Here is a 57,671-nt window from a genome sequence, read left to right as displayed (position 1 = left end):
TGAAGCACTGTCTTTGGCAGGGTTCGATCGCTATGCTTCGAGTATTGTGATCTTGGCATTAGGTTTGATGACCTTTTTCATGGTCCGGGGCATTGATCATTTGTATCATGAACAAGCGATCGATCGGCGAAACTACCGTAGTTTTGCCAGCTTGACCACAAAAAAAATCTATCAATACAGTACCTTGATTCTGTTATTTTTTGCGACATTGCTGATCCTTTCAGAAAATAATGGCATGCGTTATACCAATCGTGAATATGCTGCTTCGATTCCAGCACAAGTTTCAGCCGTTACTGGCGATCGCTTTGACCTAAACCAGAAAAAATACTTGGTGGTCAGTACCAATAAAGAAGCAGTAGACAGCTACTTAGTTGGCTATGTCGGCAAATATTACTTGTTTTCACCTAATGTCGATGGTCGAGAGAATTTCCTCTTATCAGATGCAGATTTTCGCACGCTATTAAAGCAATACGATGAAGTCGTCGTCTTAGAAGAGCACTATACCTTTAATGCCATGACGAAGAAGCTAACAGGCAAAACCTTTGCCCCTGGTGTTTATTCGGTGGCGGAGGTGTTGGGGCAATAAATGAAGGAATTTCTCAAGCGCGTCTCCTTATTAGAGAATCAATAGTAAAAATACCAATGAAACAGACGTATCGTTTGTTCATTGGTATTTTTTTTCTGTTCCCACTGAGTAATATCCTCTATACTATGAAAATACCAAAGGATATGTAAATAATCTGTATTAAACGAAAGGGTACACATGAATAAAAAAACGGCGCAATATTTTCAGTGCCTATGATTTACTGTAATCAATGCAGTAAAAGTAAGTGTTTTCATTTTTTTGAGAAACAGCTACCATTAGAAATGTAGACGAGGTGAAAGTTTCATGATCAGTGAACGGGAAAAAGCAATTATTCGATATCTCTTAGAGAATGGACCAACAACGGTTGCTAAAATTGGGTTGCATATGTCGCTTTCGCAAAAGACAGTTTCGCAATCGCTAAAGAGAATGGATGAATTTTTGCAGGAAACAGCAATAAGGCTTGTTCGCAAACCTAGAGTAGGTGTATTTCTTGATGGCGATTCAGCTGAAATTCTAAAGTATCTTGATGGGAACGAGGAATCAAACTTACCGACGAGCAAAAAAGATCGTATTCAGTTTCTTTGCTTTGAAATACTGAAACAAAAAACGTATTTTACGCGTCAACAACTGCAAGATGCACTCTACATCAGTAAATCAACTTTAGAAAATGACATGGGGCAGGTAAGCGAGATCTTTCGTCATTTTAACGTTACGATTGAAGTTTTATCGGGGAAGGGTTCCTTTTTGAATTTGTCAGAACAAGAAAAACGTCGTTTAGCATTTGATTTGATCTACTATTTCTGGGGTGGAAATTGGAAAATAACACAAGAGCAGCAACGCTATTTGCATTCGATTCAAGGAATTCCTCAGTTTGTTAATGATTTTATTGACCTGACAAAAATTTCTTTAGTTGATACGCTCTTACAAGAGTATTTGAAAAAAGAACAAATTACGCTTAATGATGCTGCCTATCACTCACTATTGCTTCATCTAATCATCATGATTGATCGGGTCAAAGAGAAGAATTATCTGACTTTCGAAGAAAGAAGCCATCCTTTGATGGAGAATAGAGCTTTTTATCGTTTTATTGCTTCAATAGAAGAAACGTTTTCTCTGTCGTTGCCAGTTTCGGAAGTTCATTATATTTCGCTTCATATCTATGGGGATTCGTTGATGAAGAAGAATGACTCCGATGATTTGCTTGATGAAACGATACGCAAATTGATTCATGAAACGATCTCCCTACGCAATGAAAGTCTCTTGTTAGGATTGGTATCACATATCAAAGAAGCTATTTATCGCATTCAAAAAGGATTAGTCATTCATAACCCGTTTCTAAATGATGTGAAGAAGAATTTCCCTTTGTCTTTTGAGGAAGCGCTTCGATTAGCTCATGCCTTAAATTGGCATTTTTCGATTTCGATCCCCGAAGATGAGGTTGCCTTTCTGGCCGTACACATCCAAGTGATGAAAGAACAACGAGAAGAAAAACAACCGAAAAAAGTGAGTGTCTTATTAGTTTGTAGCAGTGGGAAAGGCACTTCACAGCTATTAGCTGCTCGTATTCGGAGGAATTATGAGCAAATCGATATTTCCAGGATTCTTTCAATTCAAGAGTTGATTCAGACCAATATTTATGAGGACTTGATTTTATCGACAGTGGATTTAAAAATCGATTCGATTCCAACAATCCATGTTTCTCCTGTACTGAATAAAGATGAGCAGCGAAAAATAGAAACCTTTTTAAAAAATGCCGAAGAAAAGCAAAATGGTTCTTTCAGTCAGTTTGCGAAACTGATTCACGAGGACTTGATTTTTTTAGATCATCATTTTGAAAATTATCAAGAGGTGATTACATTTATTGGAGAGCAGTTGGTTACTCGTGGGTATGTGATCGAGGAAATGATTGATTCTTTCCTAAAAAGGGAACAGCTTTCCTTTACTTCTTTTGGACGATTCGCAACGCCTCATGGGACGCCAGAATACGTGAAAAAATCAGCGATTGTATTTTTACGTCTTAATAATGAGATCCACTGGGGAGAAACAAAGGTGAAATATGTCTTTTTCATCTGTATCAAGGATGAAACTGTACAAGACCTTGAGGAAATCTATGACACGATGCTTAATGTGATGGAATCAGATGAACGAACCTTCCTCCTTAAAGGGACGAAAGATGAATTAAAAAAGTATTTACAAGGGGGAACATAAAATGAATATAGAAACACTACTACCTTTTGAACATATTGTTCTTGGTCTAGAGGCAACCACTAAAGAAGAAGTGGTCCGTCAATTAGCAAAAATATTAGTAATTGAAGGAATCGTTCAATCCGAAAATGAGTATGTTCAATCAGTCATGGAAAGAGAAGATCACTCGACCACAGGAATAGGCAATAATATAGCTATCCCTCATGGAAAAAGTCGTGCAGTTTCTGAACCCGCAATCGTTTTTGCTCGGTTAAAGGCACCATTAGAATGGCAATCTTTAGATGATGAACCGGTAACGGTTGTGATTATGCTTGCTATTCCTGAAGAACATCAAGGAGACACCCATTTACGGATTTTATCAGAAATTGCCATGAAATTGATGGATGAAGACATCACAGAAGCGCTGAAAAGCGAAACAGATAAAGAGATTATCGCGAAATTATTAAGCGAATAAAATGGAGAAAAGGGGAAAGACGAATGAAGAGAAAAATTATTGCAGTAACGGCGTGTGCCACAGGAGTTGCTCATACCTTTATGGCGGCACAGGCGCTAAAAAAAGCAGCAGCGAAACGTGGCGATTTAATCAAGGTTGAGACACAAGGAGCAACAGGTATCGAAAATGAATTGAACGAGCGGGATTGTCAAATTGGGGAAGTCGTGATTTTTGCCGTTGATACGAAAGTGAGAAATGAGGAGCGTTTCAATGGCAAAATGATTCTCAAAGTCCCGGTAGCAGCCCCTATAAAAAACGCAGAAAAAGTAATTGAAGATGCATTAAAGCTGATTGATCAATAAAGAGGAGGAAAATCAGATGAAAAAGTTGGCAAGTGAAATGAAAAATCATGTTTTAACAGGAATATCTTATATGATTCCTCTAGTGATTGCCGGAGCAGTTATCATGGCGATTTCTCGAGTAGGTGGATCAATATTTGGGATTGTCGATATTTGGGACGCCTCTCATGGAGAAAGTGCGAATACGATCATCCGATTACTCCATAGTTTAGATGGATTCGGAGGGATTGCGTTAGGATTGATGTTTCCCGTAATATCGGCATTTATTGCTTATTCGATTTCCGATAAGCTAGGGATTGCCCCTGGTCTTGTTGGAGGTATGTTAGTAAAAGACATTAACGCAGGCTTCTTAGGCGCAATTGTTTCAGGGTTGATCGCTGGGTACATCTGCTTGTGGATCAAAAACCATATCAAACTGCCAAAATCGATGGCATCGGTAGTTCCAGTGTTCTTAGTTCCTGTTTTAGGTACTTTAGTCACTGTCCTACTTGTGAACTATGTGATCGGTACACCATTTGCAGCTATCAATGTGGGCTTAGAGTCATGGTTGAACGGATTGAGTGGCGGAAATGCGATCGTGATGGCGGCAGTTGTAGGGGCAATGGTTGGATTTGATCTTGGAGGGCCAGTAAATAAGGCAGCTGTGACAACCGCGATGGCTTTATTGACAAGTAACGTTTATGCACCAAACACTGCAGCACAAGTGGCGATTATCATTCCGCCAATTGGTTTAGGATTAGCGACTGTTTTTGCAAAGAATAAATACAATAACGAACTAAAAGAAGCAGGAAAATCGTCGATCATTATGGGACTAGTAGGTATTTCAGAAGGAGCGATCCCATTTGCGGTGGAAAATCCACTAAAAGTGATCCCAGTGAATATGATTGGTTCAGCGGTTGGTTCTGCAATGGCTGTAGGTCTAGGAGCTGTCAATACAGCGCCAATCTCTGGTTTTTATGGTTGGTTCACCGTAGAAAAATGGCCACTGTATGTTTTATCGATTGCTACTGGCGCATTATTCATTGCGATTTGTACAAGCTTGCTACGTTCAAAAGATGCGGGGAAAGAAACAGATGCCACGATGGAAGAGTTTGACGAAGCGGCTTGGGAAGAGCAGTGGGAAGCATAGCTATGACAAATGTACACATAGTAAACCACACCCATTGGGATCGTGAATGGTATTTTACTTCGATGGACTGTGTCGTTTTGAGTGACCAATTATTTAGTGATGTACTAAAAGAACTAAAGAGGCAACCGACTGCATCTTTCGTGCTAGATGGACAACTGTCTATTCTGGACGATTATTTAGAACTCTATCCTGAGCGCTTGACTGAGGTCAAAGAGTTGATCGCCAATGGTCAATTGTTCATCGGGCCTTGGTACACCCAAACAGATGCCTTTTTCGCTTCTGGTGAGTCCATCATTCGAAATGCCATGATTGGTATATTTGATAGCAAAAAATATGGCAGCTATATGCCGATCGGCTATTTGCCAGATACATTTGGTTTTAATGCTCAAATGCCAACCATATTGAACGAAGTTGGACTTGATAACATTATCTTTTGGCGAGGCATCGATTTAGGGGAACAGGTCAAATCCCCTTACTTTAAATGGACGAGTTTAAGTGGGCGAGGTTCACTGTATGCGGTGAATTTTCCTCAAGGATATGGTGCACAGCAGCAATTGGAGCCAACGAGCAGTTATGTAGATGGCAGACTCGATAGAGGTGTTGATTTTATTAAGAGCTACGCGAATGAACCTGAAATCTTGATTCCAACTGGAAATGATCAGTTAGGCATTGTTTCTGCCATAGAAGAAAAACTAACGAAAATCAATCAGCTTGGAAAATACAAGTATCAATTGAGCACCTATCCAGCATTTATGGAGATCGTCCGTCAAAAAGAACTGGAAGTTTATCAAGGAGAGTTTCGTGCACCGGTTTTTGCACGGGTTCACAAAACGATTGGTTCTGTACGAATGGATCTGAAACGTGAGATTTTTCGATTAGAAAACAAATTAGTTTTAGAAATTGAACCAATGTTAGTTATTGCGAAAGATTTAGGGATCGAATTAAGCAATCGCTTGCTAATGAAAGCTTGGAAAAAGTTATTTGAATGTCAAGCCCATGATAGTTTGGCAGGCTGTGTATCAGATAGTGTTGCACAAGATATCAGTCATCGGTTAAAAGAAATCAGTGAGATTTGTGAGAGCATTGAAAATTTGATTTTAAAAAGAATCAGTGAAGGACTCGCTTTACAAGCCAACCAATTTCTGATTCTTCATCCAACACCAGTGCCATTTCAAGGAGAGAAATTAGTTAAGATCGTATCCAGAACCAACAATATCAAGGTTATTGGAGCTGATTCATCTGTACTTGAAGCAGTGTATATCCCAAGCAGGAAAAATATTATGGAAGAAACTCCGGCTGGCAACCGTTTTATTGAAGAAGAGGGGTATTATCTGTTAACCGTTCAAGTGACCTGTGCCTTTTCAGGCCTTGGTTATCAAGTCCTTACATTTGAAGAGCAAGAGACAACTCCCGAATCGTCTTTAGATCAAAACACATGGATTAGAAATGGAAAATACATGCTTTCCTTTGAAGACGGCCACCTGATTTATTCAGATGGAAAACAACAGATCTTGGATTTCTTGTCGATCATCGATGATAGTAATGCCGGTGATACGTATGACTATTCGCCTATTTTGAATGATCAACCGATCACGCTTCGTTTTGCCAGCTGCAAAGGGAAGCAAGAAACATTGGCTTTGGAAGGAAGTTTACAGCTACCGTATACGATCGAAGAACGGATGAAAGGAATCGCCACCAAAACATTCGCTTATACATTGACCCTCCAACTGACCAAAAATGGTGAGGTAAACGCAAAGCTACGTTTTAAAAATACGCTTTTAAATCATCGGATTCGAGTGAAAGCTCGATTAAACAAGCCGATAGAAAGAGCGGTTGCGGCCATTCAATTTGGCTATCTTGAAAAAAGAAATCAAACACTGGAAAATTGGCAAGAAAAATATGCAGAAAAACCTGTCAATATTGAACCATTTGAAAAACAAGTGGTTGTTTATGATCAAGAGAACGCCCTCGTTTTTTATAGCGAGCAGAGCAAAGAGTATGAATATATCGATGACTCCTTATATGTAACGGTACTAGCTACAACCGACTCTCTAGGAAAACCAGATTTGTTGTATCGACCAGGTCGTGCTTCTGGCGATACAACCAAAAAGGGACATATTATGATGGAAACACCTCTTGCTCAAATGGAAAACTATGAGATGGTCTTCGATTTTTCCCTAAGGGTCGCATCAACAGCTATTTCTGAAGAGTTGTTGGCTACTTGGAAAACTGTTAAAGAACAGCCATCGATTTCTTATCAATTGCAAGATTTGAATTACTTTATTTATCGTATAGACAATAAAATTCAAAAGCGCATTGATCCATTATCTCTGACCGACATGTCTCTTTCTTTGTTGTCTTGCAGCTTAGAACCAGGTGTGGGAGTCAGTGCGCTCCATAATGCTTATTACTCTGAGGGAATCGTTGTCCGTTTCGTCAATTCAACGAACAAAGAACGTCCTCTTGAGCCCAAAAAATTATTTAATGGGTACGAATATCAGCGAATCAATTCCTTAGAAGAACCGCTTGAAGCGGATCATATCATCCACGCTTATGGAGTAGCAACCTATTTATTAACTAAAAAATAGGAATAAAGAACACAAAATTTGTCGAGAAGGAATTGCTTCTGTAACGTTTTCCTCTACAAGATTTTGTGTTCTCGCTTTTTTACAATATTTAGAAGGAGTTTTTATGTCCGTACAACTTTTATTGCTTGCCTCACTGCCTGCACTAGGATGGGGCTTAATGCCAATCGTCTCTAAATTGATGGGAGGAAAATCAGAGGAACAACTGCTAGGAACAACAATCGCAGCCTTGATTTTCGGTAGTGTATTTGGTTTCTTGAATCAAGTGAGTTATGCCATGGTGCCATTTTTCATCAGTTTATTATCTGGGGTTTTTTGGGCTTGCGGACAATACTTCCAATTTCTCGCTTTGGAGAAAGCGGAGGTTTCTAAAGTAATGCCCGTCTCCGTCGGGACCCAATTATTATTTGTTACATTAGCATCTGGCTTCTTTCTCAAAGAATGGACAGATTTAACGACTGTAATTTTCTCAATCATGGCATTAGGAGTCATTCTAACAGGTGTTTTCCTTGTAACTAAGACAACTCATCAGCAAACAGGCTTAACACAGCAAGTACTTCTTTATCTATGTTGTTCTTCAGCTTTTTTGATGCTATATGTGACATTCACTGGTCTGTTTCAGATAAGTGGCGCACAGATTTTCTTGCCTCAGGCAGTAGGGATGTTTCTCGGGGGAAGCGTAATTTCCTTGAAAAGTAAGCAACAGTTGCATTTCCGCAAAATAATCCGCAATTTAGGTACTGGTAGCACATGGGTTATAGCGAATACTTCGTTATTCGCTGTATCGTCTTCTTTAGGTGTAGGCGTAACCTATTCATTTTCTCAAATGAGCTTACTTGTTGCTACTTATGGAAGTATTGTCCTCTTAAAGGAACAAAAAGTTGGCAGAGAAAAGCAATTTGTAGTTCTTGGTAGCTTGCTCTATATTGTTGGTGTATTAGGGATGAGTTGGTTGAAATAACTTTGCACCTGAGCAATTTTAGTTAGTGATCAATAAAGTAGCAGATAACAGTTTAACCAATAAATGAAAAGAAACATGAAATCAGTGAATGATTTCATGTTTCTTTTTTACCGTCCATTCTCCGTTTGTCGATAATCACTAGGTGAAATGCCGACTTTTTTCTTGAATAAACGGCTGAAATAGGCGGTGTTTTCGATGCCGATCGCCAATGAGATCTCTTTGATGGAAAGACGAGAATAGCGCAAAAGGTCTTTCGAGTAAGAGATGCGTTTGCTGATCTGGTACTCGATGGGAGGCAAACCCATGTATTTGGAAAACTCCTTGACGATTTGATACTTATTGATATGGTACCTTTCCTCCAAAGATTCCAAGGTGATTCCTTGACGGAAATCTTCTTCTAGCTGGTCACGAATCTGCAAAATATAAGGCGGGATCTCACTATCCGAAAAATCGAGATGATATTTTTGTAGGAGCAGTTCATTGAGTAGCTGATGGATCAAAACAGAGCTTTGGAAGGCAGTTTTCGCATTTGGTTCTGGCTGTAACATCAATAAATCTTGTAAGACCAAATGGATTGGATTTTGGCGGCTGCTGGCAGGATTGGTGTGAAAAACTGGACTGCCATTTTTGAGAAATTCATCATAAAACGCTGCGACGTTGGCACCATATAGATGGATCCAGTCCATTTCCCAGGGTTCTTGACTAACGGTGCGGTAGTACTGATAGTCTAGGCAGTCGATAAAAAACACATCACCTGCTTTTAATTGATAGCTTTTTCCTTTGTAGCGCAATTCACCGCAGCCGGACAATGTATACTTGATCAAATAAGAAGGCAGGTTCTCTCGTTCTGTAAAGTAAGGTTTGCTGGCTTTGAAATAGCCGATTTCTTGAATGTAATAGAAAAGTTCACGCTGCTTTTGAGTTGAAGTATTGATGTAACGCAGTGAATCGGTTGACCATGAGTGGTTGGCTTTTTCCCAGTAATCCATCGGATCCTCCTTTTTACCAAGATTGTGCAAGTCTTTATCAAAATTGTGTGATGAAACTCGTTGATTGTCAAGCTAAAATTGAGGAAACAAGAATGAATCAGTGAATTGTAATCGATTTATTTTTAAACAAGATAATGAAAGGTGGAGACCAGTGAACACATTTATCGCAATCGATATCGGCGCATCAAGCGGTCGTCTGATGCTGAGCCGTTGGGAAAATGAGCAGATCACTTTAGAAGAGATCCATCGCTTTAAAAACGGCTTTCGTCCCCATGAAGGCTTTGACCGTTGGGCGATCGATTATTTGATCCAAGAGATTTTAGTAGGACTGCAAAAAGTGAAACAAGCAGGTATCAATGACTGCTTCGTCGGAATCGACACCTGGGCAGTAGATTACTGTTTGATCGATCAAGCAGGCGAACGTTTAGGCGACCCAGTTGCTTATCGAGATAGTCGCACCAATGATGCGATCGCAACTTTTGGTCAGCGCTATTCTTTGCAAAAACTGTATGAGAAAACAGGCATTCAGCTGCAGCCCTTCAACACGATTTTTCAGTTAGCCGCAGAAGAAGCGCAACTGCTGCAAAAAGCCGACAAGCTGCTGCTGATTCCAGACTTCTTGGGCTACGTTTTTACTGGCAAGATGGTCACGGAAAAAACCAATGCTTCGACGATGCAGCTTCTAAATGCCAACACCCAAACATGGGATACAGAATTGTTAGCTGAGATCGGCGTAACAGAAGGCCTATTCCCACCATTGGTTGATGCTGGAACGGTTTTAGGCACACTGCAAACACAGAAGTTTCCCGCCTATGATTTGCCACAAGCGACCTTTGTCACTGTCGCTAGTCATGATACGGCATCAGCGATCATCGGTACACCTGGAGAGGGGGCAGATTGGGGCTACATCAGCAGCGGGACTTGGTCATTGCTGGGGATCGAAACCAAAGTACCCAATGTTTCCCTTGCCGCCTTTGATGAAAATTATACGAACGAATGGGGTGCCCACAACACGATTCGCTTTTTAAAAAACATCATGGGCATGTGGCTGATCCAAGAAGTGGCTCGGCAGCAAGACTATCAATATTCCTATGCAGAATTGGCGGAATTGGCGCAAGCAACGCCTGCTTTTCAACAGTTTGTCGATGTCAATGATCCTCGTTTTTTGAATCCAGAAAACATGATTACTGAACTGCAAGCGTATTGTCGAGAAACCCAGCAGAAAGTTCCAGAAACCGCAGGGGAACTGGCTCGCTGTGTGTATGATAACTTAGCGCTTTGTTATGCCAGTGAATTGCAAAAGCTGGAACAGCTGACAGGTACGACAAACAAGCTGCAAAAACTGCATATCGTGGGGGGCGGTTCCAACAATCGCTTTTTAAATCAACTGACGGCTGATGCTGCGCAGCTGACGATCGAAGCTGGCCCAAGTGAAGCAACGGCGATCGGTAATCTTTTAATGCAGATGATGAGTGCTGGCATCTTCACGTCGCTGCCTGAAGCACGCCGTGCGGTCAAACACTCATTTCCTTGCAGTGTTCATGAACCACAGCCTTTTGATCACAAGATTTTAAGCAACTACCAACGTTTTATAAAAGGAGTAGGAAAAAAATGACAACGATTCAACAGCGTTATGAAGAAGCTAAGACAGCATATGCCAAATTAGGCGTCGACACGGATGCGGTTTTGAAAAAATTAGCCGATGTGAAAATCTCGATGCATGTTTGGCAAGGGGACGATGTCCAAGGATTTTTGAGTGATGAAGCGTTATCTGGTGGGATCTCTGTAACAGGGAATTATCCTGGTGCTGCGCATACCCCTGAGGAGTTGCGCCAAGATTTAGAAAAAGCCTACTCTTTGATTCCTGGAAAACACAAATTGAACCTTCACGCCATCTATTTAGACACCGAGGAAGCAGTGGATCTAAATGAATTGGAGCCTAAGCATTTTGAAAAATGGGTCGCTTGGGCGAAAGAACAAGGCTTAGGTTTAGACTTCAATCCAACCTTTTTCTCACATCCCATGTTCAAAGATGGCTTTACCCTTGCTTCACCAGATGAAGAAGTTCGTCAGTTTTGGATCGAACACGGCAAACGTTCGCGTCAAATCGCTGCCTATATGGGCAAAGAAACTGGGCAAGTCTGTGTCAATAATTTCTGGGTGCCAGATGGCTACAAAGACAACCCGATCGATCGTTTTACACCACGGGAACGCTTGATGACAGCATTAGATGAGATTTTTGCTGAAGAATTGCCAGCGGAATACACAGTGGATGCCGTGGAAAGCAAGTTGTTTGGTCTTGGCGCCGAAGCCTACACCGTCGGCTCTCATGAATTTTATATGGGCTATGGCTTGACGCGCGATAAACTGATTTGTTTGGATGCTGGACATTTTCATCCAACTGAAGTGATCTCCAATAAATTGTCTTCATTGGCACTATTCAGCAAAGGCATTTTGCTGCACGTCAGCCGTCCTGTACGCTGGGATAGTGATCATGTCGTGATCATGGATGATGAATTGCAAGAGATTGGCCGCGAATTGGTTCGCAATGACTTATTGCCAAAAACCAACATTGGGTTAGATTTCTTTGATGCGACGATCAATCGGGTCGCTGCGTGGGTGATCGGGACGCGCAATACTCAAAAAGCGTTGCTAAAAGCGATGCTAGAACCGATCGAAGAACTAAAAGCAATCGAATTATCAGGTGATTTCACCACTCGTTTAGCCATGACGGAAGAATTAAAAGACTATCCGTATGCAGATGTTTGGAATTACTTCTGTGAAAGCCAAGGGGTACCAGCAGGTCTGGATTGGCTATCAGAAGTGAAAGCCTATGAAGAAACCGTCTTAAAAGCCAGAAAGTAGGAGAACGATGAAAAAGATTGATATTTTACAAGCGAATTTTGTACAAGAAATGATGGAAACGACAGCAAATCTTTACCGTTTAGGGTGGGATGAGCGCAACGGTGGCAATATTTCTTACTTATTAACAGAAGAAGAGATCTTGCCTTTCATCGATCCGCAAAGCGTCTTGCGGGAAATTCCCATGATTTTTGATGCTACGGCACTAGCCGGCAAGTACTTTATTGTGACAGGTTCAGGAAAATACTTTAAAAATGTAGCCGCACATGCAGCGGAAAACCTTGGTGTGATTCGGGTCAAAGAAGATGGGCAAACATTGGAATTGCTTTGGGGCTTGGAAAATGGTGCGGTGCCAACGAGTGAACTGCCAAGTCATTTCATGAGTCATATCGCTCGCTTGTCGGTCGATCCAGAAAACCGAATCATCATGCATAACCACGCATCGCATCTTTTAGCCATGAGTTTTACCCATGAGTTGGATGAACGCAGTTTCACGAGGACCCTGTGGCAGATGTGTACGGAGTGCTTGGTGGTCTTCCCAGAAGGTGTTTCCATCATTCCTTGGATGGTTCCAGGAACGAACGAGATCGGCGAAGCAACAGCTGCTAAAATGAAAGAAACCCGTTTGGTACTTTGGCCGCAACATGGCATCTACGGTGCTGGCAAAGATATGGATGAAGTCTTTGGCTTGATTGAAACGGCAGAGAAAGCTGCGGAAGTGTACACCTATGTCAAAGCGCAAGGCCCAATTTTACAAACCATTACAGATGAAAATCTGAAAAAATTGGCTGACGCTTTCAAAGTCACTCCCCGAGCAGGCTATCTTGAGGTATAATCAATGGTAGAAGAATAGAAAAGGCTTTCAGTCTTTTCTATTTAACCTATATTGTGAATAAACAAACAAATGGAGGTAGGAAGAATGGCGAATAGAATGATTTTGAATGAAACATCGTATTTTGGAAAAGGAGCAATCGAGAACGTACCGACAGAATTCAAGGCACGAGGGTTCAAAAAAGCGGCAGTGATCACCGACAAAGATTTGGTGAAATTTGAAGTAGCAACCAAAGTGACGAAATTATTGGATGAAGCAGGTGTCGACTATGCGTTATATGATGGGATCGTGCCCAACCCAACGATCCAAAATGTCAAAGACGGCTTAGCGTTTGTCAAAGAAGCCCAAGCTGATTGTATCATTGCGATTGGCGGTGGTTCACCGATCGATACGGCAAAAGCGATTGCGATTATTGCTACGAATCCTGAATTTTCAGATGTGATTAGTTTGGAAGGCGTGGCAGACACGAAACATCCATGCTTGCCGATTTTAGCGGTACCGACAACTTCTGGGACTGCAGCCGAGGTAACGATCAACTATGTGATTACAGATGAAGAAAATCATCGGAAATTCGTTTGTGTAGATCCTCACGATATTCCTCTAGTAGCCTTTGTGGACAGCGATATGATGATGGGGATGCCGAAGAGCTTGGCAGCCGCAACGGGAATGGATGCCATGACCCACGCCATCGAAGGCTTCATCACCAAAGGCGCTTGGGAAATGACTGACATGCTGCACATCAAAGCAATCGAGATCATCGGGCGCTCATTGAGAGATTCCGTGAATGGCGATCAAGCAGGACGAGAAGCGATGGCACTAGGGCAATACATTGCCGGTATGGGCTTTTCAAACGTCGGCTTGGGCTTAGTCCACGGCATGGCACATCCATTGTCCGCTTGGTACAACATTCCTCACGGAGTAGCGTGCGCGTCTTTGTTGCCAACCATCATGAAATACAACAAAGACTTTACGGGTGAAAAATACCGTGAGATCGCGATCGTTTTAGGCATTGAAGGGGCAGAAACGATGTCACTTGAAGACGTCCGAGATGCTGCTTGCCAAGCAATCGATCAGTTAAGCACAGATGTGGGTATTCCAGCGACCATTTCTGAATTAGGCGTCAAAGAAGAAGATATCCCAGCCATCGCCAAAGATGCCTTGAATGATGTCTGCACACCAGGCAACCCGCGGGATACGACTTTAGAAGAGATTATTGAGCTTTATCGTTCGTTGATGTAAAAGCTCAAATCGTTCCTTTCAATGAGCGTGCTTATTTCGCTTGCTGTATAGGCGCTCAAACCTGGATTGCTCCTTAACGACGGTTGAAGGGTTTCGATAAACGGCGTTTTCCTTATCGTTTCATGGGAACTAGCAGCTTTTCTTATTCCAACAGTTGAATAATGAACATTGATGATAACACTGACTTTGTTACAGCCATTTTGAAAAATGGCTGTTTTTTTTGTCCTTAACGTTGTATTGTAATTCTTATTATCGATCGTCTTTGTCCCTTGAAGGGGACAAAGAATGATAGAACGCTTACATTTCCTGGTGCTATGATAAGTGTGTAGAAAGGAGAACGGTTACATGACTGTTATGGAACAACGAAAGAGAAAAATCATCCATATTCTTTCCAATACGAGAGAATTTGTCACAGCCGATGAACTATCCGCAGCGCTTCGACTTTCTACAAAGTCGATTTATCGCATCGTAAAAGCGATCAATGAGGATGCCACGATTGACTATGTGATTCTCTCAGAAAAAGGGAAAGGCTACCGCTTAAGTTTCCATCATCAAGAAAAGCCCCAGAGTCAGAAAGCGGAGATGCCGAATGCACTGACACCAGTGGAACGCCGTAACAAGGTGATGGAGGAGCTATTGCTTATTTCACCCAAAAGAAAGAATATTTTTTCCCTGTATCAGCCTTTTTATGTGAGTGAAACGGTCATCAACAGTGATGAGAAATTAATTTCTGAAGCTTTGCAGCGTTTTGAGCTGACGGTTTCCCGCAAAAATAAAATGATCGGGGTGAACGGTGCAGAAAAAAATATCCGTCGAGCATTGCAGGAGTATATCCAGCAAACCCGCAATATCCGCTTGGATGATCTGCATGTGACGAATGAGTCGTTCAACCGTTATGATGCGGAGTTTGTTTTGCGACAGCTGAATTTGATTGAAAATCACCTAGGCTTAGTAATTCCTCACCCATACAACATCAATCTTTTTTCTCACCTGTATATCTTATTGCGGCGGTTTCGCAAAGTAGGGAATTCGTTTAACGAGGATATTTTAGATGAGAAAGAGAAACAGCAAATGCAAGAAAACCCAGAATTAGCCACCATCGCCAAAGAGATCATTGGCAATAGCGAACAGTACTTGCATACGAAATTACCAGAAAACGAAAGCTATTATATGTATCAGTACCTCGTCTCCTCACGGATGCAAAAGGCCACGGATGAATTAGAGGATCTGTCAGAACAAGTAAAACTGATTTCCAATGCATTTATAGAAAAAATGAGCACTCAGCTGCAGCGCTCATTTGAAGACGAGGAGTTATTCGGTAAATTGGCTCGCCATATCAAACCAATGATCAATCGATTGCGACATGGGATCGAAGTCAAAAACAATCTTTTGGAGCAAATCAAATTAGAATACACAGATTTGTTTTTTGCTACCGAAGAGACTGCAAGAGAAATCTGCCATGTGTACGATTTGCCAGCGCTCACAGAAGATGAAGTCGGCTTTGTCACCCTTTACTTTGCTCAAGCGATCGAAGAACATCCTCAACAACTCAAGGTTATGATCGTCTGTACTACGGGAATCGGGACCTCCGAATTATTAAAAGTAAAAGTGCATAAGAAATTTCGTGAGTTGGCAATCACCGCTGTCCTACCTTCTCGTGATGTGGAAGCGGCTTTAAAGCAACACCCGGATACGGAGATGATCATCTCAACCGTTCAATTAACGATCGATAGTCCGATTCCGGTCGTGATCGTGAGCGCCATGCTGACGATGGAAGACCAAAAACGCCTTGAAGCGATGATTGGGAGGGTGAGAAATGTCTAAATTCCCTTTGTCCCTTACTTTAGTTTCAACAGAAGCAGGAGAGACGAAAGTCGATGTTTTAAGGAAGATTGCAGCTGTTAGTCAAACAATCGGGCTGACGGAGAGCAAAACCCTGCTATTTGAAGCACTGCAAGCCCGAGAAGCGAGCGGCAACACGATGATCGCTGAAGATTTTGCGCTACCACACATTGAAAGTGCTGTGGTGAAAAAAAGCGGAATCGTCCTCGTCAGAGGTGAAAAAGTCCTTTGGCAGGGAACGCTGCAAGCAAAAACGATTTTTGCGATCCTGATGAAGACTGACGAAACAACCGCGGTGAAACAAGCAGTCATCCGCTTAATGAAATGTTTCGCCTATGAAGAAAATCTGCAATTCATTGCAGAAAAATCAAAAGAAGAAATCGAAGCCTTCCTTCTCAACCAACGCGGCTGATAGGAATGAATGGTCAATTCAGTAAGGCAAGAGGTACTCAACTAGAGGAGGAAAACGAATGGATATTTCAACAGTAATTGATCCAAAAATAATCAAAACCAACATGGAGGCCGCTTCTAAAGAAGAAGCCCTGCAGCAATTGAGTCAGCTTTTATATACCAATGAGTACTTGACGGATCAGGCAGCATTTTTAAAAGATGTCTATGAGCGGGAAGCAGTTGGTCAAACAGGGATTGGTAATTACATTGCCATTCCTCATGGAAAAAGTGCTCATGTGAAGGAGATTGGTGTAGCAATCGGGGTTTTAAAACAAGAGATCCCTTGGGAAACGTTGGATGGCAAGGGAGTGAAAGGAATTATCTTATTCGCCGTCGGTGATGACACGGAAGGGGCGCAAAAGCATTTGAAATTGCTCTCTTTGTTCGCTCGGAAATTAGGAAATGACGAGGTGACGGCTGCCTTGTTGAAAGCAAAAGAGCCGCAGCAAGTGATTGAAGCATTTCAAGGATAACAGAAAATTTAAGGAGGAATTATTTATGAAAATCGTCGGAGTATGTGCATGTACAGTAGGGATCGCTCACACTTATATTGCTCAAGAAAAGTTAGAAAATGCGGCAAAAAAGGCAGGTTACGAGATCCATGTGGAAACACAAGGAACGATCGGTCGTGAAAATGAATTGTCACCTGAAGCGATTGCGGCTGCAGATGTCGTGATTTTAGCAGTTGACGTCAAAGTAGCAGGACGTGAACGATTTGAAGGGAAACGAATCATTCAAGTGCCGACCGAAGTTGCCATCAAGTCCCCAAGCAAATTGTTGGAAAAAGCCAAAGAGGTCGTCCAACAGCAGGCGGTCTAAGCAAACCGAAGGAGGAAGGAAACTATGGAAAAAATCAAAGCATTGAATTTAAAAGGACATTTGTTGACAGCCATCTCCTATTTGATTCCGATTGTCTGCGGTGCCGGATTCTTGATTGCCATTGGCATGGCTTTCGGCGGCACCAGCCAGGGACAACTAGTGCCAGGTGAATTTACGATTTGGGATGCTTTAGCTACGATGGGAGGCGCAGGACTCGGGTTGCTTCCAGTGGTCATTGCGACAGGAATTTCTTATGCGATTGCCGAAAAACCGGGGATCGCGCCAGGGTTTATTATTGGTTTGACAGCCAATGCCATTGGTGCAGGTTTTATTGGGGGAATTTTGGGCGGCTACTTAGCTGGATATCTAGTAATTGCTATTTTACGATTTATTAAAGTACCAAATTGGGCGAAAGGCTTGATGCCGACATTGATCATTCCCTTTTTGACCTCTTTGATCGGTGGTCTGATCATGGTCTATATTATCGGTACACCGATCACTGCCTTTACGAACTTACTGACGAACGCACTAAATAGCTTAGGCTCCTCTTCATTATTGGTTTTTGGTGCCGTCATCGGCTTGTTGAGCGGCGTTGATTATGGTGGACCAATCAATAAAACGGTCTTTGCTTTTGTTCTGACGATGCAAGCAGAAGGGATCAATGGACCGATCACTGCACTGCAATTAGTCAATACTGCAACACCGATCGGCTTTGGTTTAGCATTCTTTATTGCAAAACTGTTCGGCAAAAACATCTATACGCCTGTAGAAGTGGAAACGTTAAAATCTGCCGTACCAATGGGTGTGATCAATATCGTTGAAGGGGTGATCCCAATCGTTATGAACGATATCGTCCGAGGGCTGATCGCAACAGCTATCGGTGGCGCTGCTGGAGGTGCTGTTTCAATGGTCTTAGGGGCAGATGCAACGGTACCGTTTGGTGGTGTGCTGATGCTGCCGACTATGACTCGTCCATGGGCTGGGGCAGTAGCTTTGTTGGTAAATATAGTAGTGACTGGGATCACCTTGGCTTTGATCAAGAAAAATGTCACTGAAGAACAAGTAGCCGCGCAAGCAGAAGTGGAAGAAGAAGAAATCGATTTAGATGATATTCAAATTTTCTAAGAAAAGCGATTCAATTGAAAGAAGAATCGTTCCTCTCAGTACAAGACTGATCGAGGAGAAAGGATAAGTCTATGAACAAAGTTGAATTTTCACCGTCACTGATGACGATGGATCTAGATAAATTTAAAGAGCAAATCACTTTTTTGAATGACCAAGTGGACTCCTATCATATTGATATTATGGATGGTCATTACGTACCCAATATTTCCCTATCCCCATGGTTTATTCAAGAGGTCCGCAAAATCAGTACTTTGCCTTTGTCCGCTCATTTGATGGTCACTGAACCTGCCTTTTGGGTGCAGCAGCTGATCGATATCAACTGTGAATGGATTTGCATGCACGCTGAAGTTTTGGATGGGTTAGCATTTCGTCTGATCGATCAAATCCATGATGCCGGATTAAAAGCCGGGATCGTCTTAAATCCTGAAACGCCAGTATCGGTCATTTTGCCTTATATCGATCGTTTGGATAAAGTCACGATCATGACGGTTGATCCAGGGTTTGCTGGCCAACGCTTTATTGAAGGGGCGTTAGATAAAATTGTTGAACTGCGGGAATTACGGGAAGAATACGACTATCACTATGTCATTGAAATGGATGGTTCCTCCAATCGGAAATCCTTCAAACGGATCGATGAAGCCAATCCAGACATCTATATTGTCGGACGCAGTGGATTGTTTGGTTTAGATGATGACATTGCCAAAGCATGGTCGATCATGGTCGCAGATTATCAAGAAATGACTGGAAAAGTTTTGAGTAGCTAAGCAAAGCCGAAAGCAAAAGAACCGGACGACTCAAGTTGCGGACTGTTAAAAAGAGGAGCATTAGATGCCTCCTAGCCTGTAAACTTTGGGTGTCTGGTTCTTTTCTATTGTGAAAAGGCAGTGAATAGAAACATGCTGGCTGAAGAAAGTGAAGGAGGCAATTTAATTGAAAAAATTATTTGATAAAATCGATCAATTAGGAGTGAACACCCTTCGTACATTAAGTATCGAAGCCGTACAAAAAGCCAATTCAGGACATCCAGGATTACCGATGGGGGCAGCACCCATGGCCTATGCCTTGTGGACCAAACACTTGAAAGTCAATCCAACAACTTCTCGCAACTGGGTGGATCGTGACCGCTTTGTTTTGTCTGCTGGACACGGTTCGGCGTTATTGTACAGCTTGTTGCATGTGTCTGGTTACGATGTGACCATTGAGGATCTAAAAAACTTCCGTCAATGGGATAGCCGCACACCAGGACATCCAGAAGTCGATCACACAGACGGCGTGGAAGCAACCACTGGACCTTTAGGACAAGGGATCGCCATGGCAGTCGGTATGGCAATGGCCGAAGCCCACTTGGCTGCAACCTATAATCGCGAAAAGTATCAAGTCATCGATCACTATACCTACGCTTTATGTGGCGATGGCGACTTGATGGAAGGTGTTTCGCAAGAAGCTGCATCCATGGCGGGTCACATAAAATTAGACAAACTGATCGTCTTGTACGATTCAAATGACATCTCCCTAGATGGCCCAACTTCAAAAGCCTTTACAGAAAATGTCGGTGCGCGTTTTGAAGCGTATGGCTGGCAACACATTCTCGTTGAAGACGGCAATGATTTAGAAGCGATCTCGAAAGCGATCGACGAAGCAAAAGCTGAAAGCGACAAACCAACCTTGATCGAAATCAAGACTGTGATCGGATACGGTGCGCCAAATCAAGGCACCTCTGCCGTTCATGGTGCGCCGATCGGTGCCGAAGGCATTTCTGCAGCCAAAGCGATTTATGGTTGGGAATACCCAGAATTTACCGTACCTGAAGAAGTTGCCGCGCGCTTCAAAGAAACCATGATCGATGAAGGACAAAAAGCTGAAGCCGCTTGGAACGAAACTTTCCATGCCTATGAAGCAGCCTACCCAGAACTTGCGGCGCAATTCAAACAAGCCTTTGCGGGTGAATTGCCAGCAGATTGGGATGCAGCATTACCAAGCTACGAAGTTGGCAGCTCACAAGCTAGCCGGGTATCCAGCAAAGAGATGATCCAAGCCTTATCCAAAGCCGTCCCTAGTCTCTGGGGCGGATCGGCTGACCTTTCTGGTTCCAACAACACGATGGTGGCAGCAGAAAAAGACTTTGAACCTGGCCAATACGAAGGCCGCAACATTTGGTTTGGTGTCCGAGAATTTGCGATGGCGGCAGCGATGAACGGAATCCAATTGCATGGCGGTACGCGAATCTATGGCGGAACCTTCTTCGTCTTCGTTGATTACTTGCGTCCAGCGGTGCGCTTGTCTGCGATCCAGCATGCACCTGTGATCTATGTCTTGACGCATGACTCCGTGGCGGTGGGAGAAGATGGACCGACGCATGAGCCAATCGAGCAATTAGCCAGCGTCCGGTGCATGCCAAATGTCCAAGTGATTCGTCCAGCAGACGGCAATGAAACCCGTGCTGCCTGGAAATTGGCCATGACGACAACGGATAAACCAACGGTCTTAGTCTTAAGCCGACAAAATCTACCAGTGATCGAAGGCACGCAAACCGGTGCGGATGAAAATGTCGCAAAAGGTGGCTACGTGATTTCAAAACAAGCTGGTGAAACACCAGCGGGGATTTTGATCGCCACAGGTTCTGAAGTGAATCTTGCGGTCCAAGCACAAGCTAAATTGGCAGAAGAAGGCATCGATGTATCGGTGGTCTCCTTACCAAGCTTTGATTTGTTTGAAGCACAAAGTTCAGAATACAAAGAAAGCGTCTTGCCAAAAGCAGTGAAGAAACGGGTAGCGATCGAAGCGGCTTCCCCATTTGGTTGGGAACGTTACACTGGCTGTCATGGAAAAGTGATTGCGATCGATCATTTCGGTGCATCCGCACCTGGTGACAAAGTCTTAGCGGAATTCGGCTTCAGTGTTGAGAATGTCGTGAATACCTTCAACTCACTATAATCAAAAAACAGGCGATCTTTAGAGGGAACATTCCTTTGAAGATCGCCTGTTTTTGTTTACTAAAGAAGCATGGCCAAATCTGCGCTTAATTTTTCTCTATTGTTAAAAGGAGCCATGAAATCATCTCTCGATAGCAGTCATCAGCGATCGCATTTGGTGTCCGATCAAAGTCATGCTGTTCTAAGTCGAGCCAAAGTGTTTTGGCACGGGGGACTTGTGCAGCGAAAGCTTCGGAGGCGCTGAAGGGAACGTCTGGATCTTTTTTGCAATGAACGACAAAGCAAGGAGGAAAGTCTTTGTAAGCGGCAGCAGGAATCGCCAAGGCTGCCAGCTGTTCCCGATTGCCTAAATAACGCTGCCAGTTGCCATATTGACGGGCGGAAAGGTACAAAGGGAATCGTTTTTCTAACGTGCCGTGGGTGATTGGTTGGCTTTCGATCATAGCTTCGGCGTCGAGTGGCGGGACTTTCGGAAATTGCGTGTAAAAGCGTGCCGGCTGCAAAAATTCTTTATAAAACAACTCTTGGTATCCGTAAAATCGGATCAAGCCTTTTTGCTCCGGATGCTTTGTGCGTGCGGTCAGTAAGGTCGCTAAAAAACCGCCGGCGGAGCGACCGAATAGGATGTACTCATTTGCACCAACGCCGCTGAAGTGCCAGCCCTCTGTCAAAAACCATTCCACTGCCTTTTTTGTATGAAGGTAAATGTCGTTCAGCGCTACTTCGGGAGCCAGTGGATAATCAAAGAGATAAAGGCTAACACCGGCAGCCAGCAATTGGTGGACATAATCCTGCGGAAGGTCTTCCCGCTGACCATAGAGGAAGCCACCACCATGAAAATACAAAAGGCTGATCCGAGGCTGCGCTGCTTTTAGGATCGTCACTTCTAACGGCAAAGTGCCGTAGGTGTCAAATTGGATTTTTTCTGTTTGCGCAAAGGCATTTTTAGGATAAACCATTGTTTTCTTCCTTTCTCTTCTTCGATAGTATAAGGAAGAGTATAGGAGAAGGAAGCGGTTTAAAAAACAGCGTTATGACTAAAAATAGAAACGGTTTTGTCGAAAGTGAACAATGATGTCCTTCAGTAACACGCTTACAATAACCGTATAAATTAAAGGAGGCAGAACAATGGAGTTGAAAAAAGAAGTAGCGGCAATGATCGATGCATTATCTCAGATTGGGAATGATCCAACTGGAGGAATGACTAGACTGCTTTATACCGATTCATGGAAAGAAGCGCAATCATTTGTAGAAAAACAATTAAAAAAAACTGGCTTAACGACGTCCTATGATGCAGTCGGCAATCTCTTCGGCAGAATGGAAGGCAGCCAGTATCCAGAAGAAACGATTCTTTCAGGGTCACATATCGATACCGTCGTCAACGGTGGCACATTAGACGGTCAATACGGGGTCGTTGCTGCTGCTTTAGCGATCAAGTATTTAAAAGAGACCTATGGGCAACCTTTACGCTCCTTGGAAGTCATCTCAATGGCAGAAGAAGAAGGCAGTCGTTTTCCAACCGTTTTTTGGGGAAGTAAAAACTTTGTCGGAGAGGCCAAAAAAGCCGATGTTGAAGCGATCGCAGATTTTGAAGGCAATAGCTTCGTGGCAGAGATGCAACGCCAAGGCTTTGATTTTCGCGACCCACAAGAACCGGTTCGATCAGACATTAAAGCCTTCGTGGAAATCCATATCGAACAAGGCAGTGTTTTAGAAAAAGAAAATTTGCAGATCGGTGTCGTCAATAGTATCGCTGGTCAAAAGCGCTACACCTTTGTCTTAAAAGGACAAGCCAATCATGCAGGAACCACACCGATGGGCTATCGCCAAGATGCTGTGTATGGTTTTGCCAAAATGTGTGCCGCAGTGATCGACCGTGGCTTAGAGCTTGGGGATCCATTAGTAGTGACATTCGGTAAAGTTGAGCCAAAACCGAATACGGTCAACGTGGTTCCTGGTGAAGTGTTGTTTACGATGGATTGTCGCCATACTGATGGGCAGCTATTGGATGCCTTTACTGCTGAAGCAGAACAGATCATTCAAACGATCGCCCAAGAGCATGACTTGACAGTGGAGATGGATCTATGGATGGATGAACGCCCTGTGCCGATGGACGATACGATCGTTGCCACGGTGGAACACGCGGTGAAGCAAACTGGCAAACGCTACAAAGTCATGCATAGTGGGGCGGGGCATGATTCCCAAATCATTGCACCACATTTTCCAACGGCGATGCTTTTTGTACCAAGTATTGATGGGATTAGCCACAACCCAGCCGAAGCAACGACTATCGAAGATTTAACAGCTGGGGTAGAAGTTTTAGCAGCTTCCCTTTACGAGCTAGCATACAAAGAATAGAAAGCAGGGACACACATGGGATACAAAAATAATAATACGGGCTATTTAGATGGATTGCTGCAATCACGAGCAGTCATTAGAAAAAATAATTTTGCGATCTTGCCGCATGATGGGCTAGTGAATAATGTCATTCCAGGCTTCGAAAACTGTGAATGTTCGATACTCGGCACACCAAAATTAGGGGCGTCTTTTGTCGATTACATCATTTCATTCAAAAAAGATGGCGCCAACCAATTGGGCTTCGGCGGTCCAGAGATCGAGAGTTTTTTGTATGTCATCTCGGGCAAACTGGAAATAAGTGATGGCAAAGAAACCCATACATTGACGGACGGAGGCTATATCTATCTGCCTGCTGGAGAAAAACTGTATATGAAAAATCTCCAAGAAGAAGCGACAGAAGTGTTCTTGTATAAGAAACGTTACCAACCACTTGAAAATCACCAAGCCTACAAAGTAGTGGGGAATCTCTCAGAGTTGACACCGATCCAATACGAAGGGATGGAAGACGTCTTGCTTTGGGATTTCTTACCAAAAGAGCTGGGCTTTGACATGAATATCCATATCCTTTCCTTTGAACCAGGGGCAAGTCATGGCTACATTGAGACCCACTACCAAGAACATGGAGCGTACTTACTGTCAGGTAAAGGGATGTATAACTTAGATAATGAGTGGTTCCCAGTGGAAAAAGGCGACTACATTTTCATGAGTGCCTATGTACAGCAAGCGGCCTATGGTGTTGGTCGTGACGAACCATTGACCTATATTTATTCCAAAGATTGCAACCGCGATCCGGAAATTTAAAGGAGTTTAGAAAATGGAAGAGACGGTTATTGTACAGTCACAAGAGTTACAGCAATTGATCCAAAAAAAATTAGCGGCTGCTGGTTTGTCTGAAGCGCACGCAGCCATCGTTGCAGAGCATTTGGTCTTTGCCGATGCCAGCGGGATCCACTCTCATGGGGCTGTACGGGTAGACTATTACGCAGAGCGGATCGCTAAAGGTGGAATGAATCGCACTCCACAGATCACGTTTGAAGAGACTGGGCCTAGCAGCGGGATCGTTCACGGTCAAAATGGCGCAGGGCAGGTCGTTGTATTAGAAGCGACAAAGCATGCCATTGAGATGGCCAAACGTTCTGGGATCGCGGCGGTTGGTGTACGGAAAACGAGTCATAGTGGGGCGCTATCCTACTATGTCAAAAAAGCTGCAGAAGCTGACTTGATTGCATTATCTATGTGCCAATCAGATTCAATGGTGGTTCCTTTTGGCGGCAAAGAAAATTATTTTGGTACCAATCCAATCGCATTTGCCGCACCACGAAAACAGGGGGCACCGGTGGTCTTTGACATGGCAACGACGGTCCAAGCGTGGGGCAAAATATTAGATGCTCGCTCCAAAAATAAAGAGATTCCTGCGACATGGGCCGTGGATGCTCATGGCAAGCCAACGACGAATCCACATCATGTCCACGGCTTACTGCCTATCTCAGGGCCAAAAGGCTTTGGGTTGATGATGATGGTGGATATCTTATCAGGAATGCTCCTTGGGCTGCCTTTTGGCAAGCATGTTTCCTCTATGTACAACGATCTGACGAAAGGTCGCGACTTAGGGCAATTTATTTTGCTGATCGATCCGCAACGCTTTACAGATTTAGACACATTTAAAGAGTCGGTGGAGACGATGGTTGCCGAACTGCACGACATACCGGCTGCTGAACAGTTCCAGCAAGTCTATTATCCAGGCGAGATCAATCAACTAACCTATGAAAAATATATGGCAGAAGGCATTCCCATCGAGAAGAACATTTATCGCTATCTCATTAGCGACACGGTTCATTTTGACCAGTATTCTGGGTCAGATGCCTTTGCACAGACAGGAACAGGAGAGTGAGGAGACCCATGTTACACACTATTATTCAAAAAAACAATTACCAAGATTCCATTGTTTTAATGCTTTTGACCAATCGTCTACTGACGATCGAAGGGATCAACAACGCTTCGGTCATGATGGGCACACCTGCCAATAAGGACATTTTCAAGACGGGTGGTCTTTATACCGAGGAGATGAGCAATGCGACATCTAACGATATGGTGCTCGTTTTAGACATCGAAGAGGAAGAAATCATCGAAACAGTCCTGTCAGAAATCGATGCCTTCTTATCGGACCAAAGCAATAGCGCAGGAGAGGAAACCCAAAGCGTCAAAACTTGGGAAAAAGCCTTAGATCTTGGAAAAGATGCGAAGGTCGCTGTCTTATCGATTCCCGGTACTATGGCAGCACCAGAAATTGAAACCGCATTAGCAGCGGGCAAACATGTATTTTGTTTCAGTGATAACGTTTCATTGGAAGAGGAAGTTCGGCTAAAGAAACTGGCGCATGAAAAAGGACTTCTTTTAATGGGACCAGATTGTGGCACAGGGATTCTCAATGGGATACCAGTAGCCTTCACCAATGCCGTCCGTAAAGGGAAAATCGGTGTTGTCGGCGCTTCGGGTACTGGTATCCAAGAAGTCACCACTATTATTCATAAATTGGGTGCCGGTGTGACACAAGCCATCGGAACCGGTGGACGAGATCTCAAAGAAGCCGTCGGTGGGATCACCATGAAAGATAGCATTCTTGCCTTGGAACACGATCCTGATACGGAGGTGATCGTGGTGATCTCCAAACCACCTGCACCACGTGTCCGAGATGAAGTGTTGGCACTTTTAAGAAGAGGAACAAAACCTGCAGTCACGATTTTTCTTGGGGAAGAGCCAACGGACCACGAAGAAAATCTTTACCGAGCCTACACGCTGGAAGAAGCGGCTCAATTAGCCGTGCAGCTGCTACGTCAAGAACAGATTGGGCTAGAGCCAGTGAAAGAGGAAACAGCAGCTGCCACTTTTGGACCTGAACAACAAAAAATCAAAGCTTACTATTCTGGCGGAACATTGGCGTACGAAGCAGCGATGCTTGTTAAAGCAGGATTAAATCTGGAACAAGAAGATACCCATCAGGAAGGATACATCTTAAAAGCAGCTGGCCATGAGATCATCGATTTAGGTGATGACATTTATACTCAAGGCAAGCCCCATCCGATGATCGACCCAACAAAGCGGATCGAACTGTTGAAACAAGCGGGGGAAGATCCTGAAACGGCAGTGATTTTGTTAGATATCGTTTTAGGGTACGGCTCTCATCAAGATATGGCGAGTGAATTGGCACCGACCATCAAATCATTGAAGGAAGAAGCACAAGCAGCTGGTCGGGAGTTAGCGGTGATCGCTACGATCGTTGGAACTGATTTAGACCCCCAAGATAGCAACGAGCAAGCAGAGATTTTAACCGCAGCTGGCGTGATTTTGTGTCAAAGCAATGCCCAAGCAGTCAAAAAAGCTTTAGCAATGCTCGGCCATCCCTTTTCCCCAATTAGTCGTAAGCTGTTGCCAAAAGCAGTGACAACTGCCGATGGGTTGCCAGAGCCATCTGAAAAGAGCCGCGAATTGTTGTCGAATGACGCGTTCATCAATGTAGGGTTGCGTAGCTTTGCAGAAGCGATCCAGACGCATCACGGTCAAGTCGTTCAATACGACTGGCAGCCAATTGCTGGTGGGAACGTAACGTTACAAAAAGCCTTACGTTTCTTAGCACAAGTGTCACTATCAGAGTAGGAGGAAGTTATCGTGTACGAAACTATTGAAGAAGCAAACCAAGCCGTTATTGCCAAGATCGTTGCCGGTTCGCCTTTTTTGTTGGATGTCGTTCCAGCAGTCAGTGTCATTCCAGAATTAGGTGAAGGAAAAGTCCTATTGCACGCAGGACCACCGATCCGCTACGACCAGATGATCGATCCGATTCAAGGCGCTTGTGTTGGAGCGGGACTTTTTGAAGGCTGGGGCGAAACGGAAGAAGAGGTACGTCATTTATTAGCATCTGGGGAAGTTCAACTGATTCCTTGTCACCACGTGCAAGCGGTTGGCCCAATGGGGGGCATCACCTCTGCCAATATGCCGGTTCTCGTGGTGGAAAACAAAACAGACGGCAACCGAGCGTACTGTACGATGAACGAAGGGATTGGGGCAGTTTTACGTTTTGGCGCCTATTCTCAAGAAGTCATTGATCGCTTGCATTGGATGAAAAATACGTTAGCACCAGTTTTAAGTGCTGCACTACAAACAAAACCCGATGGCTTGAACATCAATGTCTTAGTCGCAAAAGCAATCGCCATGGGGGATGAGTTCCATCAACGGAATATCGCTGCTTCGTTGGCGTTCTTAAAAGAAGTAGCACCAGCGATCGTTACCCTTGAAGGATTTGAAAAAGAAAAACCAGAAGTCATTCAGTTTCTAGCAGACACGGATCAGTTTTTCTTGAATATCATGATGGCTTCTTCAAAAGCGGTGCTTGATGGCGCCCGGACGATTGAAGAAGGAACGGTTGTGACAGCAATGTGTCGCAACGGGCATGAATTCGGTATCCGTATTTCTGGTATGGGGGACGAGTGGTTTACCGGTCCTGTCAATACACCAAAAGGGTTGTATTTCTCAGGATTCAGTGAAGAAGATGCCTCTCCAGATATGGGCGACAGTGCCATTACGGAAACCTTTGGTGTTGGGGGAATGGCGATGATTGCTGCCCCAGCTGTGACACGCTTCGTTGGTTCCGGCGGATTTCACGATGCGTTGAAAACCAGCAATGAGATGTTAGAGATCTCCATTGATACCAATCCGAATTTTCCCGTTCCTACATGGGACTTCAAAGGGATCTGTTTAGGGATCGATGCTCGGAAAGTCGTGGAAACAGGGATCTTACCGGTGATCAATACAGGGATCGCCAACAAACAAGCTGGACGGGGACAAATTGGGGCCGGGACAGTGACACCACCAATGGATTGCTTTGAAAAAGCTGTCTTGGCTTATGCAAAAAAATTAGGATTTGAAGAATAACTCAGGGTCTGAAAACGTGAAAAGGAGCAACCTAGCGATGATACAGGCAAAATGGATCGACCAAGCTTTATTTGAACCCGCATTTATCAATGGCACCTGGCTCGTTCACAGTGTGTTTCAGCATAGTTTCAATCTGCAAGATCCTCGTCAGGATCAGCTGATCTGTGTCTCTAAACAAGCGGCTCGCGTGCCCAAAGGGATGATTTTAGCTGCCGACGATTATGCAGCGTTGGCGACCGACTTGCTTGCTGGTACCACTCTTTTGGTTCAGCAACGAGTGATCCATTTTCCGCATCATCGTCTGTCTTTTCAAAAGGCAGCCATGTTTACAACCACCTTCCCAGCTGGCACAGCCCCATTTGATCGAGAACTGTTTTGGTCAACCCTCCAACATGTCACGGAAAAGACGGGGATTCAAGAAGCTGTTTCACAAACCATCAGCAGCAATCATCCGTTTTATGACGCAATCGATCAGCTATGCACGCCTTCATTTAAAGAACAACGGCAAGCAGTCGCTTATTTAGTCGGACGGGGTGTCGGATTGACCCCCACAGGCGATGATATGCTAGTTGGTCATTTGCTGGCTCGCCGAGTGATGGGGCAAGAAGATACCCGCTTGGTGGCTTATCTACAAAGAAGGCTGTTGACAGTCAATGATTTGACGACTGACGTCAGTAAACATTATCTTCTGCATGCGTTGACAGGCGCATTCAATCAATCGGCGTTATCCTTGACCAGGTGTACCGATTCAGCGGCTTTTTACCAAGTAATCAAAGAGATACTAGCGATCGGTCATACCTCGGGGGCTGACTTTTTGGCAGGGTTTGCTCGCAGTATCAATCAATTTCAAAACAATAGAAATGAGGAATTCATATGGCAAAACGAGTGGTCATCGCTCTAGGGGGCAATGCAATTTTAAAACCGAATCAACCAGCGACCGTAGAGACACAGCTTGCAAATATCCAGTTAAGTGCAGAACAGATCGCTAAAATCGAGAAACTTGACCATCAAATCGTTGTGACGCATGGCAATGGGCCGCAAGTCGGCAATATTTTACGACAAAATGAAGAAGCCAAAGAAGTCGTGCCGCCTTTTCCACTGGATGTCTGCAATGCAGAGTCACAAGGCTTTATCGGTTATTTGATGGAGCAAAGCATCAAAAATAAAATCGATCAAGAAGAACTGACCAGCAATGTCGTGACCTTATTGACTCAAGTGGAAGTGGCAGCGGATGATCCCGCGTTTGAAAAGCCAACGAAGCCGATCGGCTTGTTCTACTCAGAAGAAGAAGCAAAAACAATGGCTGAGGAAAAACATTGGGTGATGGAAGAAGATGCTGGACGTGGGTACCGTCGCGTCGTGCCATCCCCACAACCTGTGACGATCCACGGCGTGGAATCAATGGTTCATTTATTGAATCAAAATACCATCGTGATCGCTGGTGGCGGCGGTGGGATTCCAGTCGTAAAACAAGCGGAAGGCTTGAAAGGGATCGAAGCAGTCATCGATAAAGACCGAACTGGGAAAAAATTGGCAGAACAAGTGGATGCCGATGTATTTATGATGCTGACCGACGTCAGCAACGTTTATATCAATTACGGAACACCGGAGCAAGAAAAATTAACGGGATTATCCGTAAGTGAAGCGCAAGCATATTTTGATGCGGGGCATTTTGCAGAAGGCAGTATGGGGCCGAAAATGGAAGCAGCGATTGCGTTTGCCAAGCAAGGAAAGACGGCAATCATCTGCTCATTGGAAGAAGCAGACTTAGCATTGTTAGGTGAAGCAGGCACAAGGATCGCTGGGTAACACCAGCGATCCAACTGCTTGATTCGCCTATTAGTCGCCTTCTTCCGACAGCTCAAGGGCTAAGCGCAGATCCAGGCTAATGCTAGGATCATGCACGTTTTTTCCTAGTAGCTTTTGGCACTGTTCGATGCGGTATTTGATCGTATTGCGATGAACGAACAAGGCTTTGGCGGTGCGGGTGATCTCACATTGATAATCCAAGTAAGCCCGTAAGGTTTTGCGCAATTCGATGGTGGCATCTTCTTGCGGAAACGCCAATTCTTTGAGGATCGTGCGGCAGAAATAATGGATATCTTCAGGGCTCATTTTTTCAAATAGACTCCGCATTCCCCGTTGATGGTAGAAAGAGACGATGGGAGAATCATGTTGGCCTCTTCGTTCTTCATAAGCAGTCTTTGCTTCAATGTAAGAGCTGGCTAAATCATTGATGCTTTCACAGACACTCCCTACACCAAAGGCCATTCGAAAAGGCAACCGATTGGTCAAAGCATTGGCGGTCTCAATCAAATGGTCTTCTAAGGCATCACACTTATGCTGCACGAAAATCGCAAAGTGATTGCTGCCCTTTAAGCGAAAGAGACAAACATCTTTGATGCGATAAGGCAGTTGTTCACTAAACCACTGATAGACCAAGTCACTTTCTTCTTTTAGGTATTTGTCTTTGTCTTTGGTTTCTTTGGTTGGTTCACAGGCACCATAGATGACACGATAATGGCGGGCTTTGACCAACCCGTAAGTCTTTCCGAGATCTAACCAATCTTTTTGTTCCTGTTTGGAAGATTGCTGGTATTCGATCATCCGTGTTAAAAAGTCACTTTTTAAATCTTCAAAAGATTCTTGCACTTTTTGGTTTTTGTAGAGCATAAACGACAAGACCAATGCTGCTTGTTCCAGCGCAAAATCCGAGACAGGATAAGGAATCGCCTCAGGATTCAAAATGACTAAATAATGGGGGAAATAAGTGGAGGTTTCAATGGCATAATAAGAAATTTGTGACGTTTTTTCATGGAGATCTTTGATAGGGATCGCCCCGCTTTTTTCACCAGTAAAAACCCCTTTCGTTTGTCCTAATTGATGGATGTAGTACTCCGCGGGTTTTGACATGCGGGTGAAATGCTTGGAATGGGCAATCACTTGTTTGAAAGGATTCAACAAAATGATCGGTGTATTGACCATTTGGCCAAAATCAGCGATAAAGCGAGCGATGCTGACATCCTTCATCAAGGAAGCAGAGAACCGTTTTTGGATATCTAAGGCATAACTCAGCTGCTCGGTTTTGGTGTTCCATAGTAAATTCAAAAGCTGGTGCATCAAACGGCCCAGCGGCATCGTGGCAGGTACTTCTACGATGGGGAAACCTAAACTATCGGCGTAGGCGATGACTTCAGGATCGATGACATCCAAAAAACGACCGATCTTGATGCCTAATCCAGCGGCATTTTTGGCTACGAGGGAATCAATCAGTTCAAGCAGTGCTCCTTGATTATCTTTATAAACCATCGCCGTGCTTAAGATAAAGGTATGCTCAGGAATATAGTGGGCGATATCGGGGGTCTCAGTGATTTCGATACTGTCGACGGGAATTTCCGCGGTAATGGGATCTGTCAACAAACGCAAATTGGAAAAGCGTGGTGTAGCAAGCAATTCAGCAACTAACTTCATAGAGAAACTCCTTTTAGAATTGAACAAAACAAACAAAAACATGTCCTTTTTTAGCTTTATTGTACAACAAACTTGGAAACGTTGACAAGGCGTTGGGCAGTGAAATCAAAAAGAGAAATGAGGGGAAAAGATGTATAAAGAGTTAACGATCGCACAACGTACGATCATGACACCTGGGCCTGTAGAAGCCCATCCAGCTGTTCTTCAAGCAATGACCAATCGTATTTTGGGACAGTTTGATCCGAATTTTTTGGCGATCATGGATGAGGTCAAAGAAATGATCAAACAACCGTTTGGAACCAAAAACAAAGAGGCATTTGCCATTGATGGGACTTCCCGAGCTGGTTTAGAAGCGGCGCTGATCGCTTTGATCGAACCAGGGGACAAAGTCTTGATCCCCGCCTATGGGCGCTTTGCTTTCTTACTTGGAGAAATCTGTGAACGTGCCCAAGCGCAAGTCAAATATGTAGAAAAAGAATGGACGGCTCCTTTTGCACCCGCAGAGGTCATCAAAGAAATCGACGCATTTCAACCCAAGATCGTGGCGATGGTCCACGGGGAAACTGCCAATGGGCAAATGCAGCCGTTAGCAGAAATCGGGCAGTATTGTCGCGCAAAAGATATTTTCTTTGTCGTTGACATGGTGGCGACTTATGGTGGCGTGGCCCTGTCAGTCGATGATTGGTGTGTCGATTTGGCAATTGCCGGTACACAGAAGTGTTTAAGTGTGCCGTCTGGTCTTTCATTAGTGACCTACAACGATCGAGTCGAAGCCGTCCTTAGTGCCCGTTACCAAAAAGAATTAGGCTTGAGCAAAACGGATCGAAACAAGCGGCACATTATGAGTAATTACTTGGATTTGAGTCAATTGCAACGCTACTGGAACAAAGAGCGAATCAACCATCACACAGAAGCGACGAGTATGATCTATGCGCTTCATGAAGGATTACGGATGTTGCTAAACGAAGGCCTCGATGCAGCCTATCAACGTCATTTGACGAATGAAGGGGCGTTGGTCGCTGGACTGGAGGCAATGGGGCTTTCGATTTATGGCGAAAAAGCAACCAAAATGCCGACAGTTACCCCCATCTTTATTCCAGAAGGTGTTGATGGCGAAGCTGTCCGAGAAGAGATGCTTCACTCCTTTGGTGTAGAGATCGCTAGTTCATTTGGTGATCTAAAAGGAAAAATCTGGCGGATTGGAAATATGGGCTACAGCAGCCGCAAAGAAAATATTTTACATGTCCTAGCCGCGTTAGAAGGGGCACTATTGTACCAGCAAGCACCAATTTCTGCCGGCAAAGCGCTCATCGCTGCGTTAAATTACTACCAAAAAACGACTTGAAATTTTAGCACAAATGCACAACGACTGAAAGCGCTTTGTGAAAAATGACAAATGCAATAGTCGGCAAAAAAACGTACACTAAGACTATCTTAAAGCGCTTTCGTTGGCGTGCTTCACAAACTTTACTTGTGTAACTGATGGAGGGAAAAAAATGGAAATCAATAAAGAACGTGGTGGGCTTGCCTACTGGAAACAAATTATTATCTTAATGTGTTCAGGCTGGGTCACTATCTGGATTTATCGCGCTGCGTTATCACCGGTCTATCCGCAAATCAATGAGTCACTTGGTGGCAATATTTCTGATACAGCATTAGGATCGATCGCCAGCTTTTACTTTTTCGGCTATGTGATCATGCAGATCCCTGCCGGCTTTTTAGTGGATAAGATTGGGAAGAAAACAGTTCTGCTTCCGGGATTTGTGGTATTTGCACTGGCAGCTTTACTGATTTCACAAGCCTCTTCAATCTCCATGATCTATACCGGTAGCTTTTTAGCAGGGATCGGCTGTGGATCATTTTATGGTTCCGCGTATTCTTTGACCTCACAGAACATTCCGAAAGAAAAGAAGAGCTTCTCAACAGCGATCGTCAATAGTGGTTCTGCCGTTGGTTCAGGGTTTGGGATGATCTTATCAAGCTTTATCGTTATTCAGATGAATATGCCTTGGCAAACAATGATGTATTTATCCGCTTTCTTGATCGTATGTATGACGATCGCTTTCGCATTGGTGATCCGCAGCAACAAAGAAGACGTAGCTTTCTTGGAGAGTCAAGCAGCAGCTGAAGAAGAAACAACGGATCAGCCGAAAGAAAAAGTTTCCCTTTCGACCTTGTTCTCCCTGCGGATGCTCTTTACGTATGTGTTATATTTTGCGACGTGTTATGCCTACTATATGACGGTTACTTGGCTACCAAACTTCTTAGGAACAGAACGAGGCTTCCAAGGAGTCGCAATCGGATTCTCTTCTTCATTGGTGGCATTTGCTTCGATTCCTGGGGCCTTGTTCTTTAGCCGCTTGGCAGACAAATACATGCATAAAAAAGTTACCTTTATCGTTATTTTAGAAATATTAGCGGCGTTGATGTTATTAGTAACGGTGCAAGCAACAAATTCGACCTTCTTAATGATCGCGTTGATCTTGTACGGGTTCCTTGGAAAACTAGCGGTTGAACCAATCATCATTTCTTGGCTAGGGGAAAATGCACCAAAAGTTGGGGTCGGTACGACATTAGGGGTCTTCAACTTTTTCGGCATGATGTCTTCCGTTATCGCACCAACATTGACCGGATCGATCTCGGATGCAACAGGGTCAAAAGTAATGGGCTTTTATATCGCAATTATTTTGTTGATCGGTGGTACATTCTTATTCTTGACTGTAAACTCTAAGAAAACAGCAAAGTAGAAAAGTGAGGAACAACAGATGAAAAAACGATCCTTAAAAATCAGTTTGACCAACCAAATCATGATTGCAACGGTATTGGGGATTTTTTGGGGCGTTTCCTTTCCCGGTTTAGGTGATCAAATGCAGCTAGTCGGGGACTTCTTCTTGCGACTGATTCAAATGTCTGTGGTCGTGTTGGTCATGGGCTCGGTGATTGAAGCGGTGGGGGGACTTGATCCAAAAGAATTAGGTGGGATCGGCGGGAAAGTCTTCCTCTGGTTTACCGGTTCGACCCTCGTCGCCGCTATTTTCGGTCTCTTGTTCGCCTTGATCCTCAAGCCCGGCGCAGGCCTTGACCAGTCGCTGCTGCAAAGTACAGAAACTGCATTAAGTACCAGCAGTATAGAAGAAGTCATCTTGAACTTTGTTCCACTGAACATTATTCAAGCCATGGTGGAGCAGAATATGATCCAAGTGATTATTTTTTCGCTCTTCTTTGGCCTTGCCTTGAGCTTAATCAAGCATGAAAAAAAGAATCAGCTGTTTCTAGATATGATCAGTAGTTTTAATCATATTTTGTTAAAAATGGTCAGCATGATCATGAAGTTGTCGCCGATCGGGATTTTCGGCCTTGTTGCTTCCTTGGTAGAAGATACCGGCATTCGTGTGTTGGGAATGTTAGCCAGTTTTTTATTGACGTTAGCAGCGGCATCTTTGCTCTTTTTGTTTCTTTGGTTTCTCTTGACGTCGCTCTATTGCAAAGTTTCCTTGTTTCGTTTGATAAAGAATATGTGGCGTCTATCGGTGATTTCCTTTACGACCACCTCTTCTGCTGTTTCATTGCCGTTTCAAATCGAAGATGGCAAAGAACGATTTGGGATCAGTGATCGAATCAATAAGCTCGTGATGCCTCTAGGCATGACCTTAAATAGCAATGGGCTCTCCTTATTTTTAGCCCTGGCAATCGTAACCGTTGCTCAGGCGTACCAGATCCAATTGAGCTGGGGGGATCTTTTGCAAGTGGTCTTGTTGTCCTCGTTGGCATGCTTGGGAACGATCGTCGTTCCAGGCGGCGGATTAGTCACACTGGCTACGGTTTTACCTATGTTAGGACTGCCTAATGAAAGCATCGCCTTACTGGCAGGGATCGATTGGTTTTCTGGGATGTTTCGGACCCTCTTGAATGTTGACCCTGACGTCACGGTGGCGTTGATCGTTGCTCATGATGAAGGAGAACTGGATCGTGCAATCTTCAATGGTGAAAAAGCCCAGGTCAAATTAGCAGAAAAAATCACCGATGGCGTATAAGACCAATCATTCTTGTGATGAAACTTTACTCTTTTTTGGAAACGTGCTACGATTGATTCGTTGATAGACTAAAGAAGCTTCCTGAAATACCGTAAACGGTAAACAGTAGCGGCTGATTTTCCGCTTGTCATTCAACAGACAAATACGACAAAAAGAGGAGGAAAAAACATGACAGCATCGATGAAATTGTGGATTGACCTTTTGAATAGCTAATTTAAATCTATTTCAAAAGTCTAGGCAATCGTGATTTCAAGGGATGAGTGTCCTCTTTTTTCCAATTTCTTATTAAAATCAGGGTATAGCGGTAGGCTATGCCCTTTTTTTGTGCTTGCGTTTTCCTAGACGGGAAGGACAGACTGATGGAACAATTAAGTGTAAAAATAAACAATCTAATCAAAAATTATGGGGCCAAAGAAGTACTGAACATTGAAGAACTGAGTGCCTATCAAACGGATCGTATCGGGATCGTGGGCGCAAACGGGCAAGGCAAGTCTACCTTGCTGAAGTTGATTGCGGGAGTGGTCGATCCTGATTCAGGAACGATCCAAAAAGAAAATTCGTTTCACTATTTCCCGCAAATCGCTGAGGTGACTGAAAAGACAGAGGCCCTTGACTGGGCGCTGTTCGGTCGTTTTTCGATCCCAACAAATGAATTGGCGACACTAAGCGGCGGGGAGGAGACCAAATACCGGTTGGCACAAACGTTATCTTCCTATCAGTTAGGACTTTTGCTCGATGAGCCAACGACCCACTTGGACCAGCAAGGAATTCAAGTCTTGATTGATGAACTGCAGTATTATTATGGCACCCTGATCGTGGTCAGTCATGATCGGTATCTATTGAATCAGCTGGCAACGAAAATCTGGGAAGTCGATCAAGGAAAAGTCACCGAGTATTCTGGTAATTATGACAGTTATCGACAGCAAAAAGAGCAAGCGGCACAGCGTGTTGCCTGGGAGGCTGCGCAGTATCAGCAACAAAAACAGCAGTTGACCCAAGCGATCCAAAAGAAAAAAGAACAAGCGATCAAGAGCAGTCGCATTTCTGAAAAAAAGCGGCAGCAGAACATCCGACCAGACCGTTTGTCGTCATCAAAACAAAAAGACACGGTGCAAAAGTCATTGCAAAAAACAGTCAAAGCCATGGAAAGCCGCTTGGATCAGTTGGAAGAAGTGAAGGGTGTTGCCCGGCAGCAGGTGATTCGTTTTCCAGTAGTCCCTGCAGTGGAGCTGCATAATAAACGACCGATTCGTGGGGAGCAAGTAACCATTCAAAGAGGGGCGAAACGTTTGCTAGACAGCAGCAGTTTCCAGTTTGCTGCCGGGAAGAAAATCGCTATCGTGGGTCCGAACGGTTCGGGGAAGTCGACTTTACTAAAAGAAATCATCGCAGGTGGAGAGGGAATCTATGTATCACCGAAAATCGTCTTTGCGGTCTACGAGCAAATGGGCTATCGAAAAAACAGCACCACACCGCTTTTGACGGAATTGATGGCTCAAACAGACTATCAGGAACCACTGGTCCGCAGTATTTTACACAATCTGGGATTTAGCCAGATTGACGTGATGAAGCCAGTCAATGTGCTAAGCGGCGGGGAAGCGACACGGGTCGAGCTCGCACGCATCTTTACTCAATCTGCCAATGTCTTGATACTTGATGAACCGACGAACTTTATTGATCTACCGACAATCACCGTCTTGGAACAATTGATTCGCAGCTATCGAGGCATCGTTTTGTTCACATCTCACGATCAAGCGTTTATCGATGCCGTCGCGGATGACGTGTATCTAATCGATCATGGGAAATTAACATTGGTTTCTAGTAACTAGCAGCATAGTCGCTTTTATACCTGTATAGAGAAAAACAGCGCGGGAAAGGAAGCGACCGCCCAACGTTCGATCAACAATCGGCCGTTGAGCGGTCACTACAAAACCCGCGCTGTTTTTTTCGCAATCATCGGTATCGCCTAGCTGTTGCTACATCGCTTAATAAATCTTTTTCGTAAAGTATTTTAAGATCAGGGGAGAGATCAAGGTACTCAACAAGACAACGATCACCAAAGGGGAATACAATGCGGACGAAATCAATTGGTTTTGTTGACCAATCTGTAAAATGATCAATGCCATTTCACCTCGGGAAATCATTCCAGCTCCCACCATCCAAGCACTGTTGTTTGAGAATTTCGCGATTTTCGCCCCGACATAGCCGCCGACCAATTTGGTCATGATCGCGACCACGGTAAAGGCAAGAATAAAGAATAATTGCTCATTTAAGCGGGAAAAATCAACTTCTAAGCCAACGCTGACAAAGAACACCGGAATGAAGACGGCGTAACCTAATGCTTCGACACTGTGTTCCACTTCCTCACGAACCTTCGTTTGACTGACAGCGATCCCTGCGAAGAAGGCACCAATGACCGAGCTTAACCCAACGAGGTCAGCAAGATACGCCATTCCTAAGCAGATGATCAGTGACATGATGATCACCGCGGAATTTGCAAATAGCTTTTCTGCAAGTGCCAATAAGAACGGAGCAATCCATTTCACTAATAGAAAAATCAACACAAAATAAATCAATTCTACCAATAAGGTGACCGGCAGTGGTGTTGCTTGGCTGCTTTCGCCGCCTAAAAAGGAAAGGCTAAGACTCAAAACCAACACGACCAAAATATCATCCACGACGGAAGCACCAAGAATCGTCGACCCTTCTTTCGTATTCACCACATTCAACTCTTTCAATACTTCGACAGAAATACTGACTGAGGTGGCAGCTAATACGATCCCGAAAAAGAACGCTTCTGTGGGACTGCTTTGAAAACCGACCCCCGTGGCATACCCGAAGAGCATAGGGAACACGATCCCCAAAAGGGCAACGAGCATCCCTGGACGAAAATAGCGTTTCAATAAAGAAATATCACTTTCCAATCCCGCTAAAAACATCAGCAAAATAACACCAATCTCTGAAAAATCATGAACCAGAATATCTGGATGGACCCAATTGAGTCCTGCGCCTCCTAATAAAACCCCCGCTAACAACTGCCCGATAACAGCAGGAACGCCCATCCGTCTCGCCAGATGCGAGAAGAGGGTCGTCGTGATTAGGATCAAACACAAAATCCCGACAAAATGCATAAAACCTCATCCTTCTTTCCTATAACATACTCCCCTTTAGTATAGCATTCTCTCTTGAATTGAGCCTGTATCAAGCCTTTTTTTATTAAAAGAGTTTCATTAAACCACACGTTTTTTGAGATAAGGAGGAAGCGAAGGCAATCAGAGTTTTTCTGTGCACTCGTCGAAATAAAAAAACATTATTTTCACTTTACTTGTAACAAATTATTGTTCGAGCCAACGGGCAAGCCGTTGAAAAACCATTTGGACTTGCGGCTCCTCGACGTTTTTCAAAAAGTCGTGGGGCAAATCATAGACAGGGACAAATTTGCTTTTAGGCACTTTCTTCAAGCCTTTGCTGTAACGAAAAGGAACTTCCTCATCGGTACTGCTGGCACTGCTGAAAATTGGAGGAAATTGAGCAAGCAGCTCAGGATCAATGGCATAGTCAGAAAGAGCTTCAGCTGTTAGACCATAGATCGTTGTGAGTTCTTGCTGTTGAACCCAATAAACATAAGGCAAATAGCGCTGAAACTGCGGATCATCCCAAACGATCTCGGTTTGATCCAAAGAAGGGACTTGCTCTTTGCTTAAGAGCGGCTGCTGCAAGACTCGTTTGTTTTCAATAAAAGAAAGATCGGTATACCCATAAAAATTGACCAGTTTTTCAGGCAATCTCTGTTGTTCCTTCAGTAATTGCTGGGTAAGCGCCAGCATCAAATAACCGCCAGCTGAGCGTCCGCAGAAACAAAACGGGTTATCTTTAAGCACAGTTGCTTGCAATTCTTGAAAATTTTGCCAGTTCAGCGCCAAAATCTCCGCTAACGAGGAATTGGGCGCCAGTAAATAATCGACTGTGAGGACGCTGTATTGCTGCGCTTGAAATAGTGTGATCAGTGATGCGGGAATGTCTTGGCGGGTTCCATAAACAAAACCGCCGCCGTGAAAATAAATCAGGTATTTCTCCGAAGCAGGATAGAGGGTCACGGAAGCACCGGTGGTCAATTGCCATTCTTTTTTCATTTTGCTTGACTCCTTTTCTGAAGCTCTAATAAATAGGTGCCGATCTCGTAATTGACTAATTGGATCGGACTTGTCAGATCGATCTCTAGTAGCTGTTCGATTTTGCTTAGCCGATAACGAATCGTTTTGGCATGAAGAAACAAGGTTTCAGCCGTATTTTTGTAATTGCGATTCGTGATAAAAAAGGTATATAGCGTTTTGAACAGCTCTTCATTTTCTTCCGAGAGTTGATACAGCTTCGGGGGAATGCTTTGCTGCAGCTTTTCCAGTTGGTTCTCCTTGATAAAGGAACTAAAGATACCTAAGTCGCTATAGGCAATGATCGGCGCCAAATAAAACTGCCGATTGAAGCGAATCGCATCCAAACACTCTGGCAGGATCTCTTTGATCTGTTCCTTGCGCAAGACTTCGCTGACCACCAAGCAGCCATGTTCATCGGCTAGCAGGGCATCATCAAAATATGTCTGCAGCATCTGTTTCGTCACCTGATGGGCGATCGATTGGAAATTATAGAGGATCACCAAATAATTGTGGTGTTCAAAAAAGACGTGGGGTGTTTTCAACGCCCGTAGCTTGTGCAAAACGACGGACTTACGCTCCTTATCTTTAAAGCTGTTGGAAGCAAAGGCGATGCCTTGGTAGAAATCGTAGCGATCCAGTTGCGCTTCTTCTAACAAAAGATCCAGCTCAGCCAAATTGCTAGGAGTGTTTTGCAAGATCGCATCGGCAAGATTGTTCATGCGATTGTAGCGCTCTTTCTTCAACAAATACGCCATTTGGAGGCGTTCATAGATGACGTCGATCACATTTTCAATAATCATGACTTTTGCCTCAGGGATCTGCGAATCTTTCTGATAAACGATCAAGGTACATAAATCATTGTAAGGATTGATGATCTCTACTTTGATGGCAGTCACATATTGATTGTTCTCATGAGAAAATAATTCTAAATATTCGTAGTGGTTCTTGGTAAACTCGACGGTTTTCATGGGTTCTTGTTTGGTCACCACGAAATTCTTAAAGGATTGACCGACGGACACATGCACATCTAAATGGGGGATGCGCAAAGAACAAGGCTTTTCGATCAATTGATAGAACTCTTGCATGATCTGATCGAAAGAAGAGTGGTTGCGCTCGACTTTCATGAAGCGCTGACGAACTTCGTAATAGGTACGCAGCAGCTGGGTTTGGTGATTCAGCAATGGTTCGTAAACCGCTAGCATGATGGCTTCATAGCTGACTTCTTGCTGTACTTTGATCAAAGGGATCTGATAAGCAAAGCTAAGCTCAATCACCCAATCTGGAATCATAGGGATCAAGCGATCCACTTTGATCACTAAACCGCTGACACCGATTTGCTGCATTTTTTCAAAAAAAACACGCAGTTCCTCAGGCGATTGGTCTTTGAAGGCATAAAAAGAAGTCAAAATCAATTGATGGGCTTTGCTCCATTTTTCGATATCCATCGCTTCCAACACCATAACGGAACCAACGGAATTTGTTAAACCAATGGAGCCAGTCAGGACTTTACTTTTTTCAAAAAGCGGCAGTTCAACCAATTCTTTTAATTTCATAAAATGCTCCTTTTTTCTCTTTTGGATAAAAAGTATAGCATTTTTTTAGAACTTTATCCAATGAAAACGCAAACAAGGCTCGTTAGAATGAGAGTATAAGAAAAGGAGGAGAACAAATGCTGCACACAGTAATCTTAAAGAATAACTACCAAGATTCCATTAACTTAATGCTGCTGACGAATACGATCAATGATCTAGGCGATGTCGAAATGAGTCAAATCATGATGGGGACGGATGCAAACAAAGACATATTAAATAACACTGGATTGCTTTCTAAAGAGGCAGAAGGTGCTTCACCCAACGATATGATGATCGTGGTCGATAGCCAAAACGAACAGATCATGGATCAAGTAATGCCAGCGATCGATTCATTTTTAGCTGATCTTTCAGCAAAAGATCAAGGCAAAGAAACGCCAGCGGCGGCTTCATGGCAAGAAGCCTTGAGCGCAATGCCAGATGCCAATGTTGCATTATTTAGTATTCCTGGGGAATATGGCGCAGCCGAGATGGAAAAAGCGCTAAAAAATGACTTGCATGTTTTCTCGTTTACGGACAATGTCGCTATCGAAGATGAAGTGCGTTTGAAAAAGCTGGCTCATGAAAAAGGCTTATTGATGATGGGGCCTGACTGTGGGACTGGTATTATTTCTAGCATTCCGATTGCCTTCACGAATGTCGTGGCACCAGGAAACATCGGCGTCGTTGGTGCCTCTGGTACGGGGATTCAAGAAGTGACGACGATCATTGACCGATTAGGCGGTGGTGTCGTTCATGCCATCGGGACCGGCGGACGTGACTTAAGCGACAAAGTTGGGGCGATCACTGTCAAAGATGCCATCGTTGCTTTAGAAAATCATGAACCGACAGATGTGATTTGCGTGATCTCGAAACCACCTGCAAAAGAAGTGCGGGATGAAGTCGTTCAATTGCTGCAAAGTATCAGCAAACCTGTGGTAGCGATTTTCTTAGGAGAAAAACCAGAAGCCCATGAAGGAAAAGTCTATTTGGCACATACGCTGGAAGAAACAGCGCGTATCGCTGTTGATCTTGCCAATGAAGAACCCGTCAAAGCGAACTATTTTGAACGCGTGAAATCCCCAGATGTGCCCAAACTCGCTGAAGACAAAGTGGTCAAAGGTCTTTATTCTGGCGGTACATTAGCTGCCGAAGCAGGAATGCTGATCTCCGAAGCCTTGAATCTAGAAGGCCTTGTAAAACAAGAAGGCTATATCTTGCATTCCCACGGCTATGATGTGATCGACCTTGGTGATGATATCTATACCCAAGGCAAACCGCATCCAATGATCGATCCTGAAGTGCGCATCAAAAAAATCGAAGACTATGCGCAAGATGAGCAAACCGGGGTCATTTTATTTGATGTGGTGCTAGGTTACGGCGCGCATACAGATATGGTAGGAGCTTTGTTACCAGCTATCGAAGCTGCACAGCAAACAGCCCAAGCAGCTGATCGCGCGTTGTACTTTGTTGCTACCGTCTGCGGAACTGAAAAAGATCCGCAAAACTACCAAGAAGCAGTCAACCGTTTGAAAGCAGCTGGCGTCTATGTGGCACCGAGCAATGCTCAAGCAGTGCAATTAGCCCTAGCTTTAAAAGGGGCGACTCTTTCTGAAGCAGACAAAACAGTCAATGACTATACTGGTAGCAAGGTTGAGGTGCCGACAGTCAGCGAGAAAGTAATGGAGCTGTTGACCACCAAACCACGGATCATCAATGTTGGCTTGCAAAGCTTCAATGAATCGATCCTGCAATATGGCGGGAAAACAGAACAATTCAACTGGCGTCCTCGTGCTAACGGCAACAAGAAAATGATCCGTATTTTAGACGCGTTAGAAGAATTTGACGAAAAAATCACAGCTGAAAACCAAGCAGTGACGGATAAAATCAAAAATGCCCAACCATTCTTGATCGATGTCGTTCCAGCTAAATCAGTGATCGCTGAATTAAACGAAAGCCAGAAAACCTTGCTGCATGCAGGACCACCGATCCAATGGTCGGAAATGACGGGACCGATGCAAGGATCTTGTATCGGCGCTGCCTTGTTTGAACGCTGGGCGAAGGATGAAGACGAAGCCCGCCGCCTACTCGAAAGTGGGGAAGTCCGCTTTATGCCATGTCACCATGTCCAGGCAGTCGGTCCAATGGGCGGGATCACTTCAGGGAATATGCCTGTCTTTGTGGTTGAAAACCGCCTTGTCGGCAACAAAGCCTACTGTATTTTGAACGAAGGGATCGGTAAAGTCTTGCGATTCGGTGCTTATTCACAAGAAGTCATCGATCGTTTGGATTGGATCAAAGACGTCTTAGGACCAACCATTGCCAAGGCATTACAATTAACCGAAGAAGGCATCAACTTGAACGTATTGATTGCCCGGTCGATCACAATGGGGGATGAATTCCATCAACGAAATATTGCAGCATCATTGAACTTTTTGAAAGAAATCGCGCCGTTGATCATCCAAACAGAGATCGATGAAAAGCAAAAATATGAAGTGATCAAGTTCTTAGCAGATACCGATCAGTTCTTCTTGAATATCATGATGGCAACTGGCAAAGCCATCGTTGATGGTGCTCGTGTCGATGCCAAAGGAACTATCGTGACCACCATGACGAGAAACGGCGTCAATTTTGGAGTTCGTGTCGCCCAAACAGAAGACCAATGGCATACTGCACCAGTCAATACGCCGAAAGGTTTGTACTTTACTGGGTTTACCGAAGCAGATGGCAATCCTGATATTGGGGATAGTGCCATTACTGAAACCGTCGGCGTCGGAGCAATGGCGATGGTAGCTGCACCAGGGGTAACACGCTTTGTCGGCGCTGGTGGCTTTGAAGATGCGCTAGAAACTTCCAATGAAATGGCAAAAATCTGTTTCGGTCATAATCCGACCTTCTCGATCCCAACATGGGACTTCCAAGGGACTTGTTTGGGGATCGACATCCGTAAAGTCGTTGAAACAGGCATCACCCCAATCATCAATACCGGGATCGCCCATAAAGAAGCAGGTGTCGGCCAAGTCGGTGCAGGGACGGTGCGCGCACCGTTAGGCTGTTTTGAAAATGCCTTGACGGCTTATGCGAAGGATCTGGGGATCGATGTTGACTGAGAAAATCAAAATCAGTGATTATCTAGACCCATTGCGACGATTCGGTCGTAACGGTCGGGTGCATAGCGTGTTTGATCGTTCATTCAATGTGATGATCGGGCAGCAGCTGGTCAATATCAACAACTATCGCAACTATTTGACTGGCTTCGGAGTCTTTTTACCAGATGCATTGTTTGAGCAAGTCCTGCCTTTGATCGAGGTCGGCAATCGCGTGCAAGTCCGAGAGCATGGTCTGACCTTTTACAGCACAAAAGGAACATTTTCTCTTTCATTAGAGGAAAAAGAATTGGTTTCGCTGCAGGTGAAGGAGCTATCCTTCACCTCTGCGGAATTGCAGCTTTTGAAAGAAATCCTGATTCAACAAAAACTAGAAACCAAGATTGGGTTGCCCGAAGATGAGAAAACCCAAGCAGTATTTGCGGCATTGCGGCAGCCTGTCTCAGATTGGGAACCAATCATTGCTCACCTGATTGGTCGTGGCAAAGGATTGACGCCTAGCGGCGATGATCTTTTAGTTGCCTATCAAGCGATGCTCTATGCCTTGCAGCAGCCGGAAGCTGAAGTGTTAGCGCAAGCATTGGCAAAACCGCTGTCTACGACGGATGTCAGCTTTGCTTATATTCAAAGTGCCAGTCAAGGGTATGTCAATTCTCTGATGCTGCAATTATTCAAAGATTTAAAAAAGCAAAACCCACAGGTGATTGAAAAAGATGTGCAGCAGTTGATGTCCGTTGGTCATTCGTCAGGCAAAGATCTTAGTTTTGGGTTCTTGTTAGCGTTGGAGTCATTGTCACTTGAGGAAAAAGAATAGAAATGGGGAGAAATCATGGAAATCAGTAACCAGAAAGATGCGGTCAAAGTAAGCAATTCTTACTGGAAAAAAGTCGTTGCTATTTTCTTTGTCGGCTGGATTTTAATGTACGCCACACGGACGATCTTCAATCCAATCATGGGTGTGATCGGAGAAGAATTCAATTTAAGCAACACACAACTAGGACTTGCCAATAGTATTTTCTTTTTGACATATGCCGTTGCGCAAATTCCTTTTGGCATCATCGGCGACAAAATCGGTCGCAAATTGGTGATCGCCCTAGGTTTTGTTTTATTGGCGGTGACTACTTACTTCAGTGGGCTAGCCACAAGCTTCGTTTTGTTCTTAGTGATTCGTGCCATTGCAGGGATTGGTCAAGGTGCCTATTACGGTCCGCAATACGCATTGTCTACCGAAGCGATTCCCGACAACAAACGGACCGTCGGAAATGCCATTATCAACAGTGGGATGGCGTTTGGAACGTCTGGCGGGTACTTGCTTTCTAGTAAATTGGTCTTGGATAACGGGGGCCATTGGAGTCAACCCTTCTTCCTAATGGCGTTTCCGACCTTGATTGTCGGTGTCTTGTTCTATTTTGTTTTGAAAGAAAAAGTGATTCGTCCAGAAGATGAAGGACAAGAAATAAAAGAAGAGGGGCCAAAAGAAAAGATTTCCTTGAAGCAGATTTTTTCAAACCGCAATCTCGTGGCAGCCTTTGTTCTATGCTTTACCAGCATTTATGCAAACTTTGTGATTATAACTTGGCTGCCGCAATTCTTGATTGCCGAGCGTGGCTTTGAAGGGGCGAGTGTCGGCTTTATTGCTTCCTTAGTCCCATGGGCATCGATTCCAGGTGCGCTGATTTTTGCTCGATTGAATGATAAAACTGGCGCGACGAAAAAATTAGTCTATTTATTGGTCCCATTGGCGACCCTTTCCGTATTTGCCATTGCCTTTGTAACGGATCGTACCTTATTGATCACTGTTTTGATTTTGTATGGATTGACTGGCAAGCTGGCGCTTGATCCAATCGTCGTGACCTTTGTGACGAAAAACGCACCAAAAGGCGCCTTAGGAACGACCTTGAGTGCCTATAACTTTATCGGGATGTCGGGGTCGATCTTAGCACCTTATGTTACTGGCTTTTTAGCCGATTCTTTAGGATCGATGCAGGTCGGGTTTTACCTGTCTTGTCTATTACTGCTGATCGGATTAGGTGTTTTTGCCGTATTAGCAAAGGAAAATCAGAAGGAGAGCATAAAATGAGTTTGAATGTGATCGCGTTAGGCGGCAATGCTATTTTAGATAAAGACCCTAGTGATGAAGGACAAAAAGCAGTTGTTGCGCAAGCAGCACGTTATATTGCCGATTTTGTCGAAAAAGGGGAAAAAGTCATTGTTTGTCACGGCAATGGACCACAAGTCGGCAACTTACTGTTGCAGCAAAAAGCCGGGGAAAGTGAAAAAAATCCTCAATTGAAATTAGACAGCTGCGTGGCGATGACTCAAGGAAGTATCGGTTATTGGCTGCAAAATGCCTTGATCAATGAGTTTGCCACACGTCAAGCACATCCATCGGTAATCTCATTAGTCACCCAAGTTCGTGTCGATCCAGCAGATCCATCCTTTGAGAGACCTTCCAAACCAGTCGGACCTTTTTATAGTGAAGAGGAAGCCAATGTTGCGATGGCAGCCAATGGCGGGGTATATCAAGAAGATGCTGGGCGTGGTTACCGCAAAGTGGTTCCATCCCCGAAACCGCAAGAAATCGTTGAAAAAGAAGCCATCAAAACATTGGTCGATGCTGGTGTGATCACGATTTGCGCCGGTGGTGGTGGCGTACCTGTCGTTCGCAACGACAATGGGTTTACTGGCGTGGAAGCCGTCAACGACAAAGACTTTACCGCCAGTGTCTTAGCAAAAGATGTGCAGGCCGATCGCCTAATTATTTTGACTGGTGTCGACAATATCTACATCAATTACAACCAGCCGAATCAGCAAGCCTTAGGGGAAATCAGTGTGGCACAAGCCAAGGGCTACATCGAGGAAGGCCATTTTGCAGCGGGCAGTATGTTGCCAAAAATAGAAGCTGCGATTGATTTTGTTGAAGAAGATGCAGCCAGAACCGCGATTATTACCTCAATCGAAAAGTTAGCTGAACTAGATCAGCATACAGGAACCATACTTCGAAAATAAAGAGGGGATCAAAGTGAAAGCAAAAAAACTACCGATGGTGACGCAGATCGTTATTGCCGTTCTTCTAGGGATTCTTTGCGGTTTGTTCTTTGGGCAAGCCGCTTCATTCCTAAAAATCTTGGGCGATCTTTTCTTGCGTCTGATGCAAATGGCGATCCCGTTATTGATCGTTGGACAAATCATTCAAGCAGTTGGGGGGATTGCCCCGAAAGAACTCACTCGTTTGGGTGGAAAAACGATCGCTGTCTTTGGGATTTCCTCCTTATTCGCTGCTGCATGGGGCGTGCTGATGGCGCTCTTCTTTGCTCCAGGCAAAGGGATCGACTTTTCACAAGCTGCCGGCGAACCTCTGCAAGCACAAGAAATTTCTATATCAGAGACTGTGATCAACTTTATTCCCACGAATATTTTCGATGCGTTGAGTAAAGGGTCAATTATTCAAATCATCGTTTTTGGGTTGTTCTTTGGTGTTGCTCTCAATCGCTTTATGCAAAAGAAACCTGAGTCATCTCTTTATGGGCTGATCGTGGATCTAAATGAGGTCGTCATTGCTATCATTCGTTACGTGATGATCGTGGCACCAATCGGTATTTTTGCTTTGATCGCTTCAACGATCAGCTCCCTGGGCTTGCAGATCATTTTGCCATTAGGCAGCTATTTGCTCGTCTACGGTCTAGCCACCGTCACGTTCCTTGGGCTGTGGCTAGTCTTATTGACCGTGTATTGTCGGATCAATCCGTTACGATTGATCAAAAATATGAAGAATATGTCGGTCATGGCATTGGCGACGACCTCCTCTGCCATCACGCTGCCGATCGCTATGGAAGAATCCCAGAACAAATTAGGACTCAGTAGCCGCATCACCAATTTGGTATTGCCATTGGGCATGTCTTTGAACAGCAATGGGTCAGCGATGCATATGGCGATTACCGTCATGACAATCGCCCAAATGTATCAAATCAACTTTGACGGGATCCAAATGGTGACGGTAGCTGTAACTGCGACTTTCGTTTCTTTAGCCAATGCAGTTGTTCCCGGAGCGGGGTTAGTTTCCTTGGCAATCATCGTTCCCCAGCTTGGTTTACCAATCGAAAGCATTGCGCTATTTGCTGGTGTCGAATGGTTTGTTGGCATGCTGAGGACGATTTTGAACGTGAACTCAGACGTCTATTCAGCGCTGCTGATCGCTAAGTCAGCCGATGAACTGGATTATCGCGTGTTTAATCAATAAGAGAAGCCGTTGCCAAGCGTGCTTCTCTTTTTCTAAGGAGGAGAAAAGATGGAAGAAATGAGCAGACGTTCTCTGCTGGAATTAGAAGTATTGATGAAAAAGAAACTATTGGCTGCTGGTTTGCCAGAAGCCGCTGCCAGTGAAACAGCGGCGCATTTGACCTTTGCGGATGCGTGCGGGATCCATTCTCATGGTGCCGTGCGGATGGACTACTATGCCGAGCGTTTAGTAAAAGGCGGCATCACGCTGGAACCAAACATGTCTTTTGAAAAAACAGGCGCTGCTACCGGAATTTTCCACGGAGATAACGGTATGGGGCATTATGTGTGCAATGAAGCGATGGCGATCGCCATTCATCTGGCAAAAGAGGCCGGGATCGCTGCAGTAGGAATCGAGCAGACCAGCCATAGCGGGACGATGGCGTATTACGTCAAACAGGCTGCTGAAGCCGACTTAGTGGCGATCGCCATGTGTCAATCGGATCCGATGGCGGTGCCTTTTGGTGGGACCGAAAACTATTTTGGTACCAATCCAATCGCGTTTGCTGCACCACGAGCCAATCATCCACCGGTGGTTTTTGATATGGCGACAACGGTTCAAGCGTGGGGCAAAATTTTGGACGCTCGCTCGAAGAAACAGCAGATCCCCGATACTTGGGCAGTAGACGAGCATGGCTTGCCTACCACCGATCCCTATGCTGTCCAAGGATTATTGCCCATCGCTGGTGCTAAAGGATATGGCTTGATGATGATGGTGGATATTTTAGCTGGCTCGATGCTAGGCTTGGCTTTTGGTAAACAGGTCACCTCCATGTATGCGGACTTGACGGAAAAACGCCGCTTAGGACAATTCCTTCTTGTGATCGATCCATCTCGTTTTACCAACATCGAAACCTTCAAACAAAGCATCGATCAGATGGTGACTGAGCTGCATGCAATCCCGCCAGTAGAAGGGCAATCACAAGTCTACTATCCTGGAGAGATCAGCCAAATACACTTTGAAAAAGCCCAGCAAGAAGGCGTCATGATTCCCAAAGCGATCATTGATTATCTTGAAAGCGAAACCCTCCATTTTGATCGCTATGGTAGTCAAGATTCCTTTGCTAAATAAAAATCCGCAAAAGGCAGTTGGTTCAGAGGGTTATTGAACCAACTGTTTTTTTGCTGTCTGGATCAAAGAGAAGTTTTCAGTCAGAAAATCGCACATTATTGGCAGGATCAGACGAATTCTTTGAGTTGGTTCATTTTGTTCAAAGCATTTCTTAAGCCATTCGACCTTTGATTGCTTGTTTTTTGGAATGTGGTAGAATAGGTCGCATAAGTTAAGATCACTCAAGAAATGAGAGAAAAGCGAGGATGCAACGTGGCAATGAATAAAGTGGTTCTTACTGGGAAAATCGCAGAGATGCCTAGTAAAGAAGCGTTTGATGCGGCGGACGATCAAAGCGTACGTTTTGATCTTGTCATTGTGTCTCAATGGCAAAACAGTGAAGAAGTGCACCATGAATGGTTTGCTTGCGTCATTCATGGAAAGCAGGCAGAGACCTTTTTACGGTATACTCAAAAAGGGGCAAGTATCAAAATCAATGGACACTTGCAAGGCTGTCCTTATGAAACACCAGAAGGTCAGAGACTTTGTGCGGCAGAAGTGGTGGTGGATAGCTTCCAAATCATAGAGTTGGCAGAAGAACCAGCGGCGCCTTTTCCTAAAAAGCGGCCATCGACACTTGATGAAACGACGCAAACAAAGTCGATCCGTAATGAAAAAGATCCCCTAAAAACACAGATGCTGGAGTTTTTAAAAGACAATCGATTATTTTAATGACGAAACATGCGGAAAGCAACGGCTTCTCGCATGTTTTTTTACGTAGAAAAAGCATTGGTAAAATTCAACTATATCTGACTAGCGGTGTTCTTTATTGCTTATCAAAGAGGGGGTTAAATAGAATGGTGATTGTAATAAATGATCGCGAAAGTGAAAATAGTGTTTCACAAAAAGTGCGGATTGGTTTAGAATAGTTGAAACATATCTTGAGAAAAAGAGCGGCGCTTGCCTTGTTCAACTGCTAGATACCGCTTTTTTCTGGAAAAATCGTTAATCAGGGAGGGATGTCGATGGGCAAATCAATTATAGGGATCGCTGCGAATGAAGTGCAAGATGCTGGCGATGTGCTGCATCATTTGCCGATCGCCTACACACCATTAGGGTATGTGCGAGCGATCCAGCAAGCGGGCGGACTGCCATTGCTCGTGCCAATCAGTGAGCCAGCTGCAGCCAAGGACTATGTTTCACAGATCGATAAACTGGTATTAGCTGGTGGACAAGATGTTTCACCCAAGTTTTATGGGCAGGAGGCCCATCAGGCAACTGGAAGCGGCTTGTTGGCACGGGATGAGTTTGAACTAGCGCTGATCGATGAAGCGCTGCTGCAAAAGAAACCAATTTTTGCGGTTTGTCGGGGAATGCAGCTGGTCAACGTGGCATTCGGTGGCACGCTGCAGCAAGACATCAGTACCTTCAGTGAGATCATTCATATGCAGGCGCCGATTCCGAAAGAAGTGCCGACCCATGCCATCGTGACGGCTGAAAAAAGCATGTTGGCTCGTGTTTACGGTCAAAAAACAAAGGTTAATTCCTTTCATCATCAAGCGGTGGATCGATTGGCTCGTCCATTGCAAAAGACAGCTTGGAGTCCTGATGGCATCATTGAAGGCATTGAACACGTGGGTCAGCGCTTGTTGGCGGTTCAATGGCATCCTGATTTTGCCTATGATGCGCTTATACAAGAACAAGCGGTTTTCAAGTATGTCGTTGACGTATTGTAAGAAAGAGGATCACGCAAGGAGGAGAAAAATGAAAAAGAGAATGATGGGTATCACTGCTTTCACAGTATTGGTTTTAAGTGCCTGCAGTACCACGAGCCCCACGACGGATTCTGGACAGCAAGAGGAGCAAGGAGCCGTTGCGCAAGAAATTCAAGTGTCAACCGCTGGCGCCTTATCAACCCTTGATAGCGGACAATACACGGATGTCAATAGTTCCGATATGATCGGACAAGTGGCAGAAGGGTTATACCGTCTGGATCAAGAGGGGGATCCTGAGCTTGCGATGGCCGCTGAAGAGCCTACGGTATCAGAAGACGGACTGGTTTATACCTTCACCATTCGTGATGCAAAATGGAGCAATGGCGATCCTGTTACTGCGGATGATTTTGTCTACGCCTTTCAATATGTTGCTAATCCAGAGAATGGTTCTAGTAGCAGTAATCAAATGGATGTGTTGAAAAATGGCAGTCAAGTGCGTCAAGGGGACGCTGAGGTGAGTGAGTTAGGTGCAAAAGCATTGGACCAGCAGACGTTAGAGCTGACATTGGCAAGTCCAATCTCGTATCTGGATCAAATTTTGGTCGGGACACCTTTTATGCCAAAAAACCAAGCGTTTGCTGAAGAAAAAGGTGCCGATTATGGGTTATCAGCGGAAAATTTTGTCGGCAATGGCCCATTCTTGATCGAAGGGTGGAACGGGACCAACGAATCATGGACGTTAACGAAAAATCCTGATTATTGGGATGCTGAGAATGTCCAATTGACCAAGATCGACGTGCAAGTAGTGAAGGAAACGGCGACTGGTGTCAGCCTTTTTGAAACAGGAGAACTGGACTACACCACCTTAACGGATACTTACGCGCAGCAATACCAAAACTCAGCTCAAGCCAACTATGTGCCAAAGGCGCTGGTGGGGTATTTAAGTGCCAACCAAAAACGAGAAGTCACAGGCAATGTCAAGGTACGTCAAGCAATTTTACAAGCCATCGACAAAGAGGCATTTGCCGAAAATATCTTAGGTGATGGGTCCACTGCATTGAACGGCTTTGTGCCAAGCAACTTTGCCAAAGATCCTGAAACAGACCAAGATTTTCGTGAAGAAAATGGCGATTTACTGCCGTACGATTTAACAGCCGCACAAGAGCTTTGGGCACAAGCCAAAGAAGAGTTGGGACAAGACGAAATCACTTTGGAACTGTTGTCAGCAGATACAGCAGCAGCCAAGAAAACCATCGAGTTTGTCCAAGGGCAGTTAGAAACCAATTTGCCGGGATTAACCATCGATGCCAAGTCGATTCCTTTACAAAACCGTTTGGACTTGCAATCCCAAGGTGAATTTGATCTCGTCTTTGGGACTTGGACACCAGATTACGCGGACCCGATCAACTTCTTAGAATTTTATGATTCAACAGGTGGCTTGAATACGTCTGGGTATGCTAGTGAAAGTTACGATCAAGGGTTAGCAGAAGCACGGACGACTTTAGCAAACGACCCAGCTGCCCGTTGGGACTTATTGAAAGAACTGGAAAAACAATTGATCGTTGAAGATACAGCCGTTTTGCCGTTATATCAAGGGGCGGTGGCGTATTTGAAAACAGATCGTTTGCAAGGGGTGCAAGTGTTTCCTTTTGGACGAACAGTATCCTATCGCCTAGCATCTGTCACAGAATAAACAGGTAGTAAGAAAACAGAGGAACTTTTTTTCAACCAAGTGTGCTGATCAAACAGCGTTTGTTGAAGAGAAGGGCATCTGTTTTTTTATTTTAGCCAAAATCGTTGCAACTCTTGGGGTAAAACAGGAATTCGTTTTCAAAAAAAGGTTGTTAAAAAGGGCTGTTTTCACATCTGTGTTTTTAGAAAAGTCAATCTTTTTTAAAGAAAATTAATAAAAGTTGTTGCATTCTCAGAAACTTATCTGTAAAGTGTTAGGTGTAGTCAGCAAAATAAAAAGAGAAGGAGGGATTACGATGCAAAAAGTATTTGATAAAAAAACAACCAAATTGAATAAAGTGAATCCCTCATTCGGTAACCATTAGTGTACAGATAATGTCTATAATAACGACGTTTATGCTCTGTCCTTTTTCCGAAGGGACAGAGCTTTTTTGTGTACTTTTTTAGAATGTGAGGGATAAAACATGAAGTATGTATTAAAACAATTAACAACGTATTTTAAAGAACATAAGGTGCGCTATACCTTCGTATTCGTCTTTATGGTGATTGCTAGTGCGATGTATGTCGCACCAATCTATATCTTGCGCTTATTCATTGATGCGCTGATCCAAGATAATTTTGATTATTCGGTACTGGTCCAATACGTGACCCTCTTTGCCGGAGCTATCTTGTTAGGATATCTGGCCGAATTTGTTTGGACGTTTAATTTATTTATTGGTTCCTACGATTTGCAAAAACAATTGCGGGAACAATTGATGAGCCACTTTCTTAAAATGGGGGCGCCGTTTTACCATCGTTTCCGAACAGGCGATTTAATGACTCGTTCCAGTGACGATGTCCAAGTGATGGGGATGACCGTTGGGTATGGACTGATGGTTTTCTTAAATACTAGTTTGTATCTAAGTTTTATCGTAGCGATGATGGCTGGGACGGTTTCTTGGCTATTGACGTTGATTGCCTTGATTCCAATGCCGCTTTTAGCCTATTACATTTTCAAATGGGGCTCGCAAGTCGATAAGGCGTTTACGGAAGCGCAGAATTCTGTTTCTGAGATGAACAGTGAAGTGCTGGAGATCATTGATGGCATTCGGGTCGTCCGAGCTTATGGACTAGAAGGAGCCACCACGGAACAGTTTCAAAAGAAAACACTGGAAACACGAGCAAAAAACAATATCGTTTCTGAGATCGATTCCCGTTTTGGGCCGCTGATTACCATCATCTTAGCGATCAGTTTTGTGATGAGCTTTGGTGTCGGGGCGTTTCTTGTTGCCAACCAAACGATCACCATTGGTGCGATGGTCTCTTTCCAAGTGTACTTGACAATGGTCGTTTGGCCGATGATCTCAGCAGGAGATCTTGTGAATGTGATGCAACAAGGTGCCGCATCCTGGCGTCGGATCAATGAAGTGCTGCAGACGGGTGATGAATTAGAAACTCCTGGTGAAGCCGACCTGCAAGCCATCAATACGATCCGTTTTGAAGCATACCATTTCCAATACCCACAAGCAGCTCGTTATGTGTTAGAAGGACTGGATTTGACGATCACTCGTGGAGAAGTCTTAGGCATCGTTGGGAAGACCGGTAGCGGAAAAACGACGCTGCTAAGACAATTCGGTCACCGCTATCCATACTCTGATCAAGTACCCTTGATCAACGAGCAGCCGTTGACGACCTATCAAACAACAGCAGTGCGCAACCACTTTGCAGAAGTGCCGCAAGAACATACCTTGTTTTCACGAACAATTCGCGAGAACTTGCTATTCGGACAGCCAGATGCTTCCGAAAAAGTGTTGTGGGAAGCACTGGAAGCCGCTTGCTTTAGTGAAGACATCAAGCGGATGCCAGAAGGGCTCGAAACGGTCGTCGGTGAGAAAGGCGTTTCCCTGTCTGGTGGACAAAAACAACGCTTGTCCTTAGCACGGGCGTTTTTACGAAACAGTGAAGTCCTCTTACTGGATGATGCCCTTTCGGCAGTTGATGCCAAAACGGAACAAGCCATCATCACGAATTTGAAAACGATGAAGCAGGCACCGACCTCCATCATCGTGACCCATCGATTGTCCGCCATCACCGAAGCGGATCAAATCATCGTCTTAGAAGACGGACGGATCACACAGCGTGGTACCCATCAGGAGTTGATCGAAACGCCAGGCTGGTACCAAGAACAGTATTACCATCAACAGTTAAAGGAGGACGATACAAGTGTTCTCAACGATTAAGCGTTTGCTCACGTTTTTGAGCTATTATAAAAAACAATTTACCGTGGGCGCAATCTTGCTGTTGTTGGCAGCAGCGCTCGAACTGACTTCACCACTGATTGCCAAACAGCTGATCGACCGAGTGATGACACCGGCGGTTGAAAGCAGAAACCTAAACACGATGCTTTTGATCCAATTGCTCGCTGGGTATTTGCTGGTCAATTTGATTGGTTCCCTCTTTCGTTATATCAGCTTGCTGCAATTGCGAAAAATGTCCAACAGTATCGTCAAAAAAATGCGGGATCAGCTTTTTGACCATATGCACAAATTACCCGTTTCTTACTTTGACCAAATCCCAGCAGGTAAAGTCGTTGCACGAATCACGAATGACACCGAAGTCTTGCGGTCGAATTTCTACGTGATCGTGATCAGTAATTTGTTAAGCAACATCATCCAAATCATTGGTGCGTTTATTGCATTGTTTCTTTTGAACCGCACCTTAGGAGCAGCGATGCTGATTTTGATCCCGATTTTAGGAATCTGGCAGCATTTTTATACCAAATATGCCTCTCGTTACAATTTAGCAATGCGGGAATACATCTCACAAATCAGTGGGCAGTTAAATGAATTTGTCCAAGGAATGGCGATCATCCAAGCCTTCCAACGAGAAAATCAGTTGCAGAAAGAATTTAATGAGACAGTAGAGAAATGGTTCAAAACCGGACGTAAATACCTCTTACTCGATTCAAGTATCGCTTGGGGATTAGGCAATTTGTTGCGAAATTCAACGATCTTGATTTTGATCACGACCTTGGCTGCCTTTTTCCTTGATGGCCGCTTGGCGATCTCAGCAGGCTTGCTGTATGCTTTTATTGATTACATCAACCGTCTGTATGATCCAATCGAGGGGCTTGTCCAAACCATCACCAATGTGCAGCAATCATTGGCTGCCGGACAGCGGGTCTTTGAGTTTGCTGATCAGCCGGTTGAAAAACAACAAAGTGAGCAGCTGACTGTCACGAATGGCGATGTTTCTTTCCAACAAGTGACCTTTGGCTACGATCCTGAGCAAGCGATCTTGCACGATATCAACTTTGACGTTGCCGCAGGAGAGACCATTGCTCTAGTCGGTCATACTGGTTCTGGAAAATCGAGTATTTTGAACCTGTTGTTCCGTTTTTATGATCCGCAGCACGGAAAAATCGTTGTGGATGGACAAGTGATCGCTGATTTTGATCGTCATAGTTTAAGAGATTCAATGGCGATCGTCATGCAAGATCCCTATCTATTTACTGGAACGATCGCCAGCAACATCGGAATGAACGATCCAACGATCACCGAAGCGATGATTATCGATGCCTTGAAACAAGTCGGCGCTGACTACCTTTTGAGCCGCTACGAAAAAGGCATCCATCATCCAGTCGTTGAAAAAGGCAATGAGTTTTCTAGTGGAGAACGCCAGCTGATCAGTTTTGCCCGTGCATTGGTGTTTGATCCGAAAATCTTGATTCTGGATGAAGCGACGAGCCATGTGGACACTGAAACAGAATCCATCATTCAAAAGGCGATGACCATCTTGCAAAAAGGACGGACGACCTTTATGATCGCTCACCGTTTGTCAACGATCAAACAAGCAGATCAAATCTTGGTCTTGGATCAAGGGAAGATCGTGGAACGGGGAACCCATTCGAGTCTTGTCCAAGGGCAAGGAATCTATCAGCAAATGTATCAAATGCAGGCAGAGCAGCTGTAATCAGCGGTGATTGC

General features: G+C 44.3%; 46 protein-coding genes (1 of these 46 only partly in view). 40 read left to right on the top strand and 6 right to left on the bottom strand.

The window, feature by feature from the left end; genetic code table 11:
• The 7 genes from IGK63_RS11640 to IGK63_RS11610 form a co-directional block, all read left to right on the top strand.
• A protein-coding gene (locus IGK63_RS11640; RefSeq protein ID WP_016612599.1) for a hypothetical protein crosses the window boundary here: on the top strand, window positions 1-586 show its 3' end. 1,244 nt of this gene lie to the left of the window's left edge; only the last 586 of its 1,830 coding nucleotides appear in the window; its start codon lies off the left edge, out of view; it ends in the stop codon at window positions 584-586.
• 303 nt (window positions 587-889) lie between these two features.
• Entirely contained in the window at window positions 890-2,794 is a 1,905-nt protein-coding gene (locus IGK63_RS11635) for a BglG family transcription antiterminator (RefSeq protein WP_429972507.1), read from the top strand.
• A gap of 1 nt (window position 2,795) precedes the next feature.
• Window positions 2,796-3,245, top strand: a complete 450-nt coding sequence (locus tag IGK63_RS11630) for a PTS sugar transporter subunit IIA (protein WP_005234407.1) — start codon at window positions 2,796-2,798, stop codon at window positions 3,243-3,245.
• Window positions 3,246-3,268: 23 nt separating this feature from the next.
• Window positions 3,269-3,586, top strand: coding sequence for a PTS fructose transporter subunit IIB (locus tag IGK63_RS11625; RefSeq protein WP_005234408.1), 318 nt, complete (start codon window positions 3,269-3,271; stop codon window positions 3,584-3,586).
• Window positions 3,576-4,712: a PTS fructose transporter subunit IIC gene (locus IGK63_RS11620; protein WP_016612602.1), complete on the top strand. Its 1,137-nt coding sequence runs from the start codon at window positions 3,576-3,578 to the stop codon at window positions 4,710-4,712. The genes IGK63_RS11625 and IGK63_RS11620 overlap by 11 nt, the downstream gene beginning before the upstream one ends.
• Window positions 4,713-4,714: 2 nt before the next feature.
• Window positions 4,715-7,300, top strand: a complete 2,586-nt coding sequence (locus IGK63_RS11615; RefSeq protein ID WP_034872042.1) for a glycoside hydrolase family 38 C-terminal domain-containing protein — start codon at window positions 4,715-4,717, stop codon at window positions 7,298-7,300.
• Between the two features lie 103 nt (window positions 7,301-7,403).
• Window positions 7,404-8,258: a GRP family sugar transporter gene (locus IGK63_RS11610; RefSeq protein WP_429972506.1), complete on the top strand. Its 855-nt coding sequence runs from the start codon at window positions 7,404-7,406 to the stop codon at window positions 8,256-8,258.
• Between the two features lie 107 nt (window positions 8,259-8,365).
• Here IGK63_RS11610 and IGK63_RS11605 read toward each other — a convergent pair whose 3' ends face one another.
• Window positions 8,366-9,247, bottom strand: coding sequence for an AraC family transcriptional regulator (locus IGK63_RS11605; RefSeq protein WP_034872044.1), 882 nt, complete (start codon window positions 9,245-9,247; stop codon window positions 8,366-8,368).
• Between the two features lie 199 nt (window positions 9,248-9,446).
• Between IGK63_RS11605 and rhaB the strand changes: the two genes are divergently transcribed.
• From rhaB to tkt, 11 genes are all read left to right on the top strand, one after another.
• Window positions 9,447-10,862: a rhamnulokinase gene (gene rhaB / locus IGK63_RS11600; RefSeq protein ID WP_422708999.1), complete on the top strand. Its 1,416-nt coding sequence runs from the start codon at window positions 9,447-9,449 to the stop codon at window positions 10,860-10,862.
• Window positions 10,859-12,112 (top strand): L-rhamnose isomerase, encoded by a 1,254-nt coding sequence (rhaA, locus tag IGK63_RS11595; RefSeq protein ID WP_016612607.1) that lies wholly within the window; start codon window positions 10,859-10,861, stop codon window positions 12,110-12,112. Before rhaB ends, rhaA begins: the two co-directional genes overlap by 4 nt.
• 7 nt (window positions 12,113-12,119) lie before the next feature.
• Complete coding sequence (rhaD, locus tag IGK63_RS11590) at window positions 12,120-12,944, top strand: rhamnulose-1-phosphate aldolase (protein WP_016612608.1); 825 nt, start codon at window positions 12,120-12,122, stop codon at window positions 12,942-12,944.
• A gap of 84 nt (window positions 12,945-13,028) precedes the next feature.
• Complete coding sequence (gene fucO / locus IGK63_RS11585) at window positions 13,029-14,180, top strand: lactaldehyde reductase (RefSeq protein ID WP_034872046.1); 1,152 nt, start codon at window positions 13,029-13,031, stop codon at window positions 14,178-14,180.
• Between the two features lie 345 nt (window positions 14,181-14,525).
• The gene (locus IGK63_RS11580; protein ID WP_016612610.1) at window positions 14,526-16,004 is read left to right on the top strand and encodes a BglG family transcription antiterminator; all 1,479 of its coding nucleotides are present in this window, start codon (window positions 14,526-14,528) and stop codon (window positions 16,002-16,004) included.
• Window positions 15,997-16,434, top strand: a complete 438-nt coding sequence (locus IGK63_RS11575) for a PTS sugar transporter subunit IIA (RefSeq protein WP_016612611.1) — start codon at window positions 15,997-15,999, stop codon at window positions 16,432-16,434. Before IGK63_RS11580 ends, IGK63_RS11575 begins: the two co-directional genes overlap by 8 nt.
• 58 nt (window positions 16,435-16,492) lie before the next feature.
• Window positions 16,493-16,945 carry a PTS sugar transporter subunit IIA gene (locus IGK63_RS11570; RefSeq protein ID WP_016612612.1) on the top strand — a complete coding sequence of 151 codons (453 nt, stop codon included), beginning with the start codon at window positions 16,493-16,495 and terminating at the stop codon, window positions 16,943-16,945.
• A gap of 25 nt (window positions 16,946-16,970) precedes the next feature.
• The gene (locus tag IGK63_RS11565) at window positions 16,971-17,291 is read left to right on the top strand and encodes a PTS fructose transporter subunit IIB (RefSeq protein ID WP_008380953.1); all 321 of its coding nucleotides are present in this window, start codon (window positions 16,971-16,973) and stop codon (window positions 17,289-17,291) included.
• 24 nt (window positions 17,292-17,315) lie between these two features.
• Complete coding sequence (locus IGK63_RS11560; protein ID WP_005234436.1) at window positions 17,316-18,416, top strand: PTS fructose transporter subunit IIC; 1,101 nt, start codon at window positions 17,316-17,318, stop codon at window positions 18,414-18,416.
• A 71-nt stretch (window positions 18,417-18,487) separates the two neighbouring features.
• The gene (gene alsE, locus IGK63_RS11555; protein ID WP_008380955.1) at window positions 18,488-19,180 is read left to right on the top strand and encodes a D-allulose 6-phosphate 3-epimerase; all 693 of its coding nucleotides are present in this window, start codon (window positions 18,488-18,490) and stop codon (window positions 19,178-19,180) included.
• 166 nt (window positions 19,181-19,346) lie between these two features.
• A complete protein-coding gene (gene tkt / locus IGK63_RS11550; RefSeq protein ID WP_194199698.1) occupies window positions 19,347-21,350 on the top strand; it encodes a transketolase in 2,004 nt (667 codons plus the stop codon).
• Window positions 21,351-21,435: 85 nt separating this feature from the next.
• On the opposite strand, the gene IGK63_RS11545 is transcribed toward tkt, so the two are convergent.
• The gene (locus IGK63_RS11545; RefSeq protein ID WP_016613703.1) at window positions 21,436-22,308 is read right to left on the bottom strand and encodes an alpha/beta hydrolase; all 873 of its coding nucleotides are present in this window, start codon (window positions 22,306-22,308) and stop codon (window positions 21,436-21,438) included.
• 169 nt (window positions 22,309-22,477) lie between these two features.
• Here IGK63_RS11545 and allC point away from each other — a divergent pair, with 169 nt between their 5' ends.
• From allC to arcC (IGK63_RS11510), 7 genes are read left to right on the top strand one after another with little or no spacing between them, the layout of a single operon-like run.
• The gene (gene allC, locus IGK63_RS11540; RefSeq protein ID WP_016613702.1) at window positions 22,478-23,707 is read left to right on the top strand and encodes an allantoate deiminase; all 1,230 of its coding nucleotides are present in this window, start codon (window positions 22,478-22,480) and stop codon (window positions 23,705-23,707) included.
• A gap of 15 nt (window positions 23,708-23,722) precedes the next feature.
• Complete coding sequence (gene allE, locus IGK63_RS11535) at window positions 23,723-24,508, top strand: (S)-ureidoglycine aminohydrolase (protein WP_429972505.1); 786 nt, start codon at window positions 23,723-23,725, stop codon at window positions 24,506-24,508.
• A gap of 13 nt (window positions 24,509-24,521) precedes the next feature.
• On the top strand, window positions 24,522-25,598 hold the full coding sequence (gene allD / locus IGK63_RS11530; RefSeq protein ID WP_005234452.1) for an ureidoglycolate dehydrogenase: 1,077 nt from the start codon (window positions 24,522-24,524) through the stop codon (window positions 25,596-25,598).
• An 8-nt stretch (window positions 25,599-25,606) separates the two neighbouring features.
• Entirely contained in the window at window positions 25,607-27,361 is a 1,755-nt protein-coding gene (fdrA, locus tag IGK63_RS11525) for an acyl-CoA synthetase FdrA (protein ID WP_008379230.1), read from the top strand.
• Window positions 27,362-27,373: 12 nt separating this feature from the next.
• Complete coding sequence (locus tag IGK63_RS11520) at window positions 27,374-28,636, top strand: DUF1116 domain-containing protein (protein WP_005234461.1); 1,263 nt, start codon at window positions 27,374-27,376, stop codon at window positions 28,634-28,636.
• A 37-nt stretch (window positions 28,637-28,673) separates the two neighbouring features.
• The gene (locus tag IGK63_RS11515; RefSeq protein WP_034872369.1) at window positions 28,674-29,537 is read left to right on the top strand and encodes a DUF2877 domain-containing protein; all 864 of its coding nucleotides are present in this window, start codon (window positions 28,674-28,676) and stop codon (window positions 29,535-29,537) included.
• Window positions 29,510-30,445: a carbamate kinase gene (gene arcC, locus IGK63_RS11510; protein ID WP_008379225.1), complete on the top strand. Its 936-nt coding sequence runs from the start codon at window positions 29,510-29,512 to the stop codon at window positions 30,443-30,445. The genes IGK63_RS11515 and arcC (IGK63_RS11510) overlap by 28 nt, the downstream gene beginning before the upstream one ends.
• Window positions 30,446-30,475: 30 nt before the next feature.
• Here arcC (IGK63_RS11510) and IGK63_RS11505 read toward each other — a convergent pair whose 3' ends face one another.
• The gene (locus IGK63_RS11505) at window positions 30,476-32,107 is read right to left on the bottom strand and encodes a PucR family transcriptional regulator (protein ID WP_016613699.1); all 1,632 of its coding nucleotides are present in this window, start codon (window positions 32,105-32,107) and stop codon (window positions 30,476-30,478) included.
• 130 nt (window positions 32,108-32,237) lie between these two features.
• Between IGK63_RS11505 and IGK63_RS11500 the strand changes: the two genes are divergently transcribed.
• The 4 genes from IGK63_RS11500 (at window position 32,238) to abc-f (ending at window position 37,970) form a co-directional block, all read left to right on the top strand.
• The gene (locus tag IGK63_RS11500) at window positions 32,238-33,452 is read left to right on the top strand and encodes a pyridoxal-phosphate-dependent aminotransferase family protein (protein WP_016613698.1); all 1,215 of its coding nucleotides are present in this window, start codon (window positions 32,238-32,240) and stop codon (window positions 33,450-33,452) included.
• Between the two features lie 151 nt (window positions 33,453-33,603).
• Window positions 33,604-34,854 (top strand): MFS transporter, encoded by a 1,251-nt coding sequence (locus IGK63_RS11495; protein WP_016613697.1) that lies wholly within the window; start codon window positions 33,604-33,606, stop codon window positions 34,852-34,854.
• 18 nt (window positions 34,855-34,872) lie between these two features.
• Complete coding sequence (locus IGK63_RS11490; RefSeq protein WP_016613696.1) at window positions 34,873-36,141, top strand: dicarboxylate/amino acid:cation symporter; 1,269 nt, start codon at window positions 34,873-34,875, stop codon at window positions 36,139-36,141.
• 359 nt (window positions 36,142-36,500) lie between these two features.
• Complete coding sequence (gene abc-f, locus IGK63_RS11485; RefSeq protein WP_034872367.1) at window positions 36,501-37,970, top strand: ribosomal protection-like ABC-F family protein; 1,470 nt, start codon at window positions 36,501-36,503, stop codon at window positions 37,968-37,970.
• A gap of 156 nt (window positions 37,971-38,126) precedes the next feature.
• Here abc-f and IGK63_RS11480 read toward each other — a convergent pair whose 3' ends face one another.
• From IGK63_RS11480 to IGK63_RS11470, 3 genes are all read right to left on the bottom strand, one after another.
• Window positions 38,127-39,272 carry a cation:proton antiporter gene (locus IGK63_RS11480; RefSeq protein WP_005234488.1) on the bottom strand — a complete coding sequence of 382 codons (1,146 nt, stop codon included), beginning with the start codon at window positions 39,270-39,272 and terminating at the stop codon, window positions 38,127-38,129.
• A gap of 204 nt (window positions 39,273-39,476) precedes the next feature.
• Window positions 39,477-40,274 (bottom strand): alpha/beta hydrolase, encoded by a 798-nt coding sequence (locus IGK63_RS11475; RefSeq protein WP_016613692.1) that lies wholly within the window; start codon window positions 40,272-40,274, stop codon window positions 39,477-39,479.
• A complete protein-coding gene (locus tag IGK63_RS11470; protein ID WP_016613691.1) occupies window positions 40,271-41,848 on the bottom strand; it encodes a PucR family transcriptional regulator in 1,578 nt (525 codons plus the stop codon). The genes IGK63_RS11475 and IGK63_RS11470 overlap by 4 nt, the downstream gene beginning before the upstream one ends.
• 116 nt (window positions 41,849-41,964) lie before the next feature.
• Here IGK63_RS11470 and fdrA (IGK63_RS11465) point away from each other — a divergent pair, with 116 nt between their 5' ends.
• From fdrA (IGK63_RS11465) to IGK63_RS11415, 11 genes are all read left to right on the top strand, one after another.
• Window positions 41,965-44,973 (top strand): DUF1116 domain-containing protein, encoded by a 3,009-nt coding sequence (fdrA, locus tag IGK63_RS11465; protein WP_016613690.1) that lies wholly within the window; start codon window positions 41,965-41,967, stop codon window positions 44,971-44,973.
• Window positions 44,963-45,784: a DUF2877 domain-containing protein gene (locus tag IGK63_RS11460; RefSeq protein ID WP_016613689.1), complete on the top strand. Its 822-nt coding sequence runs from the start codon at window positions 44,963-44,965 to the stop codon at window positions 45,782-45,784. Before fdrA (IGK63_RS11465) ends, IGK63_RS11460 begins: the two co-directional genes overlap by 11 nt.
• A gap of 15 nt (window positions 45,785-45,799) precedes the next feature.
• Complete coding sequence (locus IGK63_RS11455) at window positions 45,800-47,050, top strand: MFS transporter (protein WP_008379204.1); 1,251 nt, start codon at window positions 45,800-45,802, stop codon at window positions 47,048-47,050.
• Window positions 47,047-47,979: a carbamate kinase gene (arcC, locus tag IGK63_RS11450; RefSeq protein WP_016613688.1), complete on the top strand. Its 933-nt coding sequence runs from the start codon at window positions 47,047-47,049 to the stop codon at window positions 47,977-47,979. The genes IGK63_RS11455 and arcC (IGK63_RS11450) overlap by 4 nt, the downstream gene beginning before the upstream one ends.
• Before the next feature lie 13 nt (window positions 47,980-47,992).
• Window positions 47,993-49,210 carry a dicarboxylate/amino acid:cation symporter gene (locus IGK63_RS11445; RefSeq protein WP_081343838.1) on the top strand — a complete coding sequence of 406 codons (1,218 nt, stop codon included), beginning with the start codon at window positions 47,993-47,995 and terminating at the stop codon, window positions 49,208-49,210.
• A 48-nt stretch (window positions 49,211-49,258) separates the two neighbouring features.
• Entirely contained in the window at window positions 49,259-50,320 is a 1,062-nt protein-coding gene (allD, locus tag IGK63_RS11440) for an ureidoglycolate dehydrogenase (RefSeq protein WP_016613686.1), read from the top strand.
• 228 nt (window positions 50,321-50,548) lie between these two features.
• Window positions 50,549-51,031, top strand: a complete 483-nt coding sequence (gene ssb, locus IGK63_RS11435) for a single-stranded DNA-binding protein (RefSeq protein WP_016613685.1) — start codon at window positions 50,549-50,551, stop codon at window positions 51,029-51,031.
• A 293-nt stretch (window positions 51,032-51,324) separates the two neighbouring features.
• Window positions 51,325-52,035: a gamma-glutamyl-gamma-aminobutyrate hydrolase family protein gene (locus tag IGK63_RS11430; protein WP_008379192.1), complete on the top strand. Its 711-nt coding sequence runs from the start codon at window positions 51,325-51,327 to the stop codon at window positions 52,033-52,035.
• Between the two features lie 28 nt (window positions 52,036-52,063).
• The gene (locus IGK63_RS11425) at window positions 52,064-53,707 is read left to right on the top strand and encodes a peptide ABC transporter substrate-binding protein (RefSeq protein ID WP_034872364.1); all 1,644 of its coding nucleotides are present in this window, start codon (window positions 52,064-52,066) and stop codon (window positions 53,705-53,707) included.
• 463 nt (window positions 53,708-54,170) lie between these two features.
• Window positions 54,171-55,925 (top strand): ABC transporter ATP-binding protein, encoded by a 1,755-nt coding sequence (locus IGK63_RS11420; RefSeq protein ID WP_016613682.1) that lies wholly within the window; start codon window positions 54,171-54,173, stop codon window positions 55,923-55,925.
• Complete coding sequence (locus tag IGK63_RS11415) at window positions 55,909-57,657, top strand: ABC transporter ATP-binding protein (RefSeq protein WP_016613681.1); 1,749 nt, start codon at window positions 55,909-55,911, stop codon at window positions 57,655-57,657. The genes IGK63_RS11420 and IGK63_RS11415 overlap by 17 nt, the downstream gene beginning before the upstream one ends.
• Window positions 57,658-57,671: the final 14 nt, after the last annotated feature.

The sequence above is a fragment of the Enterococcus sp. AZ040 genome, from assembly GCF_050499185.1.
Lineage (GTDB): Bacteria > Bacillota > Bacilli > Lactobacillales > Enterococcaceae > Enterococcus_D > Enterococcus_D entomosocium.
This window is presented reverse-complemented; position numbering and strand designations above follow the sequence as displayed.

Coding starts and splice junctions, on each gene's coding strand:
- IGK63_RS11635 (WP_429972507.1), top strand. CDS start 890: ATGATCAGTGAACGGGAAAAAGCAATTATTCGATATCTCTTAGAGAAT.
- IGK63_RS11630 (WP_005234407.1), top strand. CDS start 2,796: ATGAATATAGAAACACTACTACCTTTTGAACATATTGTTCTTGGTCTA.
- IGK63_RS11625 (WP_005234408.1), top strand. CDS start 3,269: ATGAAGAGAAAAATTATTGCAGTAACGGCGTGTGCCACAGGAGTTGCT.
- IGK63_RS11615 (WP_034872042.1), top strand. CDS start 4,715: ATGACAAATGTACACATAGTAAACCACACCCATTGGGATCGTGAATGG.
- IGK63_RS11610 (WP_429972506.1), top strand. CDS start 7,404: ATGTCCGTACAACTTTTATTGCTTGCCTCACTGCCTGCACTAGGATGG.
- IGK63_RS11605 (WP_034872044.1), bottom strand. CDS start 9,247: ATGGATTACTGGGAAAAAGCCAACCACTCATGGTCAACCGATTCACTG.
- rhaB (WP_422708999.1), top strand. CDS start 9,447: ATGCTGAGCCGTTGGGAAAATGAGCAGATCACTTTAGAAGAGATCCAT.
- rhaA (WP_016612607.1), top strand. CDS start 10,859: ATGACAACGATTCAACAGCGTTATGAAGAAGCTAAGACAGCATATGCC.
- rhaD (WP_016612608.1), top strand. CDS start 12,120: ATGAAAAAGATTGATATTTTACAAGCGAATTTTGTACAAGAAATGATG.
- fucO (WP_034872046.1), top strand. CDS start 13,029: ATGGCGAATAGAATGATTTTGAATGAAACATCGTATTTTGGAAAAGGA.
- IGK63_RS11580 (WP_016612610.1), top strand. CDS start 14,526: ATGACTGTTATGGAACAACGAAAGAGAAAAATCATCCATATTCTTTCC.
- IGK63_RS11575 (WP_016612611.1), top strand. CDS start 15,997: ATGTCTAAATTCCCTTTGTCCCTTACTTTAGTTTCAACAGAAGCAGGA.
- IGK63_RS11570 (WP_016612612.1), top strand. CDS start 16,493: ATGGATATTTCAACAGTAATTGATCCAAAAATAATCAAAACCAACATG.
- IGK63_RS11565 (WP_008380953.1), top strand. CDS start 16,971: ATGAAAATCGTCGGAGTATGTGCATGTACAGTAGGGATCGCTCACACT.
- IGK63_RS11560 (WP_005234436.1), top strand. CDS start 17,316: ATGGAAAAAATCAAAGCATTGAATTTAAAAGGACATTTGTTGACAGCC.
- alsE (WP_008380955.1), top strand. CDS start 18,488: ATGAACAAAGTTGAATTTTCACCGTCACTGATGACGATGGATCTAGAT.
- IGK63_RS11545 (WP_016613703.1), bottom strand. CDS start 22,308: ATGGTTTATCCTAAAAATGCCTTTGCGCAAACAGAAAAAATCCAATTT.
- allC (WP_016613702.1), top strand. CDS start 22,478: ATGGAGTTGAAAAAAGAAGTAGCGGCAATGATCGATGCATTATCTCAG.
- allE (WP_429972505.1), top strand. CDS start 23,723: ATGGGATACAAAAATAATAATACGGGCTATTTAGATGGATTGCTGCAA.
- allD (WP_005234452.1), top strand. CDS start 24,522: ATGGAAGAGACGGTTATTGTACAGTCACAAGAGTTACAGCAATTGATC.
- fdrA (WP_008379230.1), top strand. CDS start 25,607: ATGTTACACACTATTATTCAAAAAAACAATTACCAAGATTCCATTGTT.
- IGK63_RS11515 (WP_034872369.1), top strand. CDS start 28,674: ATGATACAGGCAAAATGGATCGACCAAGCTTTATTTGAACCCGCATTT.
- arcC (WP_008379225.1), top strand. CDS start 29,510: ATGGCAAAACGAGTGGTCATCGCTCTAGGGGGCAATGCAATTTTAAAA.
- IGK63_RS11505 (WP_016613699.1), bottom strand. CDS start 32,107: ATGAAGTTAGTTGCTGAATTGCTTGCTACACCACGCTTTTCCAATTTG.
- IGK63_RS11500 (WP_016613698.1), top strand. CDS start 32,238: ATGTATAAAGAGTTAACGATCGCACAACGTACGATCATGACACCTGGG.
- IGK63_RS11495 (WP_016613697.1), top strand. CDS start 33,604: ATGGAAATCAATAAAGAACGTGGTGGGCTTGCCTACTGGAAACAAATT.
- IGK63_RS11490 (WP_016613696.1), top strand. CDS start 34,873: ATGAAAAAACGATCCTTAAAAATCAGTTTGACCAACCAAATCATGATT.
- abc-f (WP_034872367.1), top strand. CDS start 36,501: ATGGAACAATTAAGTGTAAAAATAAACAATCTAATCAAAAATTATGGG.
- IGK63_RS11480 (WP_005234488.1), bottom strand. CDS start 39,272: ATGCATTTTGTCGGGATTTTGTGTTTGATCCTAATCACGACGACCCTC.
- IGK63_RS11475 (WP_016613692.1), bottom strand. CDS start 40,274: ATGAAAAAAGAATGGCAATTGACCACCGGTGCTTCCGTGACCCTCTAT.
- IGK63_RS11470 (WP_016613691.1), bottom strand. CDS start 41,848: ATGAAATTAAAAGAATTGGTTGAACTGCCGCTTTTTGAAAAAAGTAAA.
- fdrA (WP_016613690.1), top strand. CDS start 41,965: ATGCTGCACACAGTAATCTTAAAGAATAACTACCAAGATTCCATTAAC.
- IGK63_RS11460 (WP_016613689.1), top strand. CDS start 44,963: ATGTTGACTGAGAAAATCAAAATCAGTGATTATCTAGACCCATTGCGA.
- IGK63_RS11455 (WP_008379204.1), top strand. CDS start 45,800: ATGGAAATCAGTAACCAGAAAGATGCGGTCAAAGTAAGCAATTCTTAC.
- arcC (WP_016613688.1), top strand. CDS start 47,047: ATGAGTTTGAATGTGATCGCGTTAGGCGGCAATGCTATTTTAGATAAA.
- allD (WP_016613686.1), top strand. CDS start 49,259: ATGGAAGAAATGAGCAGACGTTCTCTGCTGGAATTAGAAGTATTGATG.
- ssb (WP_016613685.1), top strand. CDS start 50,549: ATGAGAGAAAAGCGAGGATGCAACGTGGCAATGAATAAAGTGGTTCTT.
- IGK63_RS11430 (WP_008379192.1), top strand. CDS start 51,325: ATGGGCAAATCAATTATAGGGATCGCTGCGAATGAAGTGCAAGATGCT.
- IGK63_RS11425 (WP_034872364.1), top strand. CDS start 52,064: ATGAAAAAGAGAATGATGGGTATCACTGCTTTCACAGTATTGGTTTTA.
- IGK63_RS11420 (WP_016613682.1), top strand. CDS start 54,171: ATGAAGTATGTATTAAAACAATTAACAACGTATTTTAAAGAACATAAG.